This is a genomic window from Pseudomonas palleroniana (assembly GCF_022836895.1).
Classification (GTDB): Bacteria; Pseudomonadota; Gammaproteobacteria; order Pseudomonadales; family Pseudomonadaceae; genus Aquipseudomonas; species Aquipseudomonas palleroniana.
Genome location: NZ_CP092411.1, coordinates 2,313,071 through 2,369,679, shown reverse-complemented (window position 1 = coordinate 2,369,679; position 56,609 = coordinate 2,313,071). Strand labels below are relative to the sequence as shown.

The window sequence follows — 56,609 nt, the reverse complement described above, 5'->3', positions numbered from 1 at the left end:
TCCGATGTAGTGATTTCCAGCTTCCTGCTCGGTGGCGCACGACAACTGTCGGGCTTTCGCGAGGATGCTATCTCGGGCCAGAACATCGCCCTGATGCGGGCAGTGTACTTCCGCCGCCTGACGCCGCGTTCGTACCTGCCGCTGGACTTCCCGCTGTACCTCGGCGCGTCAGTGGAACGCGGGCGGGCGTGGAACAACGACAACCAGTTCGACAGCGGGTACATCAACGCCGCGAGCGTTTTCCTCGGGTTTGATACACCGCTGGGGCCCCTGAATTTCAGCTATGGGTTCAATGATGACAAGCAGCAGGCGGTGTACCTGAACCTGGGGCAGACCTTCTAGCTTGGTAGTGAGCGGGCTTGCCCTAATGCCAGTCAGTTAAGGCTTAACGCTGTCACTGTGGGAGGGGGCTTGCTCCCGATAGCGGTGGGTCAGTCGATAAACTGCTGACTGGCACACCCTCATCGGGAGCAAGCCCCCTCCCACAAGTTATTCATCGTCCGTTCTATCGCTTAACTGACTGGCATAGAGCAAGCCCGCTCACTACAGCCGGGTCAGGACTTTTCCAGGTTCGCCAGGATGTGCCCATGTACACGCATGCACACGCGCATGTCCTCTTCATCCACGCCCACAAACAGTTCATGGCGCAAGGCCGTGGCGATGGTTTCGATCTGATCGATCAGCGGCCGGGCGCTATCGCACAACAAGATGCGCTTGGCGCGGCGGTCTTCCAGCACCGCTTGGCGCTGGACCAGGCCCTGGCTTTCCAGGCTGTCGAGCAGGCGCGCCAGGGTCGGCCCTTCTACCCCGACGCTTTGTGCCAGCTCACGCTGGGTGGGAGCTTCTTCAAAACGGGCCAGGTGCAACAGCACCAGCCAACGCGCCTGGGACAAGCCCAGCCCCGCCAGGCGACGGTCCAGTTCGGCGCGCCAACCTCGGGACATTTGCGCCAACTGCATGCCAAAACGGTGTTGATCGGTTAACGGCATAAAAAACTCATGATTTAGACTGAAAATAAAGTGTGGCTAATTATTAGTCAGCTAAGCATGAGCCATGCCAGTAGGCAAGCCTCGCTATGTACTGATTCGTTACATTGTCGCAATTGGCACACTAAATCTCGAATTCAGACTGCAAAGCGGCACGCACACAGTACAGAACACCCTCCGGTACACGCCCGATAAACAGCGGCGCAATTTCAGCAACCGATGGCAACTCGCCTTCACCGTCCAGGAACGCATCCTGGATTTCACCGAGTAAATCTTCCGGCAAATCAAGGGCCTGCTCCAACGACAATTGCTGCTTGCCGATGGACTCGGCGAGCAAGGTATAGACGTTCTTTTCCGAACACTGCAACTGCCCGGCGATCTGAATCGGGGTCATCCCGGCACGAGCCAGGCTGATCAGCTCATGGCGAATATCGGTGACTTCCTTCGGTGCTTCGGCCTCGCCACCGAGCACTTCCAGGAAAGCCTGGCCATAACGCTCCAGCTTGCGCGCACCGACGCCGCTGACCCTCGCCATTTCGGCCAGGGTGGTGGGTTGCTCACGCAGCATTTCCAGCAACGTGGAGTCGGGGAAAATGACATAAGGCGGCACGCTGTGTTCCTGCGCCAGTTTGCGGCGCAGGGTGCGCAAGGCTTCCCATTGCTCGCGCTCCTCGCCACGCACCAGTTGGCTGGCCTGGCTGGTACTGCTCTTGGCAGTGGCCTGCGGCTTGAGGTCGCGGCGCAGCTCAAGGCTCACTTCGCCCTTGAGCAACGGCCGGCAGCTGTCGTTCAAACGCAGGCCGCCGAAACCTTCAATGTCGATATCCACCAGCCCACGCGCAACCATCTGACGAAACAACGAACGCCACTCGCCTTCGGCGCGGGCCTTGCCGACACCGTAGACCGAGAGTTTCTCGTGCCCGAAGCTACGTATCTTTTCGTTGTCCTTGCCCAGCAATACATCCACCAGATGACCCACGCCATAACGCTGGCCGGTACGGTAGATGGCGGACAGGGCCTGACGCGCCGGCTCGGTGGCATCCCAGGTCTGCACCCCATCCACGCAATTGTCGCAATGGCCGCACGGCTGCGGCATGTCTTCGTCGAAATAGGCGAGCAGCGTCTGGCGGCGGCAGCGGGTCTCTTCACACAGCGACAGCATGGCGTCGAGCTTGTGCTGCTCCAGGCGCTTGTGGCGCTCATCGCCTTCGGAGTTCTGCAGCATCTGCTTGAGCATCACCACATCTTGCAGACCGTAGGCCATCCAGGCATCCGCCGGCAGGCCATCACGGCCGGCACGACCGGTTTCCTGGTAATACGCCTCGAGGGATTTGGGCAGGTCCATATGAGCCACGAAGCGCACGTTGGATTTGTCGATGCCCATGCCGAACGCGATGGTTGCCACCATGATCAGGCCTTCCTCGTTGAGGAAGCGCTTCTGGTGGTAGGCCCGCAAATCGTTGGGCAGGCCGGCGTGGTACGGCAGCGCCGGGTAGCCTTGCTCACACAGGAACGCCGCCACCTCATCGACTTTTTTGCGCGACAGGCAGTAGACAATGCCCGCATCGCTGCGCCGCTCGGACAGGAATGCAAGCAGTTGCTTGCGCGGCTGCTCCTTGGGCACGATGCGGTAGAAAATATTCGGCCGATCGAAACTCGACAGGAAACGCTCGGCGTTCTGCAGGTGCAGACGCTCGACGATTTCTTCGCGGGTACGTTTGTCGGCGGTGGCGGTCAGGGCGATACGCGGCACGTCGGGGAACAGCTCGGCCAATTGGCCCAACTGCAAATATTCGCGGCGAAAATCATGACCCCACTGCGACACGCAGTGAGCTTCATCGATGGCGAACAGGGCAATTTCCAGGCTCTGCAGGAAGGCCAGCATGCGCGGCTGCACCAGCCGCTCGGGAGCCAGGTAGAGCATCTTCACTTCGCCACGCCGGATACGAGCCGCCAGGTCGCGCTGCTGTTCGGCGCTGAGGGTGGAGTTCAAGGACGCGGCGGCGACGCCGAGTTCTTCGAGCGTGGCGACCTGGTCATCCATCAAGGCGATCAACGGCGACACCACCACCGCCAGGCCGTTGCGCAACAAGGCCGGCACCTGGAAGCACAATGATTTGCCGCCACCGGTAGGCATCAACACCAGGGCGTCGCCGCCACTGGCCACGCGCTCAATGATCGCACCCTGGCGGCCACGAAAACTTTCGTAGCCGAAGATGTCCTTGAGGACGCGTTGAGCCTGCTCGAGCATGTAAAACTCCAAAATAGTGCCGAAATCCCTCTGTACAGGCTGGCCGAGAAAAGACGATTTCACGGAAAATAATCCGTAAGCGAAGTTTTCTCGGAGGGGCGCTTGGCCTGCGGGGCATCACAAAACGCGGCAGTATACCCGAGCGTTATCCGGCAAAGGGGGCGTCTGACGAATAGTCCCGTCGCTCTACCCCGGCAGCCAAACCCGGTAAATGTGGCGTTGCGGCTGGCCTGGGCGCTCAAGAAGGCCTAGAATTCAGCATCGTTTATTCCCAAGGTAGTCCTTCAATGTCCTTCGCTGAGCAACTAACCCGCCTGCAAGCCTTCCTCGACGCCGATGAGCTGCATGACGAGGCGCTGGACTACGTGGCCGCCCACGGTTACCTGACCGCCCTGTCGATCTGCGCCGATGTCGTGCCTGACCGTGAATGGATCGACGCGCTGTTCGCCGAAGAGCCGCACTACAAGGATGCCGCCCAACGCGAGGAAATCGAATCCACGCTGATCGCCCTCAAGGCCCACATCAGCCGCCAACTGGCCTCCGACGAAGAGTTCGAGCTGCCATGCGACCTGGACCTGGGCGATGAGCCGGATGACTCCGACCTGCGCGGCTGGTGCATCGGGTTCATGGAAGGCGTGTTCCTGCGCGAAGCCGCATGGTTCGAGACCGCCGAGGAAGAAGTCAGCGAAATGCTGCTGCCGATCATGGTCGGTTCCGGGCTGTTTGAAGAAGAAGCCGAGTTTTCCGATATCGCCGCCGACGCCAACCTGATGGACGACATGATCGTACAGATCCCGGAAGCCCTGACCGCCCTGTACCTGCTGTGCAACGCGCCTGACGAGAAACCGGCGATCCTCAAGCCACGTCACCACTGAGTCGTTTGCCCATGCCCCCCATGGGCAATCGCTCGCTGCTCCTGCGCTATGCACTGCTGGCCATCGGCTGGCTCAGCGTAGCGCTGGGAGTGATCGGTATCTTCCTGCCGGTGTTGCCGACCACCCCCTTCCTGCTCCTCGCCGCCGCCTGCTTCGCCCGAAGCTCCCCGCGTTTCTATCAGTGGCTGGTGGAACACCCACGCCTGGGCCCATGGATTCGTGACTACCTCGACGGCAATGGCATCCCGCTCAAGGGCAAGGTCTATGCCATCGGCTTGATGTGGCTGAGCATCGGTTTTTCCTGCTACCTCGTCCCTTTGCCTTGGGCACGTGGATTCATGCTGACCAGCGCGGTGCTGGTAACGATCTATATTCTGCGCCAGAAGACCCTGCCACCCCGCGACACCAAGTCGCGCTCAGACCTTGGTCGACACTGACTAACCCCAAACATCATGCGAGACTGTCCAGCCGGGCCTGGAATGCCCGGGTGTTCTCAGTTTCGGAGTTACCATGACGCTGTCCAGCGGGCTGATCGCCGCCGTTGCCCTGGCCTATATGGCCATTATGTTTGCCATCGCTTTTTACGGGGATCGCCGCCACGCGCCTTTGCCGCCGCGCATGCGTGCCTGGGTGTACAGCCTGTCGCTGGCCGTTTACTGCACCAGCTGGACCTTCTTCGGCGCCGTAGGCCAGGCCGCCGAACAATTGTGGGCGTTTTTACCGATTTATCTGGGGCCAGTGCTATTGCTGGTGCTGGCACCCTGGGTGCTGCAGAAGATGATTCTGATCAGCAAGCAGGAAAACATCACCTCCATTGCCGACTTTATCGCCGCGCGCTACGGCAAGTCCCAATCCCTGGCCGTGGTTGTCGCACTGATTTGCCTGGTCGGGGTACTGCCCTATATCGCCCTGCAGCTCAAAGGCATTGTGCTGGGCGTGAACCTGTTGATCGGTTCCGGCCCTGACACCACGGGCACTCGCGCCCAGGACACGGCCTTGGTCGTATCGCTGGTGCTGGCGCTGTTTACCATTGTGTTTGGTACGCGCAACCTCGATGCCACCGAGCACCACCGTGGCATGGTGCTGGCGATTGCCTTTGAATCCCTGGTCAAGCTGTTCGCGTTTCTCGCGGTTGGCGCGTTTGTAACCTACGGCCTGTACGACGGTTTCGGCGACCTGTTCACCCAGGCGGTACTCGCCCCACGCCTGGAGGAGTACTGGAAAGAGACGATCAACTGGCCGTCGATGGTGGTGCAGACCGGCGTAGCCATGATGGCGATTATCTGCCTGCCCCGGCAGTTCCATGTCACGGTAGTGGAGAACATCGACCCCCAGGATCTGCGCCTGGCCAAGTGGGTGTTTCCGGCTTACTTGATCCTCGCCGCACTGTTCGTGATTCCCATCGCCCTGGGCGGCAAAATGCTGTTGCCCGGCTCGGTATTGCCAGACTCCTACGTGATCAGCCTGCCCATGGCCGAAGCCCATCCGGCCCTCGCGGTACTGGCGTTTATCGGCGGTGCATCGGCCGCCACCGGCATGGTGATCGTCGCCAGCATCGCCTTGTCGACCATGGTCTCCAACGACATGCTGCTGCCATGGCTGCTGCGACGCTCCAGCGCCGAACGGCCATTCGAAGTGTTCCGTCATTGGATGCTGTCGGTACGTCGGGTCAGTATTGTGCTCATCCTGTTGCTGGCCTATGTGAGTTATCGCCTGCTCGGCTCCACCGCGAGCCTGGCCACCATCGGCCAGATCGCTTTTGCGGCCGTCACCCAACTGGCCCCGGCGATGCTCGGCGCGCTGTACTGGAAGCAGGCCAACCGTCGGGGCGTGTTTGCCGGGTTGGCAGCGGGCACTTTCCTGTGGTTTTACACCTTGGTCCTACCGGTTACCGCGAAGAGCCTGGGGTGGTCTCTCAGCCTTTTCCCAGGGCTGACGTGGATGCATTCCCACCCGCTCGGCCTGTCCGTCACGTCGCTGACCCTGGGCACCGTGTTTTCCCTGGCAGGTAACTTCACGCTGTTCGTATGGGTCTCGATGCTGTCGCGTACACGGGTTTCCGAGCATTGGCAGGCCGGGCGATTTGTTGGCCAGGAAATCCACCAGCGCGCCAGCGCTCGCTCCATGTTGTCGGTGCAAATCAGCGACCTGCTTAGCCTCGCTGCGCGCTTTGTCGGTGAAGAACGCGCCCAGCAAAGTTTTATTCGCTTCGCCTATCGCCAGGGCAAAGGCTTCAACCCTAACCAGAACGCCGACAATGACTGGATCGCTCATACCGAACGCCTGTTGGCGGGTGTGCTCGGCGCCTCTTCGACGCGCGCCGTAGTAAAGGCTGCAATTGAAGGCCGCGAAATGCAGCTGGAAGACGTCGTACGCATCGCTGACGAAGCCTCCGAGGTCTTGCAATTCAACCGGGCATTGCTGCAAGGCGCGATTGAAAATATCACCCAGGGCATCAGCGTGGTCGACCAGTCGCTGAAGCTGGTGGCCTGGAACCGCCGTTACCTGGAGCTGTTCAACTACCCCGAGGGCTTGATCAGCGTCGGCCGGCCCATTGCCGACATCATTCGCTACAACGCCGAACGTGGCCTGTGCGGCCCCGGCGAAGCGGAAGTGCATGTGGCGCGACGCCTGCACTGGATGCGCCAGGGCCGTGCGCATACGTCCGAACGCCTGTTCCCCAATGGTCGGGTGATCGAGCTGATCGGCAACCCGATGCCCGGCGGTGGGTTTGTCATGAGCTTCACCGACATCACTGCATTCCGCGAAGCCGAACAAGCCTTGACCGAAGCCAACGAGGGCCTGGAGCAACGGGTGACCGAGCGCACCCATGAGCTATCGCAGCTCAATGTCGCGCTTACGGATGCCAAGGGTGTGGCGGAATCCGCCAGCCAGTCGAAGACCCGCTTCCTGGCTGCGGTGAGCCATGACCTGATGCAGCCGCTGAACGCGGCACGACTGTTCTCCGCCGCCCTCTCCCACCAGCACGACGGCCTGTCCACCGAAGCCCGGCAATTGGTGCAACACCTGGACAGCTCGCTACGTTCCGCCGAGGACTTGATAAGCGACCTGCTGGATATCTCACGCCTGGAAAACGGCAAGATCAATCCGCAGCGCCAGCCCTTTGTCCTCAACGAACTGTTCGACACCCTGGGCGCTGAATTCAAGGCGCTGGCCCAGGAGCAAGGCCTGCGTTTCCGGCTGCGCGGCAGCCGGTTGCGGGTCGACAGCGACATCAAGCTGCTACGGCGGATTCTGCAGAATTTTCTCACCAACGCGTTCCGCTACGCCGACGGCCCAGTGCTGCTGGGCGTACGCAGACGCCAAGGCGAGCTGTGCCTGGAAGTCTGGGACCGCGGCCCCGGCATTCCACAGGACAAGCAAAAGGTGATCTTCGAAGAGTTCAAGCGCCTCGACAGCCATCAGACACGTGCCGAAAAGGGGCTGGGCCTGGGCCTGGCGATTGCCGATGGCTTGTGCCGTGTGCTGGGCCATACCCTGAGTGTGCGTTCGTGGCCGGGCAAGGGCAGTGTATTCAGCGTGCGCGTGCCCTTGGCGCGCAACCAGGCCAGCCCGCAGCTCAAGGCCACGCAAGACAATGGGCAACCGTTAAGCGGCGCGCAGGTCCTGTGTGTGGACAACGAAGAAAGCATCCTGATCGGCATGCGCAGCCTGCTGACCCGATGGGGTTGCGAAGTGTGGACGGCCACCGACCAGGCGCAATGCGCGGCCCTTCTGGCGGACGGTGTACGTCCGCAACTGGCGCTGGTGGATTACCACCTGGACCGCGGCGAAACCGGTACCGAACTGATGAGATGGCTGCGCGCACAAATGGCAGAGCCCATCCCCGGAGTCGTGATCAGCGCCGACGGGCGGCCAGAAACGGTGGCCGAGGTGCATGCGGCAGGCTTGGATTACCTGGCCAAGCCGGTCAAGCCGGCGGCATTGCGGGCGCTGCTGAGCCGGCATCTGCCGCTGTAATCAGGCGGCAGAGGCCGTGCGCTTACTCAGGTAAATGCACCACACCATCGGCATCAGTCATCGCCCTCTCGAGCAAATCCGCCGGCAGGCTTTTACTCGCACGCGCACCGAGCAGTTTTAATTGCTCGGTACGGCTGACCAGATTTCCTCGTCCATCCGTCAGCTTGTTTCGTGCCGCACTGTAAGCTTTATCCAACTGTTGCAGACGGTTGCCCACTTCATCCAGGTCCTGGATAAACAGCACGAACTTGTCGTAGAGCCAACCGGCACGCTCGGCAATCTCCCGCGCGTTCTGGCTTTGGCGCTCCTGCTTCCAGAGGCTGTCGATCACACGCAAGGTGGCCAAGAGCGTCGTGGGGCTGACAATTACGATATGACGGTCGAAGGCCTCCTGGAACAGGTTCGGTTCGGCCTGCAATGCGGCGGAAAATGCCGCCTCGATGGGCACGAACAGCAACACGAAATCCAGGCTGTGCAAGCCTTCCAGGCGCTTGTAGTCCTTGTCGGCCAAGCCTTTTACGTGATTGCGCAAGGACAGTACATGCTGCTTCAACGCCGCTTGGCGGATCACCTCGTCATCTGCCGCCACATACTGTTGATAGGCGGTCAGGCTGACCTTGGAATCCACCACCACCTGTTTGTCGCCAGGCAACATGATCAGCACGTCCGGCTGGAAACGCTCGCCATCCGGGCCTTTGAGGCTGACCTGGGTCTGGTATTCGCGGCCCTTTTCCAGCCCTGCATGTTCCAGCACGCGCTCCAGGATCAGTTCGCCCCAATTGCCCTGGGTTTTCTGGCCCTTGAGCGCACGGGTCAGGTTGGTGGCTTCATCCGACAGGCGCAGGTTCAGTTGCTGCAGGCGCTCCAGCTCTTTAGCCAGGGAAAAGCGTTCGCGGGCTTCGTTCTGGTAGCTTTCTTCCACGCGCTTTTCAAAGGATTGGATACGCTCCTTGAGTGGGTCAAGCAATTGGCCAAGGCGCTCCTGGCTGGTTTCGGCAAAGCGCTGTTCACGCTCGTCGAAAATCTTGCCGGCAAGTTCAGCGAATTGCGCGCGCAGTTCATCGCGCGAACCTTGCAGATCCGCGAGGCGTTGTTGATGGCTGTCCTGTTGCTCACGCAGCTCGGCACGCAGCGCCGCCGAAAGTGCGTCGAGACGGCGCAGTTCGGTGTCCTTGGCATTGCGGTCGAGGTTCCAGGCATGAGCGGCGTCGCGGGCGTTATCACGGTCGATCTGCAATAGCTCGACTTCGCGGCGCACGGCGGCGAGCTCGGCTTGCTTGGCGGCATTCGCCTGGCTCAGGTCACTGATCTCATCACGGCTGGCATCCAGTTGGGCGGCAAGTCCTTCTTGGGCCAATTGTGCGTTCGCCAAGCGCTCTTCGAGCAATTCCCAGCCGGCCATGCGCGCCGTCAGCCGACGCTGAATCTGCCAGCACAGCGCCAATAACGGTACTGCTGCACCAGCAAGACCCAAGGCAATACTGGTCCAGTCAAAAACCATAGCCATTTCTGCCTTCACCGAAATAGAGCAAGGTTAACCAAGCACAGGGCAGGAAGACAGCTCAGTCTTCGACTTGACCCAGTTCGCGTTGAGCACGCCGGTCACCGGCGCGAGCCGCCAGGCGCAACAGGTCGTGGCCGATGCGGCGGTCGCGGGCGTTGCCGCATTCACGGCACATCAATTGCCCCAGGCGGCTTTGTGCGGCCACCACGCCTTCACGGGCCGGCTGCTTGAGCAAGCGCCCAGCGAAGTGCTTGATGTTGGTGCTCTGCCCCAGGCGCGGGCTATCGAGCAGCCACAAAGCGACCTTCAAGGAGAAGCGCTTGGGTGCGGTAACAGTTTGAGGGGTATCGGTAACAGTGGGTGATACTGAGCGAAACTTCATAAAGCACTGTGGGACAGAACGGAGGGCGCGCCACTCTACTCTTTTTTTCGTACAGGTAAAGCTGAAAAAAACCTGCCGGCCCGTTCTAGAGCAAGCGCTTGGGACAATCCACAGAAGCTGTGGATAACTCAGTGGACAACCTCTCTTTAACTCTCCCAAAGGCCCATGGAATGGGGGCCGCAGTCAAACTGACGATTTTTTCACCAATAAAAAAAAGCGAGATTTTTCATTGACTTAAATTTCCAATACAGGCTAACGAAGCCCCTTGCGGACGGTTGACAAACCGGTTACACACTCCGCAACTAATGTGCACAAGTCCCCTTCCAATGGTTATATCAAGGGAGCTTTTTGGTCCCACACCGCCTGAAAATGTTACCGACAAGGCAGAGCCAGGGACTTTTCAAATCCGTCCCGCCTCGCCACACTGCCCACCGACAACGCAACCGTGAAAGCATCCATGAAAGGCATTCTGTTATTCGCCGTGCTATTGCTGGCGGTATGCGCGACCTCTTTGGGAATCAATGCAGTATTGCCTTCACCCGACGGCGCGCTGTTTGCCGGCGCCATCCTGCTATCGGCCGCCTTTACCGCGACCAGCCTGTGCATCGAACTGGGCGAAGGCAGGATCAGCGACATGCGCGACGTGATGAAGGTGATCGAAGCCGGCCAGTCCCTACGCCTGACACTGGCGGCTTACGGCCTCGGCTGCGCGCTGGCCGCATCCCTGACCGTACTGGTCTATCGTGGCCTGCTCGGTGCCTGATTGAAGTTTTTCAGCTAGCACACTTCCCTTCCTTGTTTCAATCCGTTACTATCCGCAGCGTTAGTACCAAGCTGAAAGTCAATTCTGGTCGAACAAGTCCCCTGAAAAGCACGGGATCGACCACCTCGATGGTTTCCAGGTATCACTTGCGACGACACTGCCTTTGAACAAGCAAAGGGTGCCGCCAAGTCTCAATACTCTGACCGAACCAACCTGCAAATTGATCAGGATCTTCACCCCGGGCCCAGAACCTTTGCCCTTGTTGTGTCGCCTGCCCTCCTAAGTACCTACCTGCCAGCCCAAGCGCGCCAAACTTATCAGCGCTTCAACTGGCTGCTTTGTTCCAGTCGGGTTCTTCGCTTGATCAATGGTGATCAGCGTTACTGGAACGTTTTAACGTTGCACGGTTCTTATCCGTGTCATTTGTAGGAACACCAATAATATGCACGCTCAAATCCACACTCAGGATGCCATTCGCACCCTCACTAACGCTTTTGCCCCAATGAACTGCCTGATCATGGCTGCTCGCAAAGGCTGCTTCAGCTTCACTCTGGTCAACGAACATGGCATCGCACGTCACAGCGAACGCCTGTACCCCGATCAATACTCCAGCGCGGAACCGCTGCAGGCTGTGATCGATCGCACCCGTCAGGCATTGACTGCCTGATCGACCCAGGTCGCTGAAATACAAAAACCCTGTCTGACGACAGGGTTTTTTATTGCCTGAAATTCGATAGTTGAGCATTTGTACTAAGTTCAAATAGATATAAACGTTATAACTAAATGAAGGAAATATTTTAAAAACAGACCTTTACATCGTAAATATGACACTACACTTCAACTCAAGCGGCATGATCCGCTTCCGACGGGGCCTGAGATCCAATTCACCGCTGCCAAGCCCTCCTCTCTCAGGCCTCGTCATCCACTTTCATGGATTGAGGCTTGTATGGGTATCGCCGCCAGCGAATTGTGTCGTTATGTGATCCGGCCGACGTTGATGTACCTCGGCCGCCAGGATCCGACAGCCGAATCCCTGCTGCTGGGCATTGCCGCCAGCCAGTCGGAACTGGGTTCCGCCCTGCATGATCGGCGCGGCCATGGCCTATACAGCATCACCGAACCTCGGCACCGCGCCCTCTGGGACAGCTACCTGGCACTCGACCCCGAACGTGCCAGCCTCGTGCGTGGGCTGGCCAGCCAGCATGCATTCCTGAGCGCCCCGCAGCTGGAGCTGACGGTGAACTTGCGCTACGCCACGGCAATCGCCTGGTTACTGGTGGAACAACACAGCCAAGCCCTACCCCCGCCAGGTGATGTATTGGCGATGGCGCGTATCTGGAAAGAAATATTTCACCCTCAAGGCCGCCTGCGGGATTTCACCCGTGCGTGGCAAACCTGTGTTTCACCCATGAATCAGGTGACTTGTTGATCAGGCGTTTTGCAAGATTCGGCTAAAAACGGCGAATCTGGTCGGATTGTCCTACAAAACCACTCTATCTCCTGATTTACGGCCTATAGCGCTAACTCAAATTTATTGCTACTTTCCGCAGCGGTGATCACCACGGAGTTCTAATAATGAAAAAAGTAATGCTCAAGACCACACTTAGCCTCGCCGTTACCATGGCATCTTCCCAACTGTTCGCAAGCGGCTTTGCCTTGAACGAGCAAGACGTTGCCGGGATGGGTACGGGTTTCGCAGGCCGCTCTTCTTCTGCGGATAACGCAAGCACTGTCTACGGTAACCCTGCTGGTATGGCTCGCCTGCAAGGTCAGCAAATCACCGGTGGTGTTGCTGCCATCGATGCCTCCACCGATATCAAAGATGCCGGCGGCCGTTCTTTCGGCAGCAACAAAGGCGACATGGTGCCGTTCACCGGCGTCCCATTCGGCTTCTACACTAATAAACTCAATGATCAGTGGGCCATCGGCTTCGGTGTGTATGCACCGTTCGGCCTGGTGACTGATTATGAAAGAGGGTTCCAGGGTCGCTCGTTCGGCAGCTACAGCAAAGTGTCTGTCATCACCCTGCAGCCGACCGTCAGCTACGCCTTCAACGACCGGGTTTCCATCGGCTTTGGCCCGACCATCAACCGGATTTCCGGCAAACTGGAATCCGAGCTGGCCCTGACGCCAAACCCAGCCGTCCCGAACACCAACGTCACGATCAAAGGTGACGATACCGCTGTCGGCTTCAACGTTGGTGTGCTGGTACAAGCCACCGACACCACGCGCGTGGGCCTGACTTACCACTCCAAAGTCAGCTACAAGCTGGAAGGCCACACCGAAGTGAGCGCGCCGACACCTACCGCTGCGCTGTTGGCCAGCGGTAAATACGACGCCTCATTGAAAATCGACACGCCCGAGTCCTACGACCTGTCCGTCACCCAGGACATCAACGATGCCTGGAAAGTCTATGCCGGTAGCACCTGGACTCGCTGGAGCCGTCTGAAAGACATCACCGTCAACAACGAAGGCGTCACCCGCGCCGGTGGCCTTGCAGCACCGCAAATCGTGGGCTCTATCTCCGAGCCGCAGAACTGGCATGACACCTGGGCATACGCCGTGGGTACGTCGTACCAGGTTACCAAACAAGTGGTACTGCGTACCGGCCTGACCTTCGACCAGTCGCCAACCAACAACACTGACCGTTCGCCACGTATTCCTACCGGCGACCGTACGATCTTCAGTGTGGGCCTGGGCTATGAAGTCATGCCAAACATGATGGTCGACCTGGCTTATTCCTACCTCAAGGAAGAGCCGGTCAAGGTCAACAAGACCAACGCTCTGGGTTCGTCCTATAGCGCCAAGTACGAAAACAGCGCCAACGGCTTCGGCCTGGGCGTGACGTACAAGTTCTGATTCACGCTGTATAAAAAAGCCCCGCTCTCCCGTAAAGGAGGCGGGGCTTTTTCGTGGCCGAAGATCAGGGTTTGGACGCCAGCGCCTGCTCAACCGCCTTGATCAGATCCGGGCTGTCCGGCTTGGTCAAACTGGAAAAGTTGCCGATCACCTTGCCTTGTCGGTCGACCACGTACTTATAGAAATTCCACTTCGGCGCGCTGCTCTGTTGTGCCAGGATCTTGAACAGGTGCACCGCATCCGGGCCTTTGACTGTCTGCGGTTCGGTCATGGTAAAGGTCACGCCGTAGTTCACGTAGAAGACCTTGGCGGTCTCTTCGCCGGTCTTGGCTTCCTGCTTGAAATCGTCGGAGGGCACGCCAATCACTTCCAGCCCTTGGCCCTTATAGCGTTGGTACAAGGCTTCGAGCCCTTTGAATTGCGGGGCGAACCCGCAGAAGCTGGCGGTATTGACGATCACCAGGGGTTTACCAGCAAAGCGCTGGCACAAATCGATGGACTCCTTGGCCCGCAACTTGGGCAATTGCCCCTCAAGCAGCGCCGGGCAATCGGCGGCCATGGCCACACTGCCAACAGCCATCAGGACGGGTATAGCGAGCCAGCGCATCAACATGTCGAAGGTCCTTGTTCAGTTCAGACACCGAACTTAACAGATCGCCATGCCTAACTGCATCAACGCCAAGCCGCCGTTCTGCCAGCCCCACCAGGCCAGCAACAGCAGGAATACACCTGCCGCCACTGCCAAACACCGCGCCGTTACACTCATGCTGTCCCCATTTGTGCTTCCAGCCGCGCCACCGGCCGTTCACGGACCGGCCAGTTCAGGGCCGCAGCGAGCAGGCTCAACAGGATAGCCACCTGCCAGATCAAATCGTAGTTGCCCGTCCGATCATAGACCACGCCGCCCAACCAGCCACCGAGGAACGAACCGAGCTGATGGAACAGGAACACAATCCCGCCGAGCATCGACAGATTTCGCACACCAAATAGCGTCGCTACCGTGCCATTGGTCAGCGGCACGGTCGACAACCACAGGAAGCCCATGGCCATGCCAAACAGGTAAGCCGTGATCTGAGTCACCGGCGCCCACAGGAACAGCACGATGACCACCGCACGCAGCAAATACAACCCGGTGAGCAAGCGCGGCTTGGACATGCGCCCACCGAGCCAACCGGCTGTGTAGGTGCCAAACACATTGAACAGGCCAATCAGCGCCAGCACCGTGGTGCCTACGGTCGCCGGCAAGTGCTGATCCACCAGATAGGCCGGCAGGTGCACGCCGATAAAGACCACCTGGAAGCCACAGACAAAGAAGCCGAAGGCCAGCAGCCAGAAGCCGGAATGGGAGCAGGCTTCACTCAAGGCTTCGCGCATCGTTTGCTGGCCGGCCAGGGTGGGCAGCGGTTTGTCCTTGAGCATCGCGACCAGCGGCAGGATCAACGCCACCATCATGCCCAGCGTCAGCAAGGCGGCCGACCAGCCCAGCCAGCCGATCAAACCCAAGGTGCCCGGCACCATGGCGAATTGGCCAAAGGAACCTGCGGCGCTCGCAATGCCCATGGCCATACTGCGTTTTTCCGGTGGCACGGCGCGCCCCACCACCCCCAGAATCACCGAGAACGAAGTACCCGACAGCCCGATACCGATCAACAACCCCGCGCTCAGGGACAACGACCACGCCGAATCGGACATGCCCATCAGCACCAGGCCGACGGCGTATAACACGCCACCGACAAACACCGCCTTCGTCGCGCCAAAACGGTCGGCCAAGGCTCCGGTAAAGGGTTGCGCAATGCCCCAGATCAGGTTTTGCAGGGCAATAGCGAAGGCGAACGTCTCACGCCCCCAGCCGAATTCGGTGCTCATCGGCGCCAGGAACAGGCCGAAGCCATGCCGTACACCCAGGGACAACGCCAGGATCAGCGCACTCCCCAACAAAACCCAGCCACTGGTGCGCCACATCGTGGTCATTTCTTATTCTCCGCTCGCGGGTATATACCCGCTTGTATTCGAACAAACTCGCTTTCAAGCGAGTTCGTCCAGCAAGGCCAACAAGGTTTCGCGTTTTTGCGCACCCAGTCGATCGATCAGTTTCTGCTGCGCCGCCTCCCAGGCCGGCAAGGCGGCGGCCAGTCGTTCCTCACCCGCCGCAGTCAGCAGCACCAGGCGGTTGCGCAGGTCATCGCCCTCGACCAACTGCACCAGCCCTTCCCCTTCCAGCACTCGGAGATTGCGCCCCAAGGTGCTGCGATCCAGCCCCATGGCCTCGGCCAGGCTGGAAATACTCGGCTGGTCGAGACGTTGCAGGTTACACAGCAGAGAATACTGGGCGACGTTGATCCCGAAGCCGTCGAGAGCGCCGTCGTAATGCCTGCTGACGCCACGGGCGGCACGTCGCAGGTTGGTGCATAAACACTGGGAGGCAAGCATAGAGCGTGTATATACCCGGGATTAAGAAAATGCAAGAAAGTGTTACAGCACCAGCGCGATCAGAACGATCATTTCCAGTAGCTCCAGCAGCGCCCCGGCGGTGTCGCCAGTGGTGCCGCCCAGCCGGTTGACCATCAATTGACGCAAGCCGAAAAAGCTCAGCGCAGCGATTAAAACGGCGACACCGCCGCTGAAGCCGCCGATCAGCAGGCAGGCCAAGCCACTCAGGATAAGTACTTGCTGGCCGACGATCCGCGGTAAATGATCCGCCAGCGCCTGCCCCAGACCGCCGGCACGCACATAACGCGTGGTCAGGAACAACGCCAGCATCGAAGCCCGCCCGATCAACGGCGCGAGAATCAGCGCCACGCCATTGCGCTGCTCAATCAAGGCCACCAAGGCGGTGAACTTGAGCAGCAGCACCAGGCCCAGCGTCACCACGGCAATCGGGCCGCTGCGTGGATCTTTCATGATGGCCAGCGTGCGCTCGCGGTCGCCGAAGCCACCGAGCCAAGCATCTGCGCTGTCGGCCAGGCCGTCCAGATGCAAGCCGCCACTGAGCAACACCCAGGCCGTCAGCAAAAGCGCGGCGTGCAATAACAGCGGCGCGCCCATCAGCGCGATATTCAGGCCCCACAACAGCAACCCGAACAGTAAGCCCACCAATGGATAAAACAGCAGCGAACGCCCCAGCTCCTGAGGCTGCGGCATGCCTGGCAAACGAATCGGCAGGCTGCTCAGAAATTGCAAAGCGATCCAGAACGGCAGCATCGTCAGGCTCCTTCCGTCAACACGCCATCGGCCGCCACGTGCAGGCTGAACAATCCAGCGTGGCCGACTTCGACGTTCAGCAACTGTTCCCGAGGCAAACCGCGCGCCTGCGCCAGCAGCAGGCGCATCACACCACCATGGCTGATCAGCAATACGCGCTCGCCGGCATACGCCTGATGCAAGCGTGAGACGGCGCCGAGCACCCGCTTGGAAAAGTCGCTGACCGGCTCGCCCTCAGGCGGCGTGAAGCGGTACGGGTCGGCCCAGAACAGGCCCAGCCCTTCGGCATCGGTTTGCATCAGCGCCGCCGCGCTCTGCCCTTCCCAGGCGCCGAAGTGCAACTCTTGCAGATCCTTTTCCAGACTCACCGGCAGATTGAGGCGTGCGCCCAGCTCCTGAGCGAACAGCGCGCAACGCTGCAGCGGTGAGCTGATCAACCGATCCCACGGCCCCCGCTCCACCACGGCGCAGCGCATCTGCTCCCAGCCCTTGGCGGTCAGCGCGTCGTCCAGGCTACCGCGCAGGCCACCGCCCAACTCGGTTTCGCCGTGGCGCAGCAGGTCCAGGTACAAGGTCATGCCGGGCGGTCTGCCACAGCCGCTTCGGCAAAGGTCGCCATCTGCCCATGCAGCGCGCAAGCCAGTCGCAACAACGGCACCGCCAGCGCCGCGCCGCTGCCTTCGCCCAAGCGCAGACCCAGCGCCAGCAACGGTTGTGCCGCGAGGCTTTGCAGCACCGGCCGATGGCCCGGCTCCGCCCCCCCATGGCCGAACACCAGCCACTCCCGGCACGCCGGGTTCAGGCGCGTAGCGACCAATGCGGCAACCGTGCAGATAAACCCATCCACCAGCACCGCCACGCCCTCCTGGGCACAGGCCAGATAGGCACCGACCAACGCTGCAATTTCAAACCCGCCGAGGTTGAACAGGGTCTGCAATGCATCGTCACGCTGATCGGCATGCAATGCGAGTGCACGCTCGATGACGGCGACTTTATGGCTGACCCCCTGGGCATTCAGACCGGTGCCCGGGCCTGTCAGGTCACTCACCCGGCAATCGAGCAAGGCACACGCCAAAGCGCTGGCGGCGGTGGTATTGCCGATGCCCATTTCGCCGCCGATAAACAATTGTGCACCGCCTTCCAAGGCACGCCGGGCGCTGTCACGACCCGCTTGCAGGGCCAGGCGCCCTTGCGCTTGAGTCATCGCCGGGCCGCTGACGAAATTGGCCGTGCCCGCACCAATGTTCAGGTGGCGCACGCCGGGCAAATTCAGCGAGGGCGTCACGGTGCCGAGGTCGATCACTTCCAGCTGCGCATCCAACTGCCGCGCCAGCACGCTGATTGCCGCGCCGCCGGTGACGAAGTTATGCAACATCTGCCCGGTCACTGCCTGCGGGAACGCCGACACGCCTTCGGCTACCACGCCATGGTCACCGGCGAAGATGGCGATCCACACGTGATTCACCGAGGGTTTGAGCTGGCCTTGCAGGCCGGCCAACTGCACCGCCACAGCCTCCAATTGGCCGAGGGAACCGGCCGGCTTGGTCAATTGCTGCTGGCGAGCCAGCGCTTGTTCATGCGCAGAGGCATCGACGGCCTTGCAGGGGTTGAGCCACCAGGTGTCAGTCATAACGCAGTACCTTTCAACGTCAGGGGCAAGCCGGCAACCGTCAGGACAACGCGCTGACACCGCTCGGCCAAGGCTTGATGCAGCCAACCGGCTTCATCCACATAGCGGCGAGTCAATTCGCCCAGCGGCACGACACCCAGACCGGTCTCGTTGCTGACAAAAATGATTTCCCCCGGCAGAGACGCCAGGGTTTCCAGCAACTGTTCGCGCTCACGCACCAGGCGCTCGGCATCTTCGAGCATCAACAGGTTGGTGAGCCACAGCGTCAGGCAATCCACCAACAGGCAGCGCCCGGGCGCGGCGTTTTCGCGCAACACCTGGGCCAGTTCGACAGGCTCCTCGATCAAACCCCAGTGCACGGGCCGCCGCTGGCGATGCTGGGCGACGCGCTCACTCATTTCACCGTCCAGCGGCTGGCTGGTGGCGATATAGATGACGGGCAACCGGCTGTCGGTGGCGAGTTTTTCAGCAAGGCGACTTTTGCCGGAACGGGCACCGCCGATAATCAGTTGGTGCATGCTGCCACTCCACACAAAGTGCGCAATAAATCGGTATCCAGATGCTGCTCCACCAGGTCCGCCAGACGCTCGATATCGCGCTCGCGCAGGGCGTGGTAATCCACGGCTTGCACGTCGACCAGACCGGCCCAGCGCAGCAAGGCACTGCACGCGGCGGGCGTCTCGAACAGGCCATGCAGATAGGTGCCGAGAATCTGCCCGTCCGCACTCTGGGCACCGTCATGACGACCATCGTCCAGCAACACGGCCGCTTTCGACAGCGCATCGCCGGACGTCACCCCCGCATGAATTTCATAACCACTGACCTCGGCGTCTTCCAGCAATAAGCGCCCGCGCACGTTGCGCAATTGCTTCTCGGCTGCCAGCGTCGTGCTGAACGCCAGCAGCCCCAAGCCCTCGCTGGACCCGGCCTGCCCCTCCAGCCCGAGCGGGTCATGCACCTGCTCGCCGAGCATCTGCAGGCCGCCGCAAATCCCCAACACCTTGCCGCCGTAGCGCAGATGCCGGGCCACGGCAGTGTCCCACCCATTGGCGCGCAGATACGCCAGGTCGCTACGCACACTTTTGGAGCCCGGCAGGATGATCAGGTCGGCAGCCGGGATCGGCTGGCCCGGCCCGACAAATTGCAAGTCCACCTGAGGGTGCAGGCGCAGGGGGTCGAAATCCGTATGGTTGCTGATGCGCGGCAATACCGGCACCACCACCTTGAGCACTTGGGCCGCCTTGTCGATCTGGCGCGAATCAATGCCATCCTCGGCTTCCAGGTGCAGGTCCATCACGTAGGGCAGCACGCCCACGACCGGCTTGCCGGTGCGCGCTTCCAGCCAATCCAGCCCGGGCTGCAACAACGCGATGTCGCCGCGAAAACGGTTGATGACAAAACCCTTGACCCGGGCCTGCTCGGTGGGCGACAGCAGTTCCAGGGTGCCGACCAGATGGGCGAACACACCGCCGCGATTGATGTCGGCGATCAACAGCACCGGGCAATCCACAGCTTCGGCAAAGCCCATGTTGGCGATGTCATTCGCCCGCAGGTTGATCTCCGCCGGGGAGCCCGCGCCTTCCACCATCACCACCGGGTAGGCGGCGCTCAACCGTGCGTGAGAGGCCAGCACCGCTTGCATCGCGATGGCTTTGTAGTCGTGATAGGCCACTGCATTCATGCTGGTCACGGCGCGCCCCTGGATGATCACTTGGGCGCCGGTGTCGCTATTGGGTTTGAGCAGCACCGGGTTCATGTCCGTGTGCGGCGCCAGGTGGGCGGCCTGGGCCTGCACTGCCTGCGCGCGACCGATCTCGCCGCCTTCGGCCGTCACCGCGCTGTTGAGCGCCATGTTCTGTGGTTTGAAGGGTGCCACCGCCACGCCCTGGCGTACCAGCCAGCGGCACAGCGCGGTCACCAGCGTACTTTTCCCGGCATCGGAAGTGGTGCCTTGCACCATCAGCGTACTCATGCGGCTTCCTTGTAGGCCGTCAGGGCTGCATCGAGTCGCAGCCAATCCGCCTCGGTGTCAGGCAGGCCGAAACGCAGGCTGCTGTCGTGGACAAACAGGCGCAACAAGATGCCGCGATGAGCCATGAACGCATGCAGGCGTTCGGCGTGCGGTGTGATCAACCACTGGAACAACGCGCAGCCGCCGTGCGGCTGAAAACCATGACGCTCAAGCAGCTCATACAAACGTCGGCCGGCGTCGATGCACCGTTGACGCTGACGCGCGTGCCCGGCGCTGTCACGCAGGCACACCTGGCCCAGCACGCGTGTCGGCCCGCTGACCGTCCAGGGGCCAAGTTGCTCGGCCAACAACTTGAGCAACTTGCGTTCGGCCAGTACGAAGCCCAGGCGCACACCGGCCAGGCCAAAGAACTTGCCGAACGAGCGCAACACAATCAGGCCAACCTGATCGGCCTGCCCCGCCAGGCTCAGTTGCGGGGTAACGTCCATGAACGCTTCGTCCACCACCAGCCAACCGCCGCGCTGGGCCAGGCGTGAATGCCAGTCCAGCAGGCGTTGCGGAGCCAGGCTCAGGCCGGTGGGATTGTTCGGATTGACCACCACCAGCACGTCGAGGGCATCCAGGAAAAAGTCGACTTCCTGCTCCTGCACCTCGCGCACCACATACCCGGCGCGGCGCCAGGCTTCGGCGTGCTCGGCATAACACGGCGACAGCACGCCGACCTTACCGGTACGACGCAGGCGCGGCAGCAATTGGATCGCCGCCTGGGAACCCGCCACCGGCAGGACATGCGTGGTGCCGTAGTACTCACTGGCCGCCGCTTCCAGGCCATCATCGGTTTCCGGCAACCGCGCCCAGGCCCGCAGCGGGATCTCCGGGATCGGCCACGGCCAGGGCGCCAGGCCACTGGACAGGTCGAGCCAATCGGCTTCGGCAATTCCGTACTGAATCGCTGCCTTACGCAGCCGGCCACCGTGCTCAAGCATAGAATTGCGCCCCCGCGCAGAGAATCAGCAGCCATAACCATACGCCGCGCTGCACCAGTTGCCAGCCACGCTCGATGGAATCGGCATCGGCCGCCGGGCCTTCGCCCAACGGTGGACGCTGATGCAACTCGCCGTGATAAATCGCCGCGCCGCCCAGCTCGACACCCAATGCCCCCGCACCGGCCGCCATCACGGGCCCCGCATTGGGGCTGTCCCAGGTTCGGCCCTGGGTGCGCCAGCATTTCAGCGCCAGGCGGGTCTTGCCCAGCACGGCGTAAGTCAACGCCACCAGGCGTGCAGGAATATAGTTGAGTACATCATCGATCTTTGCGGCCGCCCAGCCGAAGCGCTCGAAGCGTTCGTTGCGATAGCCCCACATGGCATCCAGGGTATTGCTCAAACGGTAGAGCACCACGCCCGGCACACCGGCCACCACGAACCAGAACAACGCGGCGAACACCGCGTCACTGCCGTTTTCCAGCACCGACTCGGTGGCGGCGCGGGCGACTGCGGTGGAGTCCAGCTCACTGGTCTGACGGCTCACCAGGTAACTCACACGTGTACGCGCCTGTTCCAGGTCATCACTGCGCAACGCCTGAGCCACCGGCATCACGTGCTCGCCAAGGCTGCGCATGCCCAGCGCACAGTACAACGCGAGAATCTCCAGCACCCAACCCATGTAGGGAGCCCAGGACAACGCCGTGGCCAGCACGGTCAGCGGCACCACTGCGAGACACCACGCGGTCACGCCATGGCTGCGCCAGCCACGGCCACCGGTATTGAAGCGCTGCTCGATGCGCCCGGCGAAATTGCCGAACGCCACCAGCGGATGCCAACGCCTGGGCTCGCCCAGCAACGCATCCAGCGCCACCGCAGCGACACACAGCAAGGCCACACTCATTGACTCACTCCCCACACATTTTCATACAGCATGTCACTCAGCGGCCGTGGTTCGGTCCAGCCTTCGAGCTGCAACATCGGCGCCGGGTAGAACTCGGTCACCGGCCCCAGGCACAGCACCGCCAAGGGTTTCGCGCCGGGCGGCAGGCCCAGCAGTTCGGCCAGGGCCTGGGGCTCGAACAGCGAGACCCAGCCCATGCCCAACCCTTCGACGCGGGCCGCCAGCCACAGGTTCTGGATCGCGCAGGACAGCGACGCCATGTCCATTTCCGGCAAGGTGCGCCGCCCGAAAATATGCCGCTCGCGGTCATCCATCAACGCTGCCACCAAGACTTCGGCGCAGTCGTGGATGCCTTCGACCTTGAGCTTCATGAATTCGTCGGAGCGCTCACCGAGGGCCTCGGCGGTGCGCACGCGTTCGTCCTCCACCAGTTGTTGAATCTGCCCACGCAGGGAGCGGTCGCTGATGCGGATAAACCGCCAAGGTTGCATCAGCCCGACACTGGGCGCCTGGTGCGCGGCCTGGAGCAAGCGGTGCAACAACTCAGGGGCGACCGTGCCGCCGTTGAAGTGACGCATGTCGCGGCGTTCGGCGATAACGCGGTAGACCGCGTCGCGATCGGCCTGGGGGAAAGCGTTGTCACTCATGGTGTGGTTGCGACCTCGACATCGGGCGCAAACAGCGCGGCAACGGCTTGGGGGTTGGACGGAAAGTAGAAGTGTACGTACGAAGCGGTCATCCGCCCCTGACGATAAACCGCTTCGGCGCCGCGCCCACCATTGGGGCTCAAGCCTCGGGCAATCGGCTGCCACTGGGTGCTGGTCAGGGAATGGTGATAGGTGTGGCCGCGCAGCACCCCCTCCGGCAAGTCGACACTTTGCAGGGCCAGGGCGGCGAGTTTCTTTTGCATCACTGCGTCACCCTGCAGCAGGCCGACCAGTTCGGCGCGGGTGCCCTCAACGTCCGTGAGCGAGTCCAGCAGGTAGAGCATCCCGCCGCATTCGGCGAGCAAAGGCTTGCCGGCAGCGTGGTGGGCGCGGATGGCGTCGAGCATCGGTGTGTTGTCCGACAGCGCGCGGTGGTGCAGCTCCGGGTAACCGCCGGGCAAGTAGAGGCTGTCGACGTCAGGCAATTCACGATCGTGAATCGGCGAAAAGAAGCGTAGCTCGGCGCCCATCGCCCGCAGCACGTCAAGGCTGGCGCCATAGGTGAAGGCGAACGCTTCGTCGCGCGCCACGGCAATACGTACGCCGGCGAGCAGCGGTTCGGCCTCGATCAGCTCCGGGGCGGCAAAGCTCACCGGCGGCGGCAGAGCCACCTCGCAGCTGCTGCCCAGGGCCTGGGCGGCAGCATCCAGGCGTACATCCAGGTCATTCAATTCGCTGGCTTGCACCAGCCCCAGGTGACGGCTGGGCAACTCGATCCCGGTTTCCCGGGAGAGTGCGCCGTACCAGCGCAGGCCCTCAGTGAGACTTCCTTCAAGCAGTTGCGCATGGCGCAGGGTTCCCACGCGGTTGGCCAGCACGCCGGCGAACGGCAAGTCCGGCTGGTAACGCGCCAGGCCCAAGGCCAGGGCACCAAAGGTCTGAGCCATGGCGGTGCCGTCGATCACGCCCAGGACAGGCACGCCGAAGTGACGGGCCAGGTCGGCGCTGGACGGGGTGCCGTCGAACAGGCCCATCACGCCTTCGATCAGGATCAGGTCGGCCTCCCCCGCAGCTTCCCACAGTAGACGACGACTTTCCTGCTCGCCGACCATCCACATGTCCAACTGATAGACCGGCGCACCGCTGGCACGCTCGTGGATCATCGGGTCGAGAAAGTCCGGCCCGCACTTGAACACGCGTACCTTGCGCCCCAGGTTGCGGTGCAAACGGGCGAGCGCGGCGGTGACGGTGGTTTTGCCCTGGCCGGACGCCGGTGCGGCAATCAACACGGCTGGGCAATGACGGGGCTGGTTCAAAGTTCGACGCCCTTCTGTGCCTTGATACCGGCCTGGAACGCGTGCTTGAGCATGCCCATTTCGGTGACGGTGTCGCCCATTTCGATCAGTTCAGGCTTGGCACCGCGCCCCGTCACGACCACGTGCTGCATCGGCGGGCGGGCTTGCAGGTCGCTCAGTACCTGATCCAGGTCGAGGTAGCCGTGCTTGAGGGCAATGTTCAACTCATCCAGCACCACCAGGCCAATGCTCGGGTCTTGCAGCATTGCGCGGGAAACCGCCCAGGCAGCCTCGGCAGCGGCGATGTCGCGCTGACGGTCCTGGGTTTCCCAGGTAAAGCCTTCGCCCATCACATGAAAACGCACTTGTTCGGGGAAGCGGCGGAAGAACAATTCCTCGCCGGTGCTGTTACGCCCCTTGATGAACTGCACCACACCGCATTGCATGCCGTGGCCCATGGCGCGAGCGAGCATGCCGAACGCCGAACTGCTTTTGCCTTTGCCGTTGCCGGTCAGCACCAGCAGCAATCCGCATTCGTTGGGGGAGTTGGCAATCCGCTCATCGATGACGGCTTTTTTGCGCAACATGCGCGCCAGGTGGCGTTCATCGCGGTCAGGGGAATCAGTCATGGCAGCTCTCCGTTGGGGCTGAACAAAAACGGCGGGCAGAAAAAAGACCAAACAGACAGCCAAGCATCGCCCACCGTGATGCTGTTGGATGTTTCAGGCCGGTCTCCGGGCTCATGAGTGGCGCTCTACAAAAGAGCAAGCCGACGTTGCGCCTTCCCATATCGCGGGGCGATACAGTGGCAAAAGGCAGCGTCTTGACTCATTTACCGTTGCGGGGGCAGCGCCGGGATCGCGGCAGCACTGTGTACAAGCGCGCTCACTCACCGGCTTCCCTGTTTCACCCTGTCGACCCCTAGGTCACAGAGCACCTGGAACAAGCCGCGAAGGTTAGTGGGTTGGGGGTGGAGCGTCAATTAAAGCTGGCCGGACAAGCCAAAGCGGCAAGCGGGCATTGCACCCGCTTGTTGCAGCGTTGGGCGGTGTTTATGGATTACGAGCCAGGTTTGCCGGCAGCACGCGCTTGGCACTCAAGTAAGCATTTTGCCAATACGCTTTGGCCAACGTATCCAGCTTCACTGTACCGCCAGTCTGTGGGGCGTGTACAAAACGCCCCTCACCCACGTAGATACCGGCATGGCTGACCTGCGAACCGCCGCCCGTGGCGAAAAACAGCAAGTCACCGGTTTGCAGGTTTTCCTCACTGACATTCTGCGCACGCATCACGATCAATTCGCGGGTGGTACGCGGCAACGAGATGCCCGCCGCATCACGGTAGACGAAACCGATCAGGCCACTGCAATCAAACCCGGAATCTGGCGTGTTGCCGCCCCAACGATAAGGCGTGCCGACCAGGCCCAGCGCACGGAAGAGCACGTCTTCGGCAGCTGGCGAGAAACTCTGTGTGGAGTAATTGAACACCGGCTTGGGCTTGACGGCCACTGGAGCGGGTGGTGGGCGGCTTGCGCAGGCGCTGAGGAGCGCGGCACAAACAAGCAGAATGAGGCGGGCTGAGGTCGACATGGGCAGAACAATCCTGGTCTGGATGCGGCTTTTCGCTGCCGAACGCTGAAAACCAGAACGCGCAAGCAAAGCTTGCGCGAACGGATTCCAACAATATCCAGGGATTCTAGCGCTTACACGTCAAACTTCAAGTATCACTTTAACTTTACTTGCTAGCGGTAACCGTAGTCGGGGCCATCGCGAGTGCGCGCTTGGCTTCGATGAAGGTTTTGCTCCAGTAGCTGTCACCCAGGCTGTCGACGCGAACACCACCGCTGCGACGGCTGCTGGAGTGAATAAACTGGTTATCGCCCAAGTAGATACCGGCGTGGCTGACACGACCACGACCCGCTGTGCTAAAGAAAAGCAGATCACCCGGCTTGAGGTTGTTGCGTGCGACCAACGGTGCATTCACGTTGATCATTTCGCGCGTCGAGCGTGGCAGGTTCATGCCGGCTTCTTCACGAAACAGATAGCCGATGAAGCCGCTGCAATCGAAACCGGCTTCAGAGGTACCGCCGAAACGGTAACGGGTACCGATCAGGGACATGCCGCGTTCAAGAATGCTGTCGGCCAGAACTGGGAGCTGGTAAGGCTTGTTGCCGGCGAAGTCGGCCAGTTCCTTTTCGGTTGCCACTTCTTCTTCATAGACAGTCGAAGACTGGGAAGCAACGAATTTTGCCTGGGACTGCTGTTGGGTTTTGTGCTGCTCAGCCACTTGTTGAGGGTGGGAGGCGCAACCAAACAACAGGGTAACAAGTGCGAGGGGCACGAGGGGTGCGAAGCGATTTAGCATGGGCACGACCGTGGCTGATGTGTAAAGAAGTCGAGACTATGCCTTCTATCACATCGATTTGCAAATTCAATCGTGCTCTATGTGACTTCTTGTTTTGACCATGACATCTAAGCCCTTAACACCCCATACCTGCCTTTTGCGCGGCCAAAGTGGCCAAGACGCAGGTTTTCTGGCGCCTGAAATATGCCGAAAGCACCGAAATGACTGGGCTGGCTACCAGCCAAGGGTTTCTTTGAGGAAGGGGATGGTCAGCTTGCGCTGGGCTTGCAAAGAGGCTTGATCGAGCTGTTCGAGCAAATCGAACAACGCGCTCATGCTGCGGGTGCCACGAGTGAGGATGAAGTGCCCGACTTCGTCGGTGAGGTGCAGGCCGCGACGGGATGCACGCAGTTGCAAGGCCCGCAGCTTGTCTTCGTCGGACAAGGGGCGCATCTGGAAAATCAGCGCCAGGGTCAGGCGTGATTTAAGGTCGGCCAGCTTGACCGGCAATTCACGCGGCGATGTAGAGGCGGCAATCAACAAGCGCCGACCACTGTCGCGCAAGCGGTTGAACAGGTGAAACAACGCCTCTTCCCAGTCCGCCTTGCCGGCGATCGCTTGCAGATCATCCAGACACACCAACTCGTACTGCTCAAGATGGTCGAAGATCCCGATACCACGGTCCATCAACTCAGCCAACGGCAGGTACACCGCCGGCTCCCCCATCTGCTCGAAACGCAAGCACGCGGCCTGCAACAGGTGAGTACGCCCCACACCGTGCTTGCCCCACAGATAGATCAGGCTTTCAGTCCACCCGGCGTCGGCTTCGCAGAGCCGCTCGACATAGCCGAGTGCAGCGGCATTGGCGCCTGGGTAGTAGTTGATAAAGGTGGCGTCATCACGCAGACGCACCCCTAGGGGCAGCTGAATCGGTTTCATGCTGACTGAACGGCTCCAAACGAACCGTGAGTGGCCTCTGTGTAAAGTTTGCAAAGTTTATACCCGTGACGCCAGGCGCACAATGCAGCAGACAACAAGCAAAATCAAAGGTTTGCGTCAGCCTGGGGCTGTTTGCGCAAATTGTTTGACACCCTGCCTCCCAGAAACAACAAACCCGGCCGAGGCCGGGTTTGTCATGCAGAGGTTACAGCTCAGGATCTTCGACCCCCGTGTACACATCGGAATCCTTGTACAGATCGTGCACATGACGCACCAGCACCATGATCACCGCCGCCACCGGCAGCGCCAGCAGGATGCCAGTGAAGCCGAACAGTTCACCGCCCGCCAGGATCGCAAAGATCACCGCCACCGGATGCAGGCCGATCCGGTCGCCTACCAGCAATGGCGTCAACACCATGCCTTCCAACGCCTGCCCCACCATGAACACCGCGACAATCCCCAGCATCGGGTACAAGTCACCGCCAAACTGGAACAGCCCTGCCACCAGCGCCGAACCAATCCCGATCACAAACCCCATGTACGGCACGATAGCCGCCAACCCGGCGATCAAGCCGATCAACAGGCCGAGCTCCAGACCAATCGCCATCAAACCTGCCGCGTAGATGATTCCGAGCGCGAGCATCACCAACAACTGACCGCGCACGAACGCGCCAAGCACCTCATGGCACTCGTTCGCCAGGGACACAATGCGTTCCTCACGATCACGCGGCAGCAGGCTGCGGATCTTGGCCATCATGAGGTCCCAGTCGCGCAGCAAGTAAAACGCCACCACCGGGATCAGCACCAGGTTGGTCAGCCAACCAATCAGCGCAAGGCTGGAGGCCGTGGCCTGGCTGAGCACCGCACCGACAATATCGGTGGTCTGCCCCATATGCTCACTGATTGCCGCCTTGACCTTGTCGAACTTCCAGAAGCCATCCGCCAGCCCCAACTTGGCCTGGGCCCACGGCATCGCCGTGTGCTGCAACCAGTCGAGCATTTGCGGCGCCAGTTCATACAAGCGAAACAACTGCTTGGCCAGCATCGGCACCAGCACCAGCACCAATGTGGTGATGATCAAGGTAAACAGGACAAACACCGTCACCACACCCCAGGTGCGTGACATGCCGACTTTCTCCAGGCGATCCACCACGGGATCGAACAGGTAAGCGAGCAGCAACGCGACCAGGAACGGCGTCAGGATCGAATGCAGCAGGAATACAAAAACGCATAGCAGGACAATCCCGCCAAGCCACACCCAACGACGCGTATCCGCCATACACCACTCCATCTGTCAGTGACTGCCTTCCTCTATATAGAAGAAGGACGATTATTTACCAATGAAAACGTAGTTGCGCCTGCGGCTCGGGAGTTGCGGGCGCCTGGGTGCCGTCTGCCACCGGTTGCTGGGCCGGCGCCTGACCGGCAGGCACTTCCTGCAACTTGGCCAGGCTCAACTGAGTACGCAGTTGATCGGCACTGCCATTGACTCGATACACAATACGGCTGCCATCCACGAGCAGCGGCTGGCCCCCAAAGGGCTCCAGAAGATGGCCCAGGGCTGCGTAGCGCTCCAGGTTCATGCCCTGCACTTCCAGCAACTGCTCGGTACTGACACCGGGCTTGACGGCAAACCGTGGCGCCAGCTTTTCGCTGACGGCCAACATGACGGCATCGGCTACCGCTCCGGTATCGGCCCCCTGGGCGGTGCCCTGCTCGCTTTTGTCACCCAGCCACAGGCGCCATTTGGCCTGCCACTGATTGCCATCCTGGCGGGCGTGCACCGCCAGCAATGCATCGGCGCCGTAACGCTCGGAGGCTGCGCGCAGTGGCGTGGCATCCGCGCTTTCAAGATTGGGAGCGGTGGCGACCACCTGCTCATCCAGGTCGCCCAGCGGCAGACGCAACGGCAAGCCACGATGCTGCGCGGCCCGGCGCAGGGCCTGGGCAACGGCTTGACCATCGCCGACCAGGCTGCTGCCGTCCGTGGAATCGTTGAGCCACCAGCCGAGAATCGACGGTCGGTTGCTGCCCCAGATTGCCAAGCCAGCCTGTCGCAACGCGCGATCGGTGCTGACCGGGTCGAAATCCACCTGCAGGCTTTCCGGCGGACCGGCGTCGTAGCCGTACTGGGTAATGATCTGCTGCGGGTCTTTGCGAATCGCCGCCAGGCCCGGGCCATCGGCGGCCTTGGCGTCGCCGGTCAGGCGGATCACCAGGGTCTGCACGGCGCGCTGGGTCGCCTGGTCGCGTTCTTGGGGCGACTGGCTGCTGACAGGTTCAAGTACTTGGTAGAGGCCATTGAGGGTTTCGGCATGACTCGCCAGGCTGACCAACGACAAACAGCCTGCAAAAAAGAATTTACACAAACGCATGGAAGATTCCCGAACGACAAAATTAACGGGTAGAACAGGCCGCCTGAACTCGGCTCGACAAGGCTGTGACCACACCGACCGACAAAACATTCACAGGAGCCCGGTAAGTTTTCGTACTGTCATAACGATAGCGGGTTAAGGCTATACCTTAATACACACGACGAGAGCGGCGATTAGCATTTTTAACCGCGTTTTTTAACCTTTATAGCCCTGCCCGTCGGCGCGAGGATGGCCGCTGCCCCTCAAGCCTGATAAAATCGCGCGCCTTCGCAGACCGTCAATGGCTGGGCCTTTTACCAAAAGCCCCTGGCCGCTCGGTCGTTACCCCTGAATCCCCCCTAAAGGCCTGGATCATGAGCAAGCAACCCTCCCTGAGCTACAAGGACGCCGGTGTAGACATCGACGCCGGTGAAGCATTGGTCGAACGCATCAAGAGCGTCGCCAAGCGCACTGCGCGCCCTGAAGTCATGGGCGGCCTGGGCGGTTTTGGTGCCCTCTGCGAAATCCCGGCCGGCTACAAGCAGCCTGTGCTGGTCTCCGGCACCGACGGCGTGGGCACCAAGCTGCGCCTGGCCCTGAACCTGAACAAGCACGACAGCATCGGCATCGACCTGGTTGCCATGTGCGTCAACGACCTGGTGGTCTGCGGTGCCGAGCCCCTGTTCTTCCTCGACTACTACGCCACCGGCAAGCTGAACGTGGATACCGCCGCGCAAGTTGTCACCGGTATCGGCGCCGGTTGCGAACTGTCGGGTTGCTCCCTGGTCGGCGGCGAAACCGCTGAAATGCCAGGCATGTACGAAGGCGAAGACTACGACCTGGCCGGCTTCTGCGTTGGCGTCGTGGAAAAAGCCGAGATCATCGACGGCTCCAAAGTCGCCGCCGGTGACGCCCTGCTGGCACTGCCATCGTCCGGCCCACACTCCAACGGTTACTCGCTGATCCGCAAGATCATCGAAGTGTCCGGCGCCGACATCGAAAACACCCAGCTCGACGGCAAGCCACTGACCGATCTGCTGATGGCCCCGACGCGCATCTACGTCAAGCCACTGCTCAAACTGATCAAGGACACCGGCGCAGTCAAGGCCATGGCGCACATCACCGGCGGCGGCCTGCTGGACAACATTCCACGCGTTCTGCCAAAAGGCGCCCAGGCGATCGTCGACGTGGCCAGTTGGCAGCGTCCTGCGGTATTCGACTGGCTGCAAGAAAAAGGCAACGTCGACGAAACCGAGATGCACCGCGTGCTGAACTGCGGCGTCGGCATGGTCATCTGCGTGGCACAGGACCAGGTTGAAACCGCGCTGAACGTACTGCGCGAAGCCGGCGAGCAGCCTTGGGTCATCGGCCAGATCGCAACCGCCCCGGAAGGCGCGGCTCAGGTTGAACTGAAGAACCTCAAGGCCCATTGATGTCTCAGACCTGTGATGTCGTGGTGCTGCTTTCCGGCACCGGCAGTAACTTGCAGGCCCTGATCGACAGCACGCGCACCGGCGACAGCCCGGTGCGCATCGCTGCGGTGATTTCCAACCGCAGCGACGCCTACGGCCTGCAACGCGCCAGGGACGCGGGTATTGAAACCCGGGACCTGGATCATAAGGCTTTCGACGGCCGCGAAGCCTTCGACAGCGCCTTGATCGAACTCATCGACGCCTTCAACCCCAAACTCGTGGTCCTTGCCGGCTTCATGCGCATTCTCAGCGCTGGCTTCGTGCGCCACTATGAAGGGCGCCTGCTCAATATCCACCCTTCCCTGCTGCCCAAGTACAAAGGCATGCACACCCATCAGCGTGCGCTCGACGCCGGCGACACCGAGCATGGCTGCAGCGTGCACTTCGTTACCGAGGAACTCGATGGCGGACCTCTGGTCGTACAGGCAGTGGTTCCGGTAGAGTCGACAGACTCAGCGCAGACGCTTGCGCAACGGGTTCACGCCCAGGAACACAAGATTTACCCGCTGGCAGTTCGCTGGTTTGCCGAGGGTCGGTTGATTCTTGGTGCGCAGGGTGCATTATTGGACGGCCAGTTACTTGCGGCCAGCGGCCACTTGATTCGAACCTAGGAGATTTTATGCGTCGCGCCTTGCTCTTCGCTTTTGCGCTGTTTGCTTTGCCAGCCGTGCAAGCAGCAGATTTACATCCTTTCTCCGCCAGCTACACCGCCGACTGGAAACAGTTGCCCATGAGTGGTTCGGCTGAACGCAGCCTGACCCACAACAGCGATGGCACCTGGACCTTGAACTTCAAGGCGTCCATGATGATCGCCAGTCTCACCGAAACCAGCGTGATCAAGGTTGAGAAGGATGCTCTGCAACCCAAGAGCTACACCTTCGAACGCGGCGGCCTGGGTAAGGCGAAGAAGATCAACCTGGACTTCGACTACTCGACCAACAAAATCACCGGCTTCGAAAACAAAGACCCGGTCAACGTCACCCTCGAAAGCGGCATGCTCGACAAGTCGACCTATCAGTTGGCCTTGCAACGCGATGTGGCTGCCGGCAAAAAAAGCATGAGCTACCGCGTGGCTGAGGGCACCGACACCGACACCTACGACTTCCGCGTGATTGGCCCGGAAAAAGTCCAGACCAAGGCCGGCTCGATTGATGCAATCAAGGTTGAGCGCGTGCGCGATCCGTCGCAGACCAAACGCATCACCCAAATGTGGTTCGCCAAGGACTGGGGCGGCATCCTGGTTGCCCTGCGTCAGGTCGAAACCGACGGCAAGGAATACAACATCATGCTGTTGGACGGCACCGTTGACGGCAAGCCTGTCAAAGGCAACTGACCGAACGACACGACGAAGAGCCTCGCGAATGCGGGGCTTTTTTTCGCCTGTCGATTAGCCAATGGGCGGATGCCAACATGAAACTTCTGTCATAAATCACCAGCCTCTGCGACGCAATGTCGCTATTTGCGCGGCCTGCAGGACTGTTGCAGTTTCTGCAATTAATTGTTGCGCGCAAAATCAGTTTACTTAGCAAGCTAACAAAACATATAACAAAGGCCTGCGACGACTTGCCGCAGATCAACCAGAGATTGGAGCAAGCAGATGACTGTAAAAGTAACTGAACGCGACGACGAACATATGTCCCACGAAGCGGTAGCTCACGGGATTCACATCTGGGATGTCCATCAGCAAGACGTATTGGTCGGTATGTTTCACAACGAGAGCGATGCCAACAATTATAAAAACGAGCTCGAAATTCTCGAAATGAAACGCCAGGCACAAAGCTCCTGAAACTCTGAAATTCGAGTAGGCCCCCAGCCCACGCAGCTGAGGCCCCTACCGCCCAAAAACCCCGCCCTCGAGCGGGGTTTTTCGTTTTGGTCATCGGCATCGCGCATAACGATTCAGTTGTATGCAGCAACAAATAGACAACTGGTAATGATTCTCGATAATATTCGCGCACTTTTCAGCCGCCACATGACCAAAGGGAGTTCATCATGTCGAATGAATACAGCAGTGCACCGGAGCAATCATTGCTTAAACGCTGGGGGGAAGCCCTGGCTACTCCGCAATTTCTGGCTCATCGTATAACTCTCGACACACTGATCGACACCCTCGTACCCGCAGCGCAACGCAGCTTTCAACGCCTGATCCAGGCCCTGTTTCGTGAAGGGCTGCTGGACTCCAACGCACTCACCTATGACCAGCAAGGTCACTGCCGGCTACCACTGTCCGATCACGCCCATCTGCATTTCGAGCACCTGCGCCCAGGTCGCATGGCCAGTTGGGACCTGCGTGGCCCGATCACGCTTTGCCAAGTCAATCTGGCGGACCAGAAGATCCAATTCCCCTCGCAGTTGCTGACGTTGCTTAACGACGCCCTCGAGACGCCTGCCGACCCGCAGGTTCTGAACCGCCTCAATACCGAGATCGACGACAGTTTCGTCAACGACACGCTGTGCCTGGCGTTTCACGAGCAATGGAGCCTCAGGCTGCACGCCTCGATGAGCGCGACCCATCAGGCCAACCTGCTGCGCTACCTCAAGGACGAGCCCAGCGTTGCCAACCCGACTTCCGTGCTTGAACAGTGGGGCACGCTGGGTCACCCCTGGCACCCCAACTACAAAACCAAACTGGGCCTGGGCACCGATCAAGTGATTGATTTCTCACCCGAGTTCGAAGCGCGTTTCCCGGTCATCCTCTGTGCGTTGCACCGCCAGTACGCCCACGTCGAAACGCTGGCGGGTACCGCGGATTACTGGCAGTGGTGGCAAACCCAGTTTCCCCACGCGGCGCAACAACTGGTGACCGAACTCACCGCCCAGGGCCTTGAAGCCAGCGACTATCTGCCGCTGCCCGCCCACCCTTGGCAAGCTCGCCAGGAGCTTCCCCAGTTGTTCGCCAACGAGATAGGTGACCGTCTGCTGGTGCTGACCGATATCGTCGCGTTTACCGCCCACCCCACCATGTCATTCCGGACGGTCTTGCCTGAAGGCCGGGCTGACGCCCCTATGGTCAAGCTTCCTGTTTCGCTGCGCCTGACCAGCGTACAGCGCACGGTGTCGCCGCGTTCGGCGCGCATGGGCCCGCGCATTAGCCAGTTGCTACTGACGATCCTGGCACGCGAGCCCGCGATTCAAAAAGTGCTGAGCATCGTGCCCGAGCGGATCGGTGTGCATTTCAAGCCTCAACCAGCCAATGACGAACATTCCCGCCATCTGGCCGTGCTCTACCGTGACAACCCCTTGAGTCAGCTTCAACCGGGAGAGCTGGCCATTCCGGTAGGCAGCCTGTTTGCCATCGACCAACACGGACAGCCACTGCTGAGGCAGTGGATACGCCTGAGCAAAGGCCGGGACGACGCCGACGCCATGCTCGGGTTCTTTCGCGACTACGCCTCAATCGCCGTGCCAGCCCTGCTCGGCATGTACCTGCGCTATGGCGTCGCATTCGAGGCCCACCAGCAGAACTCCTTCATGGTCATGGCTGCGGACGGGCAGTTGAGCCGCCTGCTACTGCGTGATTTCGGCGATATCCGCATCGACCGCCAGACCTTGCACGCCCAAGGCCTGGACATCGAGCTGCATGATCCCAAGATGACCCTGTACGACGATGCGGGCTTTGTACGCGACAAACTGTTGCACACCGTCTTCATGTGCCACTTGGGCGAACTGGTGCTGCTCAGCGCACGTTATTTCGATATGCCCCAGGCGCTGCTCTGGAACGAACTGGCGGCCCAAGTCAGCCAGTGCTTTGACCAATTGCGCGACGTCGTCGCCCCCCAACGCTGGGAAACCGAACGCAAAGCGCTGCTGGAGCAGGCATGGCCGGCCAAGTCCTTCATGCGCATGCGTTTGCTGGAGAGCCACGCGGATATCGTCGGGCGCCTGCCGAACCCGCTGAGTGCCGACACACATGCCCACTAACAGCACAGCGCTGCGGCTGCTGGTAGTGATCCAGCTGGTATCGATGGGGGCGATGGAAATGAGTGGCCCCTTCTGGCCCCTGCAGATCCAGAAGTTGCTTGGCGACGCCAATGCCCACTACACCGGCCTGCTTTCGTCGCTGGTGTATGCCGGGCCGATGATGGCGGCGATGATCCTGACGCCCCTGTGGGGGCGCCTGGGTGACCGCACCGGCCACAAGCCCATGATCATTCGGGCCCTGCTCGCACTGGCGGCCTGCCAGGCGCTGGCCGCCATCACCTTCGATCCCTGGCTGTTGGTGGCCATCCGTGTGGCGCAGGGCGCGCTGGCCGGCTTTATCGCGGCGGCTCAAGCCTACGCATTGGCCTGCTGTGGCGACAGCGGGCGCGGTCACATCATGGCGCGCCTGCAGTCGGCGACCGCCGTGGGTTCATTGGCCGGTCCTGTATTGGGCGGCTGGCTGATGGATGTCTCGGGGTTCGCCCTGCTCTGCTACAGCGCCACGGCCGTCTGCCTGTCGTGTGCGGTGGTCAGCCTGTTCTTGCCCGGCGATACCCGGCGCGTGCGCTCGAAACACAAGTCCACGCCCACCGCCCTGCCCAAAGGCTGGCTTGGGGCGATGCTGGGGATCATCGTGCTGATCCAGGCCGCCAAGATGATGCCCCAGCCGTTTTATGCCTTGTACGTCGCCGATGTCTTACACGCACCGGCCTGGTTGATTGGTGCCAGCTATGCCGCCAGCGCATTGACCCTGGCGCTGTCGGCGCCCCTGTGGGGCCGCCTGTTTGACCGGCACCCACCGGCATACACGCTGCGCATCATCGAATGGGTCACATGGGCCTGTGCCTTGACCCTGGCGTGCACCGCAATCGCCAGCGAATGGTTCGGCTTCCTCGCCAGCCGGTTGCTCTGGGGCCTGTGGCAAGGCGCGCTGTTGCCGGTTGCCTACACATTGATCGCCAACACCGTCGCGCCCGCGCAACAAGGTTTTGCCCTGGGCCTGGGTAACAGCGCCGCCAAGGCGGGTGCCCTGTGCGGCGCCTTGCTGGGCGGCATCGGCATGGGGATGGTCGGCCTGGCCCACAGCTTCTGGCTGGTCGCGCTCACCTACGCCCTGGCTGCCCTGGGCATCCGCGCCATCCGCTCGTACACCCGCACACCCGTGATATCCGTTTTTTCTGTCAATACTTCTAATAATTGAAAGGCATGGTAATGAAAAAATCGCAATGGGCAGCACTGTTGCCTCTGATCGGCTCCATCAGTACACCCGCTTGGGCCGACTCATCCGAAGCTGCGCCCACTAACCTGCAATTACAGGCCACCGTCGTCTCGGCCACGCGCAGTGAAACCAGCATTGCCGCGATCCCAGGCTCGGTGCAGGTGATCGATGAAGCCCAGATCCGCCAGCAAGCGGGCGCAGGGCGACGGGTTGCGGATATCCTCGGGCAATTGGTACCCGGCATTTCGCCGTCCAGCGGCGGCATGAGCAACTTCGGCCAGACCCTTCGCGGGCGTAACACGCTGATCCTGATCGACGGCGTATCCCAGAACGCGACGCGCGACAACTTCCGCCAACTCAACAGCGTGGCACCGGAAAGCATCGAGCGCATCGAAGTGATCTCCGGCGCGAGCAGCGTCTACGGGGCCGGAGCTTCGGGCGGCATCATCAATATCATCACCAAGCGCAACCAAGGTGAAGACCTCGCGTTCAGCAGCAAGATCGGCATGACCGCCGGTAACAATCTAAGCCACAAGGGATTCGCCTACGAGGCGTTCCAAAGTGCCACGGGGCGCAAGGGTCCCGTGGACTGGTACGTGTCGGCCAACGGCGTACAACGCAACGACCAGTTCGATGGCAACGGCAAGCGCATCCCCCAGGACACGTCCCAGGGCAGCAACATGGACACCGATACCTACGACCTTCAAGGCCGCTTCGGCTACGAGCTGGATGACGACAAGAAGATCAGCCTGTCGCTGCAAGACTATAAAGATGAACAGGACACCCGTTACACCAAAGACCCACGCAACAGCAACACCGCCGTTGCAGTAAAAGGCCTGGACCTGGACGACCAACCGTTCACCCACAACCAGGCGGTCAACCTCAATTACACCGACAGGGATTTCTACGGCCAGGGCCTGCAAGTCGAAAGTTACTGGCGCCGTGCCGACGCGCTGTTCTTCCCGGACCTGTCGCGGGGCCGCGCCGGTGTTTCCGATAACAACAGCGTGCAGGACGTCTACGGCTTGCGTGCAGCCATCGACACACAGATGCCCGACATCGGCCCAGCGACCGGCAACCTGGTCTGGGGCGCTGACTATGACCACGAAACCTCACGCCAGCGTGGCGATCAATACCGGGTCAATGGCCTGACCTACACCAAGACCGGCACCACCTTCGAGCTGGGGCCGGACATCACGACCACCACCAAGGCGATTTTTGGTCAGCTGTCCTACGACATCGACGACTGGACCCTGCGCGGCGGCGTCCGGCGCGAGTGGATCGAAAGTAACGTTGCCGACAGCATCGCCTATGGAGAAATCGTTCAGACCGGCAACCGGGCAACCTTGCCGGGCGGCACCCTGAAATATGACGATACCCTCTACAACCTCGGTGCGGTGTACCACCTGAGCGAAAACCAGGATGTGTTCGTCAACTTCAGCCAGGGCTTTTCCCTGCCGGATATCCAGCGTTTCCTGCGGGACGTCAACAGCAAGTACGACATCCAGAAACTCAATGCCCAAGCGCTCAAGGTCGACAGCTATGAACTGGGCTGGCGCGGCAACTGGGACAAGTGGCTGGCCAGCGTCACGGCATACGAAAACACCTCGGACGTCACCCAGTTCTATGACGCGAATGACCGCGTATTGCGCCTGATCAACCAGAAAGAACGTGTACGCGGTATCGAAACCAGCCTGACCTACAACGTCACTGATCAGTGGTCCGTCGGCGGCACGTACGCCTATGCAAAAGGCGAGACCCAGCAGAACGGTAAATGGATCGACCTGCCTGCCACACGCATCTCCCCGGCCAAGACCACCGCCTTTGTCGGCTATAACCACGACGATTACAGCCTGCGCCTGCAAGCCATGCGCCTGGACGACTATGATGCCGCGTTCAAGGACAACAACGGTCGCGATATCCAGGGTTACACCCTGGTCGACCTGCTGGGTTCGGTCAGGCTGCCGGTGGGTCGCCTGGAAGGGGCCATCTATAACCTCAGCAACCGCAACTACCAGAACATGTTCGCCCAGGCCAACGCGCGTGCGCCGTACCCGAATGCCGAGGGTCGTACCTTCAGCGTGAGTTACGCCGTGGATTGGTAATACGCTTGGCTGAAAACACAAACCCCGCCTTTTGAGCGGGGTTTGTTGTTTCTAGGGCTTTACCACATCAGATCATCCGGGATCTGGTAGGCGGCGTACGGGTCATCCTCATCCGGCACCTGGCTTTCAGTCAGGATGTTGAGCTGCACGATACGCTCCGGTGCGCGCTCCTGGATCTTCAGCGCCGCTTCACGCGGGATCACTTCATAACCGCCGCCGTGGTGGACGATCGCCAGGGAGCCATTGCTCAGCTTGTTGCGCATCAAGGTGTTGACCGACAGGCGCTTGACCTTCTTGTCATCCACGAAGTTGTAGTAATCCTCGGTGGTCAGCTTAGGCAGGCGCGACGTCTCGATCAACTGCTTGACCTGCGCGGTGCGGGCCTTGGCCTCGGCTTTTTCCTGCTGCTGGCGGTTCAATTCCTGGTCGCGCTTGACCTTCTCGGCTTTCGCCTCGGCAGCCAGGCGGGCCTGGGTGTCATCGGCCTCGGCCTGGCCTTTGTGGACCAGGCGCTGCTGCTTCTGTTTCTCTTTGCCGACCTGCTTGGCCTGCTTTTGGTTGACCAGACCTGCTTTGAGCAACTGGTCGCGAAGGGAAAGGCTCATGGTGCTTACTCACTTAGGCAACTGCTCAACCGCAGTTGGACACGTTCTTTTCCTGACGTTTGGCTTCGCCCCACAGGGCGTCCAACTCTTCGAGGGTGCAATCTTCTATGGGACGCTGGGTATCGCGCAATGCCTGTTCGATAAATCGGAAACGTCGTTCAAACTTGGCATTGGCGCTGCGCAGCGCGGTTTCCGGGTCAACCTTGAGATGCCGGGCGAGGTTGACCGCTGCAAACAGCAGGTCGCCGACTTCATCCGCGATCGCGGCCGAGTCGTTATCAGCCATGGCTTCAAGCACTTCATCCAGCTCTTCGCGCACGTTATCCACCACCGGCAAGGCGGAAGGCCAGTCGAAACCGACCTGGCTGGCGCGCTTTTGCAATTTGGCGGCACGGGACAACGAAGGCAGTGCCGTGGGCACATCGTCCAGCAGGGAAAGCTGCAGCGGTGTATCGGACTTTTCTGCGCGCTCCTCAGCCTTGATCTGCTCCCAACGCTCCTTGACCTGCTCTTCGCTCAACCGCGGAACATCCAGCGGCGCATACAGATCGCCCGTCGGGAACACGTGAGGATGGCGACGAATCAATTTGCGCGTGATGCCGTCGATCACGCCGGCAAATTCGAAACGCCCCTCCTCCCGTGCCAACTGGCTGTAATACACCACCTGGAACAACAGGTCGCCCAGCTCACCTTGCAGATGGTCGAAGTCGCCGCGCTCGATGGCGTCGGCGACTTCATAAGCCTCCTCCAAAGTGTGCGGGACAATGGTCGCGTAGGTTTGCCTGATGTCCCACGGGCACCCGTATTGCGGGTCCCGCAGGCGGTTCATCAGGTACAGCAGGTCTTCGAGTGAATACATCATGGTGTGCGGTTGCGCCGGGTCTCGATGATGTTCGGCAACTGGGAAATACGCCCCAACAATCGCCCCAGCGCATCCAGGCCCGGGATCTCGATCGTCAGGGACATCAACGCAGTGTTGTCCTCTTTGTTCGAACGGGTGTTGACCGCCAACACGTTGATCCGCTCGTTGAGCAGCACCTGGGACACGTCACGCAGCAGGCCGGAACGGTCGTACGCACGAATCACGATGTCCACCGGATAGGTGAGCACCGGTACCGGCCCCCAACTGACCTGGATGATCCGTTCAGGCTCGCGCCCGCCCAACTGCAGCACCGAGGCACAGTCCTGCCGGTGAATGCTGACACCACGGCCCTGGGTGATGTAGCCGACGATGGCGTCACCCGGCAACGGCTGGCAGCAGCCGGCCATTTGCGTCATCAGGTTGCCCACACCCTGGATCTGGATATCGCCACGCTTGCCGGGCTTGTAGCCGGCGGCTTTGCGTGGAATGAGTTCCAGCTGTTCGCTGCCGCGCTCCGGCTCGACCAACTGCTGGGCCAGGTTGACCAGTTGCGCCAGGCGCAGGTCGCCAGCGCCCAGGGCGGCAAACATGTCTTCGGCAATCTTCATGTTGGCCTTTTCGGCCAGCTTGTCGAAGTCCACCTGCGGCAAGCCCAGGCGCGCCAGTTCGCGTTCAAGCAAGGTTTTACCGGCCGCGACGTTCTGGTCGCGCGCCTGCAATTTGAACCAATGCACGATCTTCGCCCGCGCCCGCGACGTGGTGATGTAGCCCAGGTTCGGGTTCAGCCAGTCACGGCTCGGCGTACCATGCTTGCTGGTGATGATCTCGACCTGTTCACCGGTCTGCAGGGTGTAGTTGAGCGGCACGATCCGCCCGTTGATCTTGGCGCCGCGGCAGTTGTGGCCGATTTCAGTGTGCACGCGGTAGGCGAAGTCCAACGGCGTGGCGCCCTTGGGCAAGTCGATGGCATGGCCGTCGGGGGTGAAGATATAGACCCGGTCCGGTTCGATATCCACGCGCAGCTGTTCGGCCAGGCCGCCGATGTCGCCCAGTTCTTCGTGCCACTCCAGCACTTGGCGCAGCCAGGAGATCTTCTCTTCGTACTGGTTGGACCCGGCCTTGACGTCGGTGCCCTTGTAGCGCCAGTGCGCGCACACGCCCAGCTCCGCCTCTTCGTGCATGGCGTGGGTGCGGATCTGCACTTCCAGCACCTTGCCCTCGGGGCCGATTACCGCAGTGTGCAGCGAGCGGTAGCCGTTTTCCTTGGGGTTGGCGATGTAGTCGTCGAACTCCTTGGGAATGTGCCGCCACAAGGTGTGGACAATGCCCAGCGCGGTGTAGCAGTCGCGCATTTCCGGCACCAGCACGCGCACGGCGCGCACATCGTAGATCTGGCTGAAGGCCAGGCCCTTGCGCTGCATTTTGCGCCAGATCGAATAGATATGCTTGGCGCGGCCGCTGATATCGGCTTCGACGCCGGTGGCCTGCAACTCCGAGCGCAGCTGATTCATCACGTCGGAGATAAAGCGCTCGCGGTCGAGCCGCCGCTCATGCAGCAGCGTAGCGATCTGCTTGTATTGTTCGGGCTCGAGGTAGCGGAAGGACAAGTCCTCCAGCTCCCACTTGATATGGCCGATACCCAGGCGATGCGCCAGCGGCGCATAGATATCAAAGACTTCGCGCGCAACGCGGTTGCGCTTTTCATCATCGGCCGTCTTCACCGCCCGGATCGCGCAGGTACGCTCAGCCAGCTTGATCAGGGCGACGCGCACGTCGTCGACCATCGCCACCAGCATCTTGCGCAGGTTTTCCACCTGGCCCTGGGTGCCCATCACCATCGATTGGCGCGGGCTGAGGCTGGCACTGATGGCCGCCATGCGGGCCACGCCGTCGATGAGCTTGGCGACCAAGGCGCCAAAGCGCTGGCTGACGGTGGCCAGTTCGATATGCCCTTCACGCACGCCGCGATAGAGCACGGCGGCGATCAGCGAATCCTGGTCGAGCTTGAGATCGGCGAGGATCTCGGCGATCTCAAGCCCGGTACGAAAGCTCGAAGTGCCCTCGGCCCACAGGTTCTTGGCCGCATTGTTTTGCTGCTCGGACTCACGAGCGAACTCGCAAGCGGCCTTCAAGGCTTCACGGTCCAGTGCCGGGTCGACACTGACGGCATGATCCAGCCATGCCTCGAGATTGATACTGCCGTCGGTGTTGATCGGCTGGTGTGCTCTCACCTGTACCATCTTGCTTACCTTCCCTACGACGCACCTTCGATGCGTCAAAAATCATCGCCGACCTTGTACTGCACTCTCCCCGGCAGGTCACAGGCCCTGGAGACTACAAGGCCGGTCGGATTAAACGGGCATCCTAGCCCGCTTCAAATAACGCCATGGCCTCGACATGCGCGGTTTGCGGAAACATGTCGAGGATCCCGGCACGCTTTAGCCGGTAGCCTTGCTTGACCAACTCAACGGTGTCCCGCGCCAGCGTGGCCGGGTTGCAGGACACATACACCAGACGCCTGGCCTTGAAGGTCGCAAGCTTGCGCACAACTTCCAGGGCACCGTCACGGGGTGGGTCCAAGAGTACCGCAGAAAAGCCTTGTTTGGCCCATTCTGTGTCAGTCAAAGGCTGGGACAAATCGGCCTGAAAAAACTGTGCGTTATGCAAATTATTGCTGACGGCATTGGCGGCCGCCCGGTCCACCATGGCCTGCACACCTTCCACCGCCACCACTTCACGCACCTGACGCGCCAGTGGCAGAGCGAAGTTGCCAAGCCCGCAAAACAAGTCCAGCACCCGCTCGTCGGGTTGTGGCGCCAGCCATTCCAGGGCCTGGGCGACCATCGCCGCGTTGACTGCGGCGTTGACCTGGACAAAATCGCCAGGCCGGTAAGCCAGCTCCAGATCCCACTGTTCCAATCGAAACCCCAAGACGGCATCGGCTTCGACCGGCTCCGGCTGTCCTTCGCCATGCAGCCACAGCTGGGTTTCATGGAAGGCACAAAATTCTTTCAAGAGCTGCAGGTCCGCTTCCGACAACGGCGCCATATGCCGCAGCAACACGGCGATGGAGGTACCACTGAACAACTCGACATGCCCCAGGGCCTGCGGTTTGCTCAGCCGGCGCAACAGGTTCGGCAAGCGCTGCATGATCGGCTGCAAGGCCTGTACCAGCACCGGGCAATCATCGATGGCGACGATGTCCTGGCTGGCCACGGCGCGAAAACCCACTTCAAGTTTTTTCGCCTTGGCATCCCAGCGCACGGCCACGCGGGCGCGGCGACGGTAGCCAAATTCCGGGCCGCTCAAGGGCGCCGCCCATTCCTGCGGCTCAACACCGGCCACACGCGACAATTGCTGGGCGAGCATGCGCTGTTTCAGGGCAAGTTGTTCGGCATGGGGCAAGTGCTGCACGCTGCAGCCACCACAACGCCCCACGTGGGCACAGGGTGCCGGGCGCCGCAGTTCGCTGGCGGTGAATACGCGCTCGGTGCGCGCCTCGACGATCTTGCCATGAGCGCCCAACACCCGCGCTTCCACGTCCTCACCGGCCAGGGCGCCATTGACGAACCAGGTACGGCCTTCAAAGTACACAATGCCACGGCCGTCATTGGCCAGGCGCTCGATGGTCAGGCGTTGTTTCTTGCCCACCGGAATCTGCGGGGCCCGACTACCGCCCGTCGGTTGGAAGCGCAGGCCTCTTTCGTGCTTGGCCATCAGTTGGGTTCGTCGAAAATGCCGGTCGACAGGTAACGGTCGCCTCGGTCACAGATGATCGCGACGATCACCGCGTTTTCCACTTCCCTGGACAAGCGCAGCATGCCCGCCACCGCGCCACCGGAAGACACGCCGCAGAAGATGCCTTCTTCACGGGCCAGACGGCGGGTGGTGTCTTCGGCTTCACGCTGAGCCATGTCGATGATGCGGTCTACGCGCGTCGCGCTGTAGATCTTCGGCAAGTACTCTTCGGGCCAACGGCGGATACCCGGGATCGACGCGCCCTCCATCGGTTGCAGGCCGACGATCTGGATCGCCGGGTTCTGCTCCTTGAGATAACGCGAGTTGCCCATGATGGTGCCGGTGGTGCCCATGGAGCTGACGAAATGGGTGATGGTGCCCTGGGTCTGGCGCCAGATTTCCGGGCCGGTGCTGGTGTAGTGCGCCTCTGGGTTATCGCCATTGGCGAACTGGTCCAGTACCAGGCCACGACCTTCGGCGGCCATGCGCTCGGCGAGGTCACGCGCGCCTTCCATGCCTTCTTCCTGGGTGACCAGGATCAACTGGGCGCCATAGGCGGTCATCGCCGCCTTGCGTTCGGCGCTGCCGTTGTCGGGCATGATCAGGATCATCTTGTAGCCCTTGATCGCGGCGGCCATGGCCAGGGCGATCCCGGTGTTGCCGGAGGTGGCTTCGATCAGGGTGTCGCCGGGCTTGATCTGCCCGCGCAACTCGGCGCGGGTGATCATCGACAGCGCAGGGCGGTCTTTGACCGAGCCGGCCGGGTTGTTCCCTTCGAGCTTGAGCAACAGGGTATTGCTGGTTTCACCCGCCATGCGTTGCAAGCGGACCAGGGGCGTGTTGCCGACGCAATCGGCGATTGTTGGGTACTGCAAGGTCATGGCGTATTCGCAATCCAGACTGCGGGGGCGAACATCATACCGGGAAAGGTCGGCGGGCCATATCACGCAAAGTGTGGTGTTTATTACTTATTGGAATATGTGGATTGATGGGCGCCTGTACCACCGCTATCGGGAGCAAGCCCCCTCCCACAGATGACCGCATTCCAATGGTGTCACTCGATTCTCTGTGGGAGGGGGCTTGCTCCCGATAGCCGCACCTCGATCTCCGGGCTAACCCGACTGCCCATCACCATGATTTCTCTGAAACACCTCCTCACCCATCGCCGCAATCTGCCCCTCGATCAGCGCTTCAAAGGGTTTGAGCAACGGTTCGAACGATACCGGTGCTTCCAGCACCTGCAGCGCTTGCACAATCGCCTCCAGCGTCGACAGCGCTCCCGGCCCCGGTGCCTTGCGCAGCCGGTAACGCGAAACACCGCCCTCGGCCAGCGTCACCCTCGGCAACGCCGCCAACAACGGATTGAGGTGCAACAGTTTACGCGCCTTGCGCCAGGTGCCATCGGGCACTACCAACAACAAGGGCTGCTCGTCCGGCGCATAGGCCTGCAAAGGCTGGGCATCATCCGCCGGGAACAACAACCGCGCCCGATAACCGGGCGGGTTCAGTAAAGTCGGCAAATCTGCAAACACCTCGCCCACTACCAACTGCGCATTGTTCAACCCCAACGCCGCCAAGCGTGCGGTATTCAGCGCATGGTTGACCTCGCTCGGGTGCTGCAACAGCAACACTCGCGTGCGACTGTCGAGGCAGGGGATCAACGGGCACAGGCAATGGGTGACGGGCCTGAGGCAACGGGAACATTGGGGTCTGGACATGATTTTTCAGGCCTGGTTGAGCTGGGCTTTGAGCAAGTCGCGGAACGTCTGGATCAACGGCTCGCGGCTGCGGCCCCGACGCATGATCATGGAGAACGGCGCCTGGTAGCCGAAAGTCGCCGGCAGCAACACGCGCAGGTCGCCCTTGTCGGCCCACGCCTGGGCATAGTGCTCGGGCAGGTAGCCGATGTAAGCACCGGACAGCACCAGGATCAGTTGCGCCTCCATACTTTCCACCGTGGCGGCGCTGTGCTTGAAGCCATGGCGCGCCAGTTCCGCCTGGCTCCAGTAGCCGCGGCCGACCATGCGCTGCTGGGTAATCACTTGTTCGGGGATGCGCCGCTCGTTGAACAGCGGGTGCCGCGTGCTGCAATACAACCAGTGCTGCTCGCGATACAGCGGCATGTAGATCAACCCGCTCATGCGGTTGGAAAAAGCGCCGATGGCCAGGTCCAGGCGATTGTCCTGCACCCCCAGTTGCAATTCGTACGGGCTCATCACCGACAGATGCAAATGCACCGCCGGGTGTTCCAGGCTGTAGGCGCCGATCGCTTCGGCAAATGGCAACGCCTTGTCGCTGACAGTGGAGTCGAGCACGCCCAGCTTGAGGGTGCCGCGCAACTCGCCTTTCAACGCGGCGGCGTATTGCTCGAAACCTTCGAGTTCACCGAGCAGGCGCAGGGTTTCCTGATGGAACAACTCGCCCTTGCTGGTCAGGCTGAACCCGCCCCGCCCGCGATGGCACAGCACCAGGCCCAACGCCGACTCCAGTTGGCTCATGTAGGTGCTGATGGCTGACGTCGACAGGTTGAGTTCGTGCTGAGCATTGGCGAAGCCCTGATGGCGCACCACGCTGACGAAGATGCGCAGCAGTTTCAAGTCGGGCAAGGCGTTGGCCATGGGCTCTCCACAGTGTTCAGTTGGCTTGTAGTGAGCGGGCTTGCCCCGCGCTGGGGGGCGAAGCCGCCCCAAACCCGGGCTCCTCGGTTCTTCTGAAATACCGCGGCGTCTTTGTTGGGGCGGCGTTGCCACCCAGCGCGGGGCAAGCCCGCTCACTACAACCCAGAGAGTTTAACCGCTGGGGATTAGTTTAGAAAAACCTGAACTAAGTATTTGCCCCTGCCGATTCTTCCCGCCACGGGCTTTTCGCAGAATCGGCCGCTAATAAACAAAACAACGATGAGGCACTCCCGTGGACAAGATTTTCCACCAACCACTGGGCGGCAACGAAATGCCGCGCTTCGCCGGCATCGCCACCATGATGCGCCTGCCCCACCTGCAAACGGCCCAGGGCCTGGACGCCGCCTTTATCGGCGTGCCCCTGGATATCGGCACCTCACTGCGTGCCGGCACGCGCTTCGGGCCGCGTGAAATCCGCGCCGAATCGGTGATGATCCGCCCCTACAACATGGCCACCGGTGCCGCCCCATTCGACTCGCTGTCGGTGGCCGATATCGGCGACGTGGCGATCAACACGTTCAACCTGCTCGACGCCGTGCGCATCATCGAAGAAGCCTACGACGAGATTCTTGACCACGACGTGATCCCGCTGACCCTGGGCGGTGACCACACCATCACCTTGCCGATCCTGCGCGCGATCCACAAAAAACACGGCAAGGTCGGCCTGGTGCACATCGATGCCCATGCTGACGTCAACGACCACATGTTCGGTGAGAAAATCGCCCACGGCACCACCTTCCGCCGCGCCGTCGAAGAAGGCTTGCTCGATTGCGATCGTGTGGTGCAGATCGGCCTGCGCGCCCAGGGCTACACCGCCGAAGACTTTAACTGGAGCCGCAAACAGGGCTTTCGCGTGGTCCAGGCCGAAGAATGCTGGCACCACTCCCTCGCCCCCTTGATGGCCGAAGTACGTGAAAAAGTCGGCGGTGGCCCGGTGTACCTGAGCTTTGATATCGACGGCATCGACCCGGCGTGGGCGCCCGGTACCGGCACCCCGGAAATCGGCGGGCTGACCACCATCCAGGCGATCGAGATCATCCGCGGCTGCCAGGGCCTGGACCTGATTGGTTGCGACCTGGTGGAAGTTTCGCCACCGTACGACACCACCGGCAACACCTCGCTGCTGGGCGCCAACTTGCTGTACGAGATGCTCTGCGTACTGCCTGGCGTGGCGCATCGCTGATGAGCACGCAAGCCGTGCTGAAAGCTGCCGCCGACCTGGTGTCGGCGTTTGCCCGCAATGACCGCGCCGCTTATTTCGACGCGTTCACGGCCGATGCCACCTTTGTGTTCTACACCCTCCCCGAGCCGCTGCTCAGCCGCGACGCCTACCAGGCGTTGTGGGACAGCTGGCGCCAGGACGAGGGGTTTGAGGTGCTGTCCTGCACCTCAAGCAACGCCACCGTCAGCCTGCAAGGTGACGTGGCGATATTGATTCATGACGTGGCCACCGAGCTGCGCATGAACGGGGAGCAATTCAATAGCCAGGAACGCGAAACCATTGTCTTCAGACGGCAACGGTTGCGCGCAGAACAACAAGAGGGCCTGTGGCTGGCCTGTCACGAACATTTATCCGCTATGCCGGAAGGGCTGCCGCCCCATTAGCCAATGTGATCGGAGCTGATCATGAATAATAAAAACAACGATAAAAGTATTCGAAAAATAGAAACCAACGGGGTCGAACAGATCCCGGACCACGAACGTACCGCCAGCCCCAAGGATCTGTTCCGCCTGATCTTCGGCGGTGCCAATACCTTTGCCACCGCCGTGCTGGGCTCATTTCCCGTGCTGTTCGGCCTGTCGTTCCAGGCCGGCGCCTGGGCGATCGTACTGGGCGTGCTGGTGGGCGCGTTGATCCTGGCCCCCATGGGCCTGTTCGGGCCGATCAATGGCACCAACAACGCGGTGTCTTCCGGTGCGCACTTCGGCGTGCACGGGCGGATTGTCGGCTCATTTCTGTCGCTGCTGACCGCGATTGCCTTCTTCTCACTCTCGGTGTGGAGTTCGGGTGATGCCTTGGTCGGTGGTGCGAAACGTCTGATTGGCCTGCCGGAAACCGATCTGACCCTGGGTTTAGCCTATGGCCTGTTCGCCCTCCTGGTGCTCACGGTGTGCATCTACGGCTTTCGCTTCATGCTGTGGGTCAACCGTATCGCCGTATGGGCGGCGAGCCTGTTGTTCCTGCTGGGGATCTTCGCGTTTGCGCCGGCCTTCGACAGCCAGTTCGCCGGCACTGTAGCGCTGGGTCAGCCGGGTTTCTGGGCGGCGTTTATCGGCGCCGCATTAGTGGCCATGAGCAATCCGATTTCCTTCGGGGCGTTCCTGGGTGACTGGTCGCGCTATATCCCGCGTGAAACACCGAAAGGTCGAATCATGCTGGCGGTGGTCCTCGCGCAAATCGCCACTTTGATCCCGTTCCTGTTCGGCCTGGCCACCGCGACCATCGTGGCGATCAAGGCGCCGGACTACATCGCGGCCAACAATTATGTCGGCGGTCTGCTGGCGGTGGCGCCGAGCTGGTTCTTCCTGCCGGTGTGCCTGATCGCAGTGATCGGCGGCATGTCCACCGGCACCACCTCGCTGTATGGCACCGGGCTGGACATGTCCAGCGTGTTCCCACGCCTGCTGTCGCGGGTCAAGGCCACATTGCTGATCGGGGTGATGTCGATAGCCTTCATCTTTATCGGACGTTTCGCCGCCAACCTGGTGCAAAGCGTCTCGACCTTCGCCGTGCTGATCATCACCTGCACCACGCCGTGGATGGTGATGATGATCATCGGCCTGATCGTACGCCGGGGCTTCTACTGCCCGGACGATCTGCAAGTGTTTACCCGTGGTGAGACCGGCGGTCGCTACTGGTTCAACCATGGCTGGAACTGGCGCGGGCTCGGGGCCTGGATCCCGAGTGCACTGGTGGGCCTGTGCTTCGTCAACCTGCCGGGGCAGTTTGTCGGGCCGCTGGGCAACTTGGCGGATGGCATCGACATCAGCCTGCCGGTGACGTTGGGGCTGGCTTGCGTGGTGTACCTGACCTTGCTGCGGCTGTTTCCCGAACCGGCCTCGGTTTATGGGCCGGCTGTCGTGGCGAGAGAGCGTGCACCCTCACCCCAGCACGTTCCCTCGCCACAGCAAGCGCCTTCAGCACAATAAAAAATAATCGGAGAACCGCCGTCATGGCTTTGGATTTATTCGTCGTACTCATCTACGCCGCCGGCATGCTCGTGCTCGGCTATTACGGCATGCGCCGCGCCAAGACCCACGAGGACTATCTGGTGGCCGGCCGCAACCTGGGGCCGTCGCTGTACATGGGCACCATGGCGGCCACCGTACTGGGCGGTGCATCGACCGTCGGCACCGTGCGCCTGGGTTATGTGCATGGTATTTCCGGTTTCTGGCTGTGCGCCGCGCTGGGCGCCGGGATCATCGCGCTGAACCTGTTCCTGGCCAAGCCGCTGCTGAAGCTGAAAATCTTCACCGTCACCCAGGTTCTGGAAAAGCGCTACAACCCCATGGCCCGTCAAGCGAGTGCGGTGATCATGCTGGCCTATGCCTTGATGATCGGCGTGACCTCGATCCTGGCCATTGGCACCGTACTGCAAGTGCTGTTCGGCCTGCCGTTCTGGGTCTCGGTGCTGCTGGGCGGTGGCGTGGTGGTGGTGTACTCGACCATCGGCGGCATGTGGTCGCTGACCCTCACCGATATCGTGCAGTTCGTGATCAAGACCGTCGGCCTGATGTTCATCCTGCTCCCCATCTGCCTGTACCGCGTCGGCGGTTGGGATGAGCTGGTCGCCAAGCTGCCGGCATCGAACTTCAGCTTCACCGAAATCGGCTGGGACACGATCATCACCTACTTCATGATCTACTTTTTCGGCATCCTGATTGGCCAGGACATCTGGCAGCGAGTGTTCACCGCCCGCGATGAAAAGGTCGCCAAGTACGCAGGCACTTTCGCCGGTTTCTACTGCATCCTCTACGGCCTGGCCTGCGCGCTGATTGGCATGGCGGCGCATGTACTGCTCCCCAACCTGGACAACGTCAACAACGCCTTCGCCGCCATCGTCAAAGCCTCGCTGCCGGATGGCATCCGCGGCCTGGTAATTGCTGCGGCCCTGGCCGCGATGATGTCCACCGCCAGCGCCGGCTTACTGGCGGCCTCCACGGTATTGACCGAAGACCTGCTGCCGCGCTTGCGTGGCGGCAAACCGTCGAGCCTGGCGGTCAACCGCCTGTTCACCATGCTCACCGGCATTGCCGTACTGGGGATCGCACTGGTGGTCAACGATGTGATCAGCGCGCTCACCCTGGCCTACAACCTGTTGGTAGGTGGCATGCTGATCCCACTGATCGGTGCGATCTTCTGGAAGCGGGCAACCACCTCAGGCGCGATCACCTCCATGACCCTGGGCTTTGTGACGGCGCTGGTATTCATGATCAAGGATGGGTTGGACGCGAATACGCCGATCTACTACAGCCTGGCGATTGGGCTGGTGAGCTTCGTGGTGGTGAGTATGTTGTCGCGCAGCCCCCAGGCATCAGTAGCCCGGGCGGTTTGAGGCGCAACAGGATTTAAAGCGGTTGCTTCAGCGGGTGCGACGTCGGGTGTCGCGCCCGTTTTTTTGGGGGCTACTGCCAAGCCTTCTCAAACAGATCGCCGCAGGTCTTGCATTCGGAACACGATAATAAAAAACGCGGCCGCGTAAGGCATAAGGAGCACGGAAGGCACTCCGAAGAGAACCCACGCCCTCAACGCCCGCATGATCACGGCCACGATCACGTGAGCGCCTCAGGGCTTACCTGCGACGGGGACGGCGTTGCTCATCATCCGTACGAATAGGCACCGGTTGCAGCGGCGGCTCGATCAAGCCGAGTGCCACGCCGAGGTCATGGAGCCAGTTCTGAATTTTCTCTTTCATGGTGGTGCCCCCCTTTGAGGGTAATGCGGGTCGGCGCTAATTCTGTCGCCGCTTCCTACAGATAGTAGCCTTAAGTCTTACGTATTGCTTGTACGAAAACACAACGAACTATTACTGAATTCATCTAAATCCTGACGGATCGCTCAAGCGATCGCACGCGTGTCTTGCAGGATCTCGGCTCTGGCTGCCTGCTGCAGGTCAATCCATGCATTGAGGTTAGCGCCGAGCATCCCCTTTCGCCACATGAGCCAGGTAGTCGCAGTGGCAAAAGGCCCGGTCAGGGGATGAACGGACACACCGTCCTTGCCCGGCAGGCTGTCGAGCATGGATTCAGACATCAATGCCACACCGGAACCGGCAATCACGCAGGCGAGCATGCCTTGATAAGACTCGATCTCGATCGCCCGGCCCATGGCCACACGGTCGTGGGAAAACCAGGTTTCAAGGCGTGCGCGGTAAGCACAACTGCGGCGGAAGGTGAATACCGAGCGGCCCGCCACATCCTGGGGGCCGCGCACGGGTGGGTGATCGGCTTCGCAGATCAACACCAGCCGTTCTTCGCACAAGGGCACACCATCAAGGGTGGCGATGGTGATGGGGCCGTCCACCAGCGCCGCGTCCAGGCGACCGGCGATCAGGCCCTCCAAAAGCTCGCCGCTGGGCGCCGATTGCACCTGCAGGTTCACCATCGGGTAGGCCTTGTGGTAACGCGCCAACAACTTCGGCAAATGAATCGCCGCAGTGCTGTACATACTGCCCAGCACAAAATCGCCGGCCGGTTGCCCGCCTTGCACAGCGCCGTGGGCTTCGTCGTGCAGCGCCAGCAGACGGGTGCTGTAGTCCAGTAACACTTTGCCCGCTGGAGAAAGCTGCAAACGCTGGCGCTCGCGCACGAACAACTCAACACCGAGCTGCTCTTCCATCTGCTTGAGGCGTGTCGACAGGTTCGACGGCACTCGGTGCAAGCGTTCGGCCGCACGGGTGATGGAACCCTCCTCCGCCACGGCCTGGAAAATACGCAATTGACTGAACTCCACGCCTTTCTCCAAAACTGAACAAGTTACTCAATATTATTCATTTTTACAGAAAGTAAACTCGATTTAGCCTGAAGGTCAATCGCTGCCTTGCAGGAAACCTGAACATGTCCCCCCTGATCCGCTTACTCGCCAGCTTTATCGCCTTGATGATGGCCATGGGCATTGGCCGCTTCGCGCTGACCCCGCAGATGCCCCACCTGCTCAGTGAAGGCCAGGTCGACCTGACCGGCGCAGGGCTGATCGCGGCGGCCAATTACCTGGGCTACTTCGTGGGTGCAGTGGATTCGATCTTCGCCCGCAGCCATCACCACGTACGAGGTCGGATGTACGGCGGGCTGTGGCTTTGCGTGCTGCTGACCCTGGCGTCGTATTGGGCACAGGGCTTCTGGCCGCACCTGTTGCTGCGCTTTGGCACCGGCGTCGCCAGTGCCTGGGCGTTGGTGATGATCACCAGCTTGAGCCAGCCCCTGGCGATTGCCGCCGGGCGAGCACGCCTGGGCGCCTTGGTGTTTGCCGGACCGGGGCTGGGCATTCTGCTGACCGGGCTGCTGGCATTGGGCTCGAACCGCCTGGGGCAAAGCTCGGCAACGCTGTGGCTGGTGTATGGCGTGGTGGCGCTGGTGATGCTGCTGGCGACACTGCCGTTCCTGCCTCAACCGATCGCGCCAGTTGCCCACGCCCATCACGCGGGCAGCAACGCCAGCATCGCGCATCTGTGCTGGATTTACTTCCTGTATGGCCTGGGCTACATCATTCCGGCAACCTTCCTGTCACAAATGGCCAGCGCGCAATTCAACGGTGCCTGGCAAGCCGATCTGTTCTGGCCATGCTTTGGCCTGGCTGCCGCGATGGGCGTGGTGATCGCCAGCCTGCGCCGCAAAGACCCGCACACCACCCGCCGCTGGCTGATGAGCACGTTATGGCTACAAGCGGCCGGGGTGTTCGCCTGCTTGCTGGGCAATGGCTGGGGCTTGGCGCTGGGCGTATTGCTGTGCGGTGCACCGTTCCTGGCTTGCATGCAGTTGGTGATGGCACGCTTGCGGGAAGTCGCCCCCCACGGCTACCAGCGCAGCACCGGGCTGTTGACCGCCAGCTTTGCCGTCGGGCAATTGAGCGGCCCGTTGCTGGCGTCGCTGAGCAGTCACTGTAGCGGCGGCCTGCAACCGGCCTTGCTGATTGCCGGCGGCGGCCTGATATTGGCGGGCGTAATACTGATCAACCGGCAACCAGCGGCGTCGGCGAGCGAACCTGCTCGCGCCGGGCAAGCACCAGGAAAAACAGCCCTCCCAGGAAACAGCCGGTAAACCAGGCAAAGTTGGCCATGCCGTGCAGCGCCGGCGTAAAGGTGATTGCAACCCCCACCAGCGTCGCGGGCACCAAGGCTTTGACCGCCGTCCAATTCACCCCGCCGTCGAAGTAGTAGCGCCCGCTCGGGCTGTCATCGAACAGCGCATCCACATCGATCTTCTGCTTTTTGACCAGGTAGAAGTCCACCAGCAGAATCCCGAACAACGGGCCAATGAACGCTGCAAGGATGTCCAGGGTGTAGTGGATCATCAGTGGGTTATTGAACAGGTTCCACGGGGTGATGAAGATCGATGCCACGGCGGCGATCATCCCCCCGGCCCGCCAGCTGATTTTGCTCGGTGCCACATTGGCAAAATCAAACGCCGGCGACACGAAATTGGCCACGATATTGATGCCGATGGTCGCGGTGACGAAAGCAAAGGCTCCCAGCAACACAGCCAGGCTGTTGTCGATGCGCGAGACGGTGGCGATCGGGTCGTGAAGCATTTCGCCAAATACCGGCAGCGTGCCCGAAACGATCACCACGGTGACCAGGGAAAATGCCAGGAAATTCACCGGCAGCCCCCAGAAGTTACCGCGCCGTACGTCGCGCATGCTGCGGCAATAGCGGCTGAAATCACCAAAATTCAGTGTGGGGCCGGAGAAGTACGACACCACCAGCGCCGTCGCCACGATCACCTGACCGAAGGCTTGCCAGCCCGACAGGGATTTTTCCGCCAGGGTGAAACTGATATTCGCCCAGCCGGCCTTCCATACGATCCAACCGGCCAAGGCAAACATCACCGCGTACACCACCGGCCCAGCCCAGTCGATAAAGCGGCGGATCGACTCCATGCCGGCCCAGAACACCGCTGCCTGCAATACCCATAAGCTGAGAAAGCCAAACCAGCCCAGATAGGACAACCCTGCAAAATGCGGCTCTGCATACACCGCCATCTGTGGGAAAAAGCGCAGCACCACGATGATCAAGGCACTCGACGCCAAGTACGTCTGAATGCCGTACCACGCTACAGCGATCAACCCACGAATCACCGCCGGAATATTCGCTCCGAACACACCAAACGCCAGCCGACAGATCACCGGATACGGCACGGCAGCCTGCTGGCTCGGCTTGGCCACCAAGTTGGCGATCAACTGCACGATGCAGATCCCGGCCAGCAAGGCGATCAACACCTGCCAACTGGCCAGGCCGAGCGCGAACAGGCTGGCGGCGAAGACATAGCCGCCCACGCTGTGCACATCACTCATCCAGAAGGCGAAGATGTTGTACCAGGTCCATTTTTGCGGCAAAGGCCCCAGGTCCTGGTTGTACAGGCGCGGGCTGTAGCCTTTGGGGTGTTGTTCGGTCATCGCTGGGCTCCTCGAAATACCGGCCTGCGCTGTCGTCGCAGCGTGCATACGTTAGGCGGCGCGGTTTGTATACGAGGCATTCAGCAGAATACGTGCCAATGGCACACAATCCCTCTGAATCAGCGTTCCACAGGGACTACAAAGGCTTTACAAGCAGGACGGGCGCTCAGCAACGGTGCATAAGAATCCTGTACACAATCAGTGTTGCACCCGATGTGCACACAGGTACCCGGCAGCACAACAGACCGCCGTGAGAAAGGTGCCCCAGGCCATGTCCATCACCGCCAAACCGGCAGACCAGCCTTGCAGCGTGGCCCAGTTGCTCAAGTCATAAGTGCCGTAGGCCACCAGGCCGAGCAGCGCCCCCAGGCGTGCGGCGCGTTGCCAGCTGGCGCTCGGCAGCACCACTAACACCACACAACCGGCGGCATACAGGAGATAGAACAGCACCGCCGGCAATAGGCGGGGTTGATCGAGCATCAACGAGCCGAGCAGGGACTTGTAGGTAGGGCCCATCAGGACGCCGAGCCAGAGGCCGTCGAGCAGCAGAAAGGCGAGCAAGGTGCCGAGGTAAGCGAAGAGTGTTTTGCGCATCATTTATGTAGCCTCTGTAGGCGCCGATGGGCGCCGATGGGCGCCTACAGAAGAGCAAGCCGGGCTCAGCTTAGTTCAATGCGATCGGCATGAATCACAATCTGGCCTTGCTTGTAGAGCGCACCAATGGCCTTCTTGAAGTTGCCCTTGCTGACGCCGAACAAGTTGCTGATCAGCGCCGGGTCGCTTTTGTCGCTGACCGGCAAGGTGCCGTTGTTTTCGCGCAACTTGGCAAGGATCTTCGAATTGAGGCTGGACGCTGCTTCCTGGCCAACCGGCTGCAGGCTCAGGCTGATGTTGCCATCGGCACGGATCTCTTTGATAAAGCCTTTTTCCTGCTTGCCGGGGCGCAGGAACTTGAACACTTCGTTCTTGTGGATCAGGCCCCAGTGCTTGTTGTTGATGATCGCCTTGAAACCCATGTCGGTGGCTTCGGCCACCAGCAGGTCGACTTCCTGGCCTACCTGGTAGTTGGCCGGCGTTTTGTCCAGGTAACGATCCAGGCGTGCAGTGGCGGTGATGCGTTTGGTGTGCTTGTCGAGGTAGACATGCACCACGCAGTAATCACCGGCACTCAATTGGCGTTTTTCTTCCGAATACGGGAGCAACAGATCCTTGGGTAAGCCCCAGTCGAGGAATACACCAATGCTGTTGACTTCCACCACTTTCAAACTGGCAAATTCGCCCACTTGAACTTTCGGTTTTTCAGTCGTGGCAATAAGTTTGTCATCGCTGTCCAGATAAATGAAAACGTTAAGCCAGTCTTCATCTTCGCTGGGAATATCTTTGGGGATATACCGATTCGGCAAGAGGATTTCACCATCTTGCGCGCCATCCAGGTACAAACCGAAGTTAGTATGTTTAACCACTTGCAAACTGTTGTAGCGCCCGACTAAAGCCATGTCCAATACCCTCATTACGTCGGCGGCATTCTA

The 56,609-nt window shown here is 60.9% G+C and carries 54 protein-coding genes and 1 riboswitch (1 of these 55 cut by a window edge); of the genes, 20 read left to right on the top strand and 34 right to left on the bottom strand.

The window, feature by feature from the left end; all coding sequences use genetic code 11:
- On the top strand, nt 1-342 hold the 3' portion of the coding sequence (locus tag MJP36_RS10885; RefSeq protein ID WP_060756065.1) for a patatin-like phospholipase family protein. 1,848 nt of this gene lie to the left of the window's left edge; the window shows 342 of its 2,190 coding nt (coding positions 1,849-2,190); its start codon lies beyond the left edge, outside the window; the stop codon is at nt 340-342.
- A gap of 212 nt (nt 343-554) precedes the next feature.
- Here MJP36_RS10885 and MJP36_RS10880 read toward each other — a convergent pair whose 3' ends face one another.
- Complete coding sequence (locus MJP36_RS10880; RefSeq protein ID WP_060756066.1) at nt 555-989, bottom strand: MarR family transcriptional regulator; 435 nt, start codon at nt 987-989, stop codon at nt 555-557.
- A 121-nt stretch (nt 990-1,110) separates the two neighbouring features.
- Nucleotides 1,111-3,237, bottom strand: a complete 2,127-nt coding sequence (recQ, locus tag MJP36_RS10875; RefSeq protein WP_198762148.1) for a DNA helicase RecQ — start codon at nt 3,235-3,237, stop codon at nt 1,111-1,113.
- Nucleotides 3,238-3,524: 287 nt separating this feature from the next.
- Between recQ and MJP36_RS10870 the strand changes: the two genes are divergently transcribed.
- The 3 genes from MJP36_RS10870 to MJP36_RS10860 all read left to right on the top strand — a co-directional run bounded on the left by MJP36_RS10870 (nt 3,525) and on the right by MJP36_RS10860 (nt 8,093).
- Nucleotides 3,525-4,112, top strand: a complete 588-nt coding sequence (locus MJP36_RS10870; protein ID WP_090369491.1) for a UPF0149 family protein — start codon at nt 3,525-3,527, stop codon at nt 4,110-4,112.
- Between the two features lie 11 nt (nt 4,113-4,123).
- Nucleotides 4,124-4,549, top strand: a complete 426-nt coding sequence (locus tag MJP36_RS10865) for a YbaN family protein (protein WP_174554033.1) — start codon at nt 4,124-4,126, stop codon at nt 4,547-4,549.
- A 73-nt stretch (nt 4,550-4,622) separates the two neighbouring features.
- Nucleotides 4,623-8,093, top strand: a complete 3,471-nt coding sequence (locus tag MJP36_RS10860) for a hybrid sensor histidine kinase/response regulator (RefSeq protein WP_244385351.1) — start codon at nt 4,623-4,625, stop codon at nt 8,091-8,093.
- A gap of 22 nt (nt 8,094-8,115) precedes the next feature.
- Here the strand turns inward: MJP36_RS10860 and MJP36_RS10855 are convergent, their stop codons facing one another.
- On the bottom strand, nt 8,116-9,594 hold the full coding sequence (locus tag MJP36_RS10855) for a DNA recombination protein RmuC (protein ID WP_419795349.1): 1,479 nt from the start codon (nt 9,592-9,594) through the stop codon (nt 8,116-8,118).
- A 61-nt stretch (nt 9,595-9,655) separates the two neighbouring features.
- Entirely contained in the window at nt 9,656-9,979 is a 324-nt protein-coding gene (locus tag MJP36_RS10850; protein WP_060756072.1) for an SEL1-like repeat protein, read from the bottom strand.
- Between the two features lie 457 nt (nt 9,980-10,436).
- Here MJP36_RS10850 and MJP36_RS10845 point away from each other — a divergent pair, with 457 nt between their 5' ends.
- The 4 genes from MJP36_RS10845 (at nt 10,437) to MJP36_RS10830 (ending at nt 13,601) form a co-directional block, all read left to right on the top strand.
- A complete protein-coding gene (locus tag MJP36_RS10845) occupies nt 10,437-10,742 on the top strand; it encodes a hypothetical protein (RefSeq protein ID WP_060756073.1) in 306 nt (101 codons plus the stop codon).
- A 442-nt stretch (nt 10,743-11,184) separates the two neighbouring features.
- Nucleotides 11,185-11,409, top strand: a complete 225-nt coding sequence (locus tag MJP36_RS10840) for a hypothetical protein (protein ID WP_126844866.1) — start codon at nt 11,185-11,187, stop codon at nt 11,407-11,409.
- Nucleotides 11,410-11,688: 279 nt separating this feature from the next.
- Nucleotides 11,689-12,171, top strand: coding sequence for a hypothetical protein (locus MJP36_RS10835; protein WP_244385350.1), 483 nt, complete (start codon nt 11,689-11,691; stop codon nt 12,169-12,171).
- A 146-nt stretch (nt 12,172-12,317) separates the two neighbouring features.
- Nucleotides 12,318-13,601, top strand: a complete 1,284-nt coding sequence (locus MJP36_RS10830) for an OmpP1/FadL family transporter (protein WP_060756076.1) — start codon at nt 12,318-12,320, stop codon at nt 13,599-13,601.
- Between the two features lie 64 nt (nt 13,602-13,665).
- Here MJP36_RS10830 and MJP36_RS10825 read toward each other — a convergent pair whose 3' ends face one another.
- The 18 genes from MJP36_RS10825 to MJP36_RS10740 all read right to left on the bottom strand — a co-directional run bounded on the left by MJP36_RS10825 (nt 13,666) and on the right by MJP36_RS10740 (nt 29,890).
- Nucleotides 13,666-14,214, bottom strand: coding sequence for a glutathione peroxidase (locus MJP36_RS10825; protein WP_244385349.1), 549 nt, complete (start codon nt 14,212-14,214; stop codon nt 13,666-13,668).
- A 149-nt stretch (nt 14,215-14,363) separates the two neighbouring features.
- On the bottom strand, nt 14,364-15,572 hold the full coding sequence (locus tag MJP36_RS10820) for an MFS transporter (protein ID WP_425226334.1): 1,209 nt from the start codon (nt 15,570-15,572) through the stop codon (nt 14,364-14,366).
- Between the two features lie 54 nt (nt 15,573-15,626).
- The gene (locus MJP36_RS10815; RefSeq protein ID WP_060756079.1) at nt 15,627-16,031 is read right to left on the bottom strand and encodes a MarR family winged helix-turn-helix transcriptional regulator; all 405 of its coding nucleotides are present in this window, start codon (nt 16,029-16,031) and stop codon (nt 15,627-15,629) included.
- 42 nt (nt 16,032-16,073) lie between these two features.
- The gene (locus MJP36_RS10810) at nt 16,074-16,802 is read right to left on the bottom strand and encodes an adenosylcobinamide-GDP ribazoletransferase (RefSeq protein WP_244385348.1); all 729 of its coding nucleotides are present in this window, start codon (nt 16,800-16,802) and stop codon (nt 16,074-16,076) included.
- Between the two features lie 2 nt (nt 16,803-16,804).
- A complete protein-coding gene (cobC, locus tag MJP36_RS10805) occupies nt 16,805-17,380 on the bottom strand; it encodes an alpha-ribazole phosphatase family protein (RefSeq protein ID WP_244385347.1) in 576 nt (191 codons plus the stop codon).
- Nucleotides 17,377-18,432 (bottom strand): nicotinate-nucleotide--dimethylbenzimidazole phosphoribosyltransferase, encoded by a 1,056-nt coding sequence (gene cobT, locus MJP36_RS10800; RefSeq protein ID WP_244385346.1) that lies wholly within the window; start codon nt 18,430-18,432, stop codon nt 17,377-17,379. Before cobT ends, cobC begins: the two co-directional genes overlap by 4 nt.
- Complete coding sequence (cobU, locus tag MJP36_RS10795; RefSeq protein ID WP_244385345.1) at nt 18,429-18,950, bottom strand: bifunctional adenosylcobinamide kinase/adenosylcobinamide-phosphate guanylyltransferase; 522 nt, start codon at nt 18,948-18,950, stop codon at nt 18,429-18,431. Before cobU ends, cobT begins: the two co-directional genes overlap by 4 nt.
- Nucleotides 18,938-20,404 carry a cobyric acid synthase gene (locus MJP36_RS10790; protein WP_244385344.1) on the bottom strand — a complete coding sequence of 489 codons (1,467 nt, stop codon included), beginning with the start codon at nt 20,402-20,404 and terminating at the stop codon, nt 18,938-18,940. The genes cobU and MJP36_RS10790 overlap by 13 nt, the downstream gene beginning before the upstream one ends.
- Nucleotides 20,401-21,390 carry a threonine-phosphate decarboxylase CobD gene (gene cobD, locus MJP36_RS10785; protein WP_104994453.1) on the bottom strand — a complete coding sequence of 330 codons (990 nt, stop codon included), beginning with the start codon at nt 21,388-21,390 and terminating at the stop codon, nt 20,401-20,403. The genes MJP36_RS10790 and cobD overlap by 4 nt, the downstream gene beginning before the upstream one ends.
- Nucleotides 21,383-22,291, bottom strand: coding sequence for an adenosylcobinamide-phosphate synthase CbiB (gene cbiB, locus MJP36_RS10780; RefSeq protein WP_244385343.1), 909 nt, complete (start codon nt 22,289-22,291; stop codon nt 21,383-21,385). Before cbiB ends, cobD begins: the two co-directional genes overlap by 8 nt.
- Nucleotides 22,288-22,938: a 5,6-dimethylbenzimidazole synthase gene (gene bluB, locus MJP36_RS10775; protein ID WP_244385342.1), complete on the bottom strand. Its 651-nt coding sequence runs from the start codon at nt 22,936-22,938 to the stop codon at nt 22,288-22,290. The genes cbiB and bluB overlap by 4 nt, the downstream gene beginning before the upstream one ends.
- Nucleotides 22,935-24,254 carry a cobyrinic acid a,c-diamide synthase CobB gene (locus MJP36_RS10770; RefSeq protein WP_060756088.1) on the bottom strand — a complete coding sequence of 440 codons (1,320 nt, stop codon included), beginning with the start codon at nt 24,252-24,254 and terminating at the stop codon, nt 22,935-22,937. Before MJP36_RS10770 ends, bluB begins: the two co-directional genes overlap by 4 nt.
- Entirely contained in the window at nt 24,251-24,862 is a 612-nt protein-coding gene (gene cobO, locus MJP36_RS10765; protein WP_060756089.1) for a cob(I)yrinic acid a,c-diamide adenosyltransferase, read from the bottom strand. Before cobO ends, MJP36_RS10770 begins: the two co-directional genes overlap by 4 nt.
- Before the next feature lie 79 nt (nt 24,863-24,941).
- A riboswitch (cobalamin riboswitch) is annotated at nt 24,942-25,189 on the bottom strand.
- 96 nt (nt 25,190-25,285) lie between these two features.
- Nucleotides 25,286-25,822, bottom strand: a complete 537-nt coding sequence (locus MJP36_RS10760; RefSeq protein WP_060756090.1) for a C40 family peptidase — start codon at nt 25,820-25,822, stop codon at nt 25,286-25,288.
- Nucleotides 25,823-25,967: 145 nt separating this feature from the next.
- On the bottom strand, nt 25,968-26,597 hold the full coding sequence (locus tag MJP36_RS10755) for a C40 family peptidase (protein WP_090369459.1): 630 nt from the start codon (nt 26,595-26,597) through the stop codon (nt 25,968-25,970).
- 213 nt (nt 26,598-26,810) lie between these two features.
- Complete coding sequence (hda, locus tag MJP36_RS10750; protein WP_017134884.1) at nt 26,811-27,515, bottom strand: DnaA regulatory inactivator Hda; 705 nt, start codon at nt 27,513-27,515, stop codon at nt 26,811-26,813.
- 205 nt (nt 27,516-27,720) lie between these two features.
- Nucleotides 27,721-28,794 carry an AI-2E family transporter gene (locus MJP36_RS10745; protein WP_244385341.1) on the bottom strand — a complete coding sequence of 358 codons (1,074 nt, stop codon included), beginning with the start codon at nt 28,792-28,794 and terminating at the stop codon, nt 27,721-27,723.
- A gap of 55 nt (nt 28,795-28,849) precedes the next feature.
- Nucleotides 28,850-29,890 (bottom strand): DUF2066 domain-containing protein, encoded by a 1,041-nt coding sequence (locus tag MJP36_RS10740; RefSeq protein ID WP_161549108.1) that lies wholly within the window; start codon nt 29,888-29,890, stop codon nt 28,850-28,852.
- Nucleotides 29,891-30,243: 353 nt separating this feature from the next.
- Here MJP36_RS10740 and purM point away from each other — a divergent pair, with 353 nt between their 5' ends.
- From purM to MJP36_RS10705, 7 genes are all read left to right on the top strand, one after another.
- Nucleotides 30,244-31,302: a phosphoribosylformylglycinamidine cyclo-ligase gene (gene purM, locus MJP36_RS10735; RefSeq protein ID WP_060756094.1), complete on the top strand. Its 1,059-nt coding sequence runs from the start codon at nt 30,244-30,246 to the stop codon at nt 31,300-31,302.
- Nucleotides 31,302-31,952, top strand: coding sequence for a phosphoribosylglycinamide formyltransferase (gene purN, locus MJP36_RS10730; RefSeq protein ID WP_060756095.1), 651 nt, complete (start codon nt 31,302-31,304; stop codon nt 31,950-31,952). Before purM ends, purN begins: the two co-directional genes overlap by 1 nt.
- A gap of 8 nt (nt 31,953-31,960) precedes the next feature.
- On the top strand, nt 31,961-32,674 hold the full coding sequence (locus tag MJP36_RS10725; protein ID WP_060756096.1) for a DUF3108 domain-containing protein: 714 nt from the start codon (nt 31,961-31,963) through the stop codon (nt 32,672-32,674).
- 264 nt (nt 32,675-32,938) lie between these two features.
- Nucleotides 32,939-33,127 carry a hypothetical protein gene (locus MJP36_RS10720; RefSeq protein ID WP_060756097.1) on the top strand — a complete coding sequence of 63 codons (189 nt, stop codon included), beginning with the start codon at nt 32,939-32,941 and terminating at the stop codon, nt 33,125-33,127.
- Nucleotides 33,128-33,333: 206 nt separating this feature from the next.
- The gene (locus MJP36_RS10715; RefSeq protein ID WP_244385340.1) at nt 33,334-35,262 is read left to right on the top strand and encodes an IucA/IucC family protein; all 1,929 of its coding nucleotides are present in this window, start codon (nt 33,334-33,336) and stop codon (nt 35,260-35,262) included.
- Complete coding sequence (locus tag MJP36_RS10710) at nt 35,252-36,463, top strand: MFS transporter (RefSeq protein WP_161549106.1); 1,212 nt, start codon at nt 35,252-35,254, stop codon at nt 36,461-36,463. The genes MJP36_RS10715 and MJP36_RS10710 overlap by 11 nt, the downstream gene beginning before the upstream one ends.
- An 11-nt stretch (nt 36,464-36,474) precedes the next feature.
- Nucleotides 36,475-38,586: a TonB-dependent receptor gene (locus MJP36_RS10705; protein WP_104994458.1), complete on the top strand. Its 2,112-nt coding sequence runs from the start codon at nt 36,475-36,477 to the stop codon at nt 38,584-38,586.
- A gap of 59 nt (nt 38,587-38,645) precedes the next feature.
- Here MJP36_RS10705 and MJP36_RS10700 read toward each other — a convergent pair whose 3' ends face one another.
- The 7 genes from MJP36_RS10700 to MJP36_RS10670 form a co-directional block, all read right to left on the bottom strand.
- Entirely contained in the window at nt 38,646-39,191 is a 546-nt protein-coding gene (locus MJP36_RS10700; RefSeq protein ID WP_060756101.1) for a DUF2058 domain-containing protein, read from the bottom strand.
- A 25-nt stretch (nt 39,192-39,216) separates the two neighbouring features.
- A complete protein-coding gene (gene mazG / locus MJP36_RS10695) occupies nt 39,217-40,050 on the bottom strand; it encodes a nucleoside triphosphate pyrophosphohydrolase (protein ID WP_244385617.1) in 834 nt (277 codons plus the stop codon).
- Entirely contained in the window at nt 40,050-42,293 is a 2,244-nt protein-coding gene (gene relA, locus MJP36_RS10690; RefSeq protein ID WP_198762160.1) for a GTP diphosphokinase, read from the bottom strand. Before relA ends, mazG begins: the two co-directional genes overlap by 1 nt.
- 124 nt (nt 42,294-42,417) lie before the next feature.
- The gene (gene rlmD / locus MJP36_RS10685; RefSeq protein ID WP_244385339.1) at nt 42,418-43,770 is read right to left on the bottom strand and encodes a 23S rRNA (uracil(1939)-C(5))-methyltransferase RlmD; all 1,353 of its coding nucleotides are present in this window, start codon (nt 43,768-43,770) and stop codon (nt 42,418-42,420) included.
- The gene (cysM, locus tag MJP36_RS10680) at nt 43,770-44,672 is read right to left on the bottom strand and encodes a cysteine synthase CysM (protein WP_060756105.1); all 903 of its coding nucleotides are present in this window, start codon (nt 44,670-44,672) and stop codon (nt 43,770-43,772) included. The genes rlmD and cysM overlap by 1 nt, the downstream gene beginning before the upstream one ends.
- A gap of 231 nt (nt 44,673-44,903) precedes the next feature.
- Complete coding sequence (locus tag MJP36_RS10675; protein ID WP_198762162.1) at nt 44,904-45,509, bottom strand: tRNA-uridine aminocarboxypropyltransferase; 606 nt, start codon at nt 45,507-45,509, stop codon at nt 44,904-44,906.
- Nucleotides 45,510-45,515: 6 nt separating this feature from the next.
- Nucleotides 45,516-46,409 carry a LysR family transcriptional regulator gene (locus tag MJP36_RS10670; protein WP_104994460.1) on the bottom strand — a complete coding sequence of 298 codons (894 nt, stop codon included), beginning with the start codon at nt 46,407-46,409 and terminating at the stop codon, nt 45,516-45,518.
- A gap of 292 nt (nt 46,410-46,701) precedes the next feature.
- On the opposite strand from MJP36_RS10670, the gene speB reads away from it, so the two are divergent.
- From speB to MJP36_RS10650, 4 genes are read left to right on the top strand one after another with little or no spacing between them, the layout of a single operon-like run.
- Nucleotides 46,702-47,652 carry an agmatinase gene (gene speB, locus MJP36_RS10665; RefSeq protein WP_104994461.1) on the top strand — a complete coding sequence of 317 codons (951 nt, stop codon included), beginning with the start codon at nt 46,702-46,704 and terminating at the stop codon, nt 47,650-47,652.
- Nucleotides 47,652-48,074, top strand: coding sequence for a YybH family protein (locus MJP36_RS10660; RefSeq protein ID WP_090369435.1), 423 nt, complete (start codon nt 47,652-47,654; stop codon nt 48,072-48,074). Before speB ends, MJP36_RS10660 begins: the two co-directional genes overlap by 1 nt.
- Before the next feature lie 21 nt (nt 48,075-48,095).
- Nucleotides 48,096-49,619: a purine-cytosine permease family protein gene (locus tag MJP36_RS10655; RefSeq protein WP_244385338.1), complete on the top strand. Its 1,524-nt coding sequence runs from the start codon at nt 48,096-48,098 to the stop codon at nt 49,617-49,619.
- A gap of 23 nt (nt 49,620-49,642) precedes the next feature.
- Nucleotides 49,643-51,025, top strand: a complete 1,383-nt coding sequence (locus MJP36_RS10650) for a sodium:solute symporter family protein (RefSeq protein WP_060756111.1) — start codon at nt 49,643-49,645, stop codon at nt 51,023-51,025.
- A 237-nt stretch (nt 51,026-51,262) separates the two neighbouring features.
- On the opposite strand, the gene MJP36_RS27930 is transcribed toward MJP36_RS10650, so the two are convergent.
- Nucleotides 51,263-51,385, bottom strand: a complete 123-nt coding sequence (locus MJP36_RS27930; RefSeq protein WP_003193089.1) for a PA1414 family protein — start codon at nt 51,383-51,385, stop codon at nt 51,263-51,265.
- Nucleotides 51,386-51,528: 143 nt separating this feature from the next.
- On the bottom strand, nt 51,529-52,422 hold the full coding sequence (gene ptrR, locus MJP36_RS10645; RefSeq protein ID WP_244385337.1) for a putrescine utilization regulator PtrR: 894 nt from the start codon (nt 52,420-52,422) through the stop codon (nt 51,529-51,531).
- Between the two features lie 104 nt (nt 52,423-52,526).
- Between ptrR and MJP36_RS10640 the strand changes: the two genes are divergently transcribed.
- Nucleotides 52,527-53,726 carry an MFS transporter gene (locus tag MJP36_RS10640; protein ID WP_244385336.1) on the top strand — a complete coding sequence of 400 codons (1,200 nt, stop codon included), beginning with the start codon at nt 52,527-52,529 and terminating at the stop codon, nt 53,724-53,726.
- On the opposite strand, the gene MJP36_RS10635 is transcribed toward MJP36_RS10640, so the two are convergent.
- The 3 genes from MJP36_RS10635 to MJP36_RS10625 form a co-directional block, all read right to left on the bottom strand.
- A complete protein-coding gene (locus tag MJP36_RS10635) occupies nt 53,638-55,080 on the bottom strand; it encodes an NCS1 family nucleobase:cation symporter-1 (protein ID WP_244385335.1) in 1,443 nt (480 codons plus the stop codon). The two genes, MJP36_RS10640 and MJP36_RS10635, sit on opposite strands and share 89 nt — an antisense overlap.
- 198 nt (nt 55,081-55,278) lie before the next feature.
- A complete protein-coding gene (locus tag MJP36_RS10630) occupies nt 55,279-55,677 on the bottom strand; it encodes a DUF2177 family protein (RefSeq protein ID WP_060756115.1) in 399 nt (132 codons plus the stop codon).
- A 62-nt stretch (nt 55,678-55,739) separates the two neighbouring features.
- Nucleotides 55,740-56,576 carry a CvfB family protein gene (locus MJP36_RS10625; protein ID WP_060756116.1) on the bottom strand — a complete coding sequence of 279 codons (837 nt, stop codon included), beginning with the start codon at nt 56,574-56,576 and terminating at the stop codon, nt 55,740-55,742.
- Nucleotides 56,577-56,609 lie beyond the last annotated feature (33 nt).

Excerpts from the sequence above, each read along its gene's own strand:
- MJP36_RS10860 (WP_244385351.1), top strand. The coding sequence starts at position 4,623 with ATGACGCTGTCCAGCGGGCTGATCGCCGCCGTTGCCCTGGCCTATATG.
- MJP36_RS10790 (WP_244385344.1), bottom strand. The coding sequence starts at position 20,404 with ATGAGTACGCTGATGGTGCAAGGCACCACTTCCGATGCCGGGAAAAGT.
- cobU (WP_244385345.1), bottom strand. The coding sequence starts at position 18,950 with ATGCACCAACTGATTATCGGCGGTGCCCGTTCCGGCAAAAGTCGCCTT.
- MJP36_RS10865 (WP_174554033.1), top strand. The coding sequence starts at position 4,124 with ATGCCCCCCATGGGCAATCGCTCGCTGCTCCTGCGCTATGCACTGCTG.
- purM (WP_060756094.1), top strand. The coding sequence starts at position 30,244 with ATGAGCAAGCAACCCTCCCTGAGCTACAAGGACGCCGGTGTAGACATC.
- MJP36_RS10840 (WP_126844866.1), top strand. The coding sequence starts at position 11,185 with ATGCACGCTCAAATCCACACTCAGGATGCCATTCGCACCCTCACTAAC.
- purN (WP_060756095.1), top strand. The coding sequence starts at position 31,302 with ATGTCTCAGACCTGTGATGTCGTGGTGCTGCTTTCCGGCACCGGCAGT.
- MJP36_RS10740 (WP_161549108.1), bottom strand. The coding sequence starts at position 29,890 with ATGCGTTTGTGTAAATTCTTTTTTGCAGGCTGTTTGTCGTTGGTCAGC.
- cobD (WP_104994453.1), bottom strand. The coding sequence starts at position 21,390 with ATGCTTGAGCACGGTGGCCGGCTGCGTAAGGCAGCGATTCAGTACGGA.
- MJP36_RS27930 (WP_003193089.1), bottom strand. The coding sequence starts at position 51,385 with ATGAAAGAGAAAATTCAGAACTGGCTCCATGACCTCGGCGTGGCACTC.
- MJP36_RS10870 (WP_090369491.1), top strand. The coding sequence starts at position 3,525 with ATGTCCTTCGCTGAGCAACTAACCCGCCTGCAAGCCTTCCTCGACGCC.
- cysM (WP_060756105.1), bottom strand. The coding sequence starts at position 44,672 with ATGACCTTGCAGTACCCAACAATCGCCGATTGCGTCGGCAACACGCCC.
- MJP36_RS10720 (WP_060756097.1), top strand. The coding sequence starts at position 32,939 with ATGACTGTAAAAGTAACTGAACGCGACGACGAACATATGTCCCACGAA.
- MJP36_RS10810 (WP_244385348.1), bottom strand. The coding sequence starts at position 16,802 with ATGCTGCCGTTCTGGATCGCTTTGCAATTTCTGAGCAGCCTGCCGATT.
- MJP36_RS10755 (WP_090369459.1), bottom strand. The coding sequence starts at position 26,597 with ATGCTAAATCGCTTCGCACCCCTCGTGCCCCTCGCACTTGTTACCCTG.
- MJP36_RS10640 (WP_244385336.1), top strand. The coding sequence starts at position 52,527 with ATGTCCCCCCTGATCCGCTTACTCGCCAGCTTTATCGCCTTGATGATG.
- MJP36_RS10630 (WP_060756115.1), bottom strand. The coding sequence starts at position 55,677 with ATGATGCGCAAAACACTCTTCGCTTACCTCGGCACCTTGCTCGCCTTT.
- MJP36_RS10855 (WP_419795349.1), bottom strand. The coding sequence starts at position 9,594 with ATGGTTTTTGACTGGACCAGTATTGCCTTGGGTCTTGCTGGTGCAGCA.
- MJP36_RS10655 (WP_244385338.1), top strand. The coding sequence starts at position 48,096 with ATGAATAATAAAAACAACGATAAAAGTATTCGAAAAATAGAAACCAAC.
- MJP36_RS10745 (WP_244385341.1), bottom strand. The coding sequence starts at position 28,794 with ATGGCGGATACGCGTCGTTGGGTGTGGCTTGGCGGGATTGTCCTGCTA.
- MJP36_RS10845 (WP_060756073.1), top strand. The coding sequence starts at position 10,437 with ATGAAAGGCATTCTGTTATTCGCCGTGCTATTGCTGGCGGTATGCGCG.
- MJP36_RS10710 (WP_161549106.1), top strand. The coding sequence starts at position 35,252 with ATGCCCACTAACAGCACAGCGCTGCGGCTGCTGGTAGTGATCCAGCTG.
- MJP36_RS10880 (WP_060756066.1), bottom strand. The coding sequence starts at position 989 with ATGCCGTTAACCGATCAACACCGTTTTGGCATGCAGTTGGCGCAAATG.
- MJP36_RS10825 (WP_244385349.1), bottom strand. The coding sequence starts at position 14,214 with ATGTTGATGCGCTGGCTCGCTATACCCGTCCTGATGGCTGTTGGCAGT.
- mazG (WP_244385617.1), bottom strand. The coding sequence starts at position 40,050 with ATGTATTCACTCGAAGACCTGCTGTACCTGATGAACCGCCTGCGGGAC.
- cobT (WP_244385346.1), bottom strand. The coding sequence starts at position 18,432 with ATGACTGACACCTGGTGGCTCAACCCCTGCAAGGCCGTCGATGCCTCT.
- bluB (WP_244385342.1), bottom strand. The coding sequence starts at position 22,938 with ATGAGTGACAACGCTTTCCCCCAGGCCGATCGCGACGCGGTCTACCGC.
- MJP36_RS10760 (WP_060756090.1), bottom strand. The coding sequence starts at position 25,822 with ATGTCGACCTCAGCCCGCCTCATTCTGCTTGTTTGTGCCGCGCTCCTC.
- MJP36_RS10635 (WP_244385335.1), bottom strand. The coding sequence starts at position 55,080 with ATGACCGAACAACACCCCAAAGGCTACAGCCCGCGCCTGTACAACCAG.
- hda (WP_017134884.1), bottom strand. The coding sequence starts at position 27,515 with ATGAAACCGATTCAGCTGCCCCTAGGGGTGCGTCTGCGTGATGACGCC.
- MJP36_RS10700 (WP_060756101.1), bottom strand. The coding sequence starts at position 39,191 with ATGAGCCTTTCCCTTCGCGACCAGTTGCTCAAAGCAGGTCTGGTCAAC.
- MJP36_RS10670 (WP_104994460.1), bottom strand. The coding sequence starts at position 46,409 with ATGGCCAACGCCTTGCCCGACTTGAAACTGCTGCGCATCTTCGTCAGC.
- MJP36_RS10625 (WP_060756116.1), bottom strand. The coding sequence starts at position 56,576 with ATGGCTTTAGTCGGGCGCTACAACAGTTTGCAAGTGGTTAAACATACT.
- MJP36_RS10850 (WP_060756072.1), bottom strand. The coding sequence starts at position 9,979 with ATGAAGTTTCGCTCAGTATCACCCACTGTTACCGATACCCCTCAAACT.
- MJP36_RS10675 (WP_198762162.1), bottom strand. The coding sequence starts at position 45,509 with ATGTCCAGACCCCAATGTTCCCGTTGCCTCAGGCCCGTCACCCATTGC.
- rlmD (WP_244385339.1), bottom strand. The coding sequence starts at position 43,770 with ATGGCCAAGCACGAAAGAGGCCTGCGCTTCCAACCGACGGGCGGTAGT.
- MJP36_RS10830 (WP_060756076.1), top strand. The coding sequence starts at position 12,318 with ATGAAAAAAGTAATGCTCAAGACCACACTTAGCCTCGCCGTTACCATG.
- MJP36_RS10725 (WP_060756096.1), top strand. The coding sequence starts at position 31,961 with ATGCGTCGCGCCTTGCTCTTCGCTTTTGCGCTGTTTGCTTTGCCAGCC.
- MJP36_RS10705 (WP_104994458.1), top strand. The coding sequence starts at position 36,475 with ATGAAAAAATCGCAATGGGCAGCACTGTTGCCTCTGATCGGCTCCATC.
- MJP36_RS10835 (WP_244385350.1), top strand. The coding sequence starts at position 11,689 with ATGGGTATCGCCGCCAGCGAATTGTGTCGTTATGTGATCCGGCCGACG.
- MJP36_RS10660 (WP_090369435.1), top strand. The coding sequence starts at position 47,652 with ATGAGCACGCAAGCCGTGCTGAAAGCTGCCGCCGACCTGGTGTCGGCG.
- MJP36_RS10820 (WP_425226334.1), bottom strand. The coding sequence starts at position 15,572 with ATGACCACGATGTGGCGCACCAGTGGCTGGGTTTTGTTGGGGAGTGCG.
- MJP36_RS10650 (WP_060756111.1), top strand. The coding sequence starts at position 49,643 with ATGGCTTTGGATTTATTCGTCGTACTCATCTACGCCGCCGGCATGCTC.
- cobO (WP_060756089.1), bottom strand. The coding sequence starts at position 24,862 with ATGACTGATTCCCCTGACCGCGATGAACGCCACCTGGCGCGCATGTTG.
- recQ (WP_198762148.1), bottom strand. The coding sequence starts at position 3,237 with ATGCTCGAGCAGGCTCAACGCGTCCTCAAGGACATCTTCGGCTACGAA.
- MJP36_RS10815 (WP_060756079.1), bottom strand. The coding sequence starts at position 16,031 with ATGCTTGCCTCCCAGTGTTTATGCACCAACCTGCGACGTGCCGCCCGT.
- cobC (WP_244385347.1), bottom strand. The coding sequence starts at position 17,380 with ATGACCTTGTACCTGGACCTGCTGCGCCACGGCGAAACCGAGTTGGGC.
- relA (WP_198762160.1), bottom strand. The coding sequence starts at position 42,293 with ATGGTACAGGTGAGAGCACACCAGCCGATCAACACCGACGGCAGTATC.
- MJP36_RS10715 (WP_244385340.1), top strand. The coding sequence starts at position 33,334 with ATGTCGAATGAATACAGCAGTGCACCGGAGCAATCATTGCTTAAACGC.
- cbiB (WP_244385343.1), bottom strand. The coding sequence starts at position 22,291 with ATGAGTGTGGCCTTGCTGTGTGTCGCTGCGGTGGCGCTGGATGCGTTG.